The sequence below is a fragment of the Paenibacillus sp. Marseille-Q7038 genome (assembly GCF_965111595.1).
Map to the genome: position 1 here is coordinate 1458529 of NZ_CBCOOM010000001.1, position 57671 is coordinate 1516199.

At 39.5% G+C, this 57671-nt stretch carries 55 protein-coding genes and 4 pseudogenes (1 of these 59 running past the window's edge); 18 read left to right on the top strand and 41 right to left on the bottom strand.

The features are described 5' to 3' along the window. Positions 1-76: 76 nt before the first annotated feature. Positions 77-1183 carry a phosphate/phosphite/phosphonate ABC transporter substrate-binding protein gene (locus ACWPWY_RS07040; RefSeq protein ID WP_454191020.1) on the bottom strand — a complete coding sequence of 369 codons (1107 nt, stop codon included), beginning with the start codon at positions 1181-1183 and terminating at the stop codon, positions 77-79. A gap of 1148 nt (positions 1184-2331) precedes the next feature. Beyond that, entirely contained in the window at positions 2332-5055 is a 2724-nt protein-coding gene (locus ACWPWY_RS07045; protein ID WP_454191021.1) for an S-layer homology domain-containing protein, read from the bottom strand. A gap of 376 nt (positions 5056-5431) precedes the next feature. Here ACWPWY_RS07045 and ACWPWY_RS07050 point away from each other — a divergent pair. Beyond that, positions 5432-5629, top strand: a pseudogene (locus ACWPWY_RS07050) (hypothetical protein); the annotation flags it as partial. An 83-nt stretch (positions 5630-5712) separates the two neighbouring features. Here the strand turns inward: ACWPWY_RS07050 and ACWPWY_RS07055 are convergent. The 11 genes from ACWPWY_RS07055 to ACWPWY_RS07105 all read right to left on the bottom strand — a co-directional run bounded on the left by ACWPWY_RS07055 (position 5713) and on the right by ACWPWY_RS07105 (position 17942). Then, a complete protein-coding gene (locus ACWPWY_RS07055) occupies positions 5713-6966 on the bottom strand; it encodes a mechanosensitive ion channel family protein (RefSeq protein WP_454191022.1) in 1254 nt (417 codons plus the stop codon). A 296-nt stretch (positions 6967-7262) separates the two neighbouring features. Continuing rightward, complete coding sequence (locus ACWPWY_RS07060; RefSeq protein ID WP_454191023.1) at positions 7263-7853, bottom strand: hypothetical protein; 591 nt, start codon at positions 7851-7853, stop codon at positions 7263-7265. A gap of 558 nt (positions 7854-8411) precedes the next feature. Further along, positions 8412-8624 carry a hypothetical protein gene (locus ACWPWY_RS07065; protein ID WP_454191024.1) on the bottom strand — a complete coding sequence of 71 codons (213 nt, stop codon included), beginning with the start codon at positions 8622-8624 and terminating at the stop codon, positions 8412-8414. 453 nt (positions 8625-9077) lie between these two features. Further along, a complete protein-coding gene (locus ACWPWY_RS07070; protein WP_454191025.1) occupies positions 9078-9791 on the bottom strand; it encodes a DUF5694 domain-containing protein in 714 nt (237 codons plus the stop codon). 255 nt (positions 9792-10046) lie between these two features. After that, positions 10047-10265, bottom strand: a complete 219-nt coding sequence (locus ACWPWY_RS07075) for a hypothetical protein (protein ID WP_454191026.1) — start codon at positions 10263-10265, stop codon at positions 10047-10049. Between the two features lie 240 nt (positions 10266-10505). Then, the gene (locus tag ACWPWY_RS07080; RefSeq protein ID WP_454191027.1) at positions 10506-11339 is read right to left on the bottom strand and encodes a uroporphyrinogen-III synthase; all 834 of its coding nucleotides are present in this window, start codon (positions 11337-11339) and stop codon (positions 10506-10508) included. Further along, positions 11332-11697: a nitrite reductase small subunit NirD gene (gene nirD, locus ACWPWY_RS07085; protein WP_454191028.1), complete on the bottom strand. Its 366-nt coding sequence runs from the start codon at positions 11695-11697 to the stop codon at positions 11332-11334. The genes ACWPWY_RS07080 and nirD overlap by 8 nt, the downstream gene beginning before the upstream one ends. A gap of 20 nt (positions 11698-11717) precedes the next feature. Further along, complete coding sequence (nirB, locus tag ACWPWY_RS07090) at positions 11718-14159, bottom strand: nitrite reductase large subunit NirB (RefSeq protein WP_454191029.1); 2442 nt, start codon at positions 14157-14159, stop codon at positions 11718-11720. A 331-nt stretch (positions 14160-14490) separates the two neighbouring features. Next, positions 14491-14955 (bottom strand): hypothetical protein, encoded by a 465-nt coding sequence (locus ACWPWY_RS07095; RefSeq protein ID WP_454191030.1) that lies wholly within the window; start codon positions 14953-14955, stop codon positions 14491-14493. A 248-nt stretch (positions 14956-15203) separates the two neighbouring features. Then, a complete protein-coding gene (locus ACWPWY_RS07100) occupies positions 15204-15740 on the bottom strand; it encodes a chloramphenicol phosphotransferase CPT family protein (RefSeq protein WP_454191031.1) in 537 nt (178 codons plus the stop codon). A gap of 237 nt (positions 15741-15977) precedes the next feature. After that, positions 15978-17942: a GTP-binding protein gene (locus tag ACWPWY_RS07105; RefSeq protein ID WP_454191032.1), complete on the bottom strand. Its 1965-nt coding sequence runs from the start codon at positions 17940-17942 to the stop codon at positions 15978-15980. Between the two features lie 323 nt (positions 17943-18265). Between ACWPWY_RS07105 and ACWPWY_RS07110 the strand changes: the two genes are divergently transcribed. Continuing rightward, the gene (locus tag ACWPWY_RS07110) at positions 18266-18583 is read left to right on the top strand and encodes a hypothetical protein (RefSeq protein ID WP_454191033.1); all 318 of its coding nucleotides are present in this window, start codon (positions 18266-18268) and stop codon (positions 18581-18583) included. A 165-nt stretch (positions 18584-18748) separates the two neighbouring features. On the opposite strand, the gene ACWPWY_RS07115 is transcribed toward ACWPWY_RS07110, so the two are convergent. Next, the gene (locus ACWPWY_RS07115; RefSeq protein WP_454191034.1) at positions 18749-20488 is read right to left on the bottom strand and encodes an ABC-F family ATP-binding cassette domain-containing protein; all 1740 of its coding nucleotides are present in this window, start codon (positions 20486-20488) and stop codon (positions 18749-18751) included. A gap of 131 nt (positions 20489-20619) precedes the next feature. Further along, entirely contained in the window at positions 20620-21444 is an 825-nt protein-coding gene (locus ACWPWY_RS07120) for a MerR family transcriptional regulator (protein WP_454191036.1), read from the bottom strand. 102 nt (positions 21445-21546) lie between these two features. Between ACWPWY_RS07120 and ACWPWY_RS07125 the strand changes: the two genes are divergently transcribed. After that, positions 21547-22077 carry a GNAT family N-acetyltransferase gene (locus ACWPWY_RS07125; protein ID WP_454191037.1) on the top strand — a complete coding sequence of 177 codons (531 nt, stop codon included), beginning with the start codon at positions 21547-21549 and terminating at the stop codon, positions 22075-22077. Between the two features lie 284 nt (positions 22078-22361). Here the strand turns inward: ACWPWY_RS07125 and ACWPWY_RS07130 are convergent, their stop codons facing one another. Continuing rightward, the gene (locus tag ACWPWY_RS07130; RefSeq protein WP_454191038.1) at positions 22362-23246 is read right to left on the bottom strand and encodes a LysR family transcriptional regulator; all 885 of its coding nucleotides are present in this window, start codon (positions 23244-23246) and stop codon (positions 22362-22364) included. Between the two features lie 89 nt (positions 23247-23335). Here ACWPWY_RS07130 and ACWPWY_RS07135 point away from each other — a divergent pair, with 89 nt between their 5' ends. Continuing rightward, entirely contained in the window at positions 23336-23974 is a 639-nt protein-coding gene (locus tag ACWPWY_RS07135) for an HD domain-containing protein (protein ID WP_454191039.1), read from the top strand. A 173-nt stretch (positions 23975-24147) separates the two neighbouring features. On the opposite strand, the gene ACWPWY_RS07140 is transcribed toward ACWPWY_RS07135, so the two are convergent. The 6 genes from ACWPWY_RS07140 to ACWPWY_RS07165 all read right to left on the bottom strand — a co-directional run bounded on the left by ACWPWY_RS07140 (position 24148) and on the right by ACWPWY_RS07165 (position 28683). Beyond that, positions 24148-24780 carry a type 1 glutamine amidotransferase family protein gene (locus ACWPWY_RS07140; protein WP_454191041.1) on the bottom strand — a complete coding sequence of 211 codons (633 nt, stop codon included), beginning with the start codon at positions 24778-24780 and terminating at the stop codon, positions 24148-24150. Between the two features lie 75 nt (positions 24781-24855). Continuing rightward, positions 24856-25818, bottom strand: a complete 963-nt coding sequence (locus tag ACWPWY_RS07145; protein ID WP_454191043.1) for a helix-turn-helix transcriptional regulator — start codon at positions 25816-25818, stop codon at positions 24856-24858. A gap of 40 nt (positions 25819-25858) precedes the next feature. Further along, a complete protein-coding gene (locus ACWPWY_RS07150) occupies positions 25859-26272 on the bottom strand; it encodes a hypothetical protein (protein WP_454191044.1) in 414 nt (137 codons plus the stop codon). Between the two features lie 75 nt (positions 26273-26347). Continuing rightward, complete coding sequence (locus ACWPWY_RS07155) at positions 26348-26899, bottom strand: hypothetical protein (protein ID WP_454191045.1); 552 nt, start codon at positions 26897-26899, stop codon at positions 26348-26350. A 134-nt stretch (positions 26900-27033) separates the two neighbouring features. After that, positions 27034-27795, bottom strand: coding sequence for a MerR family transcriptional regulator (locus ACWPWY_RS07160; RefSeq protein WP_454191047.1), 762 nt, complete (start codon positions 27793-27795; stop codon positions 27034-27036). Positions 27796-27819: 24 nt separating this feature from the next. Beyond that, positions 27820-28683, bottom strand: a complete 864-nt coding sequence (locus ACWPWY_RS07165; protein ID WP_454191049.1) for a CPBP family glutamic-type intramembrane protease — start codon at positions 28681-28683, stop codon at positions 27820-27822. Positions 28684-28830: 147 nt separating this feature from the next. Between ACWPWY_RS07165 and ACWPWY_RS07170 the strand changes: the two genes are divergently transcribed. From ACWPWY_RS07170 to ACWPWY_RS07180, 3 genes are all read left to right on the top strand, one after another. Beyond that, the gene (locus ACWPWY_RS07170; protein WP_454191050.1) at positions 28831-29358 is read left to right on the top strand and encodes an RNA polymerase sigma factor; all 528 of its coding nucleotides are present in this window, start codon (positions 28831-28833) and stop codon (positions 29356-29358) included. Beyond that, positions 29352-30521 carry a DUF4179 domain-containing protein gene (locus ACWPWY_RS07175; RefSeq protein WP_454191051.1) on the top strand — a complete coding sequence of 390 codons (1170 nt, stop codon included), beginning with the start codon at positions 29352-29354 and terminating at the stop codon, positions 30519-30521. The genes ACWPWY_RS07170 and ACWPWY_RS07175 overlap by 7 nt, the downstream gene beginning before the upstream one ends. Before the next feature lie 256 nt (positions 30522-30777). Continuing rightward, positions 30778-31308: a hypothetical protein gene (locus ACWPWY_RS07180; RefSeq protein WP_454191052.1), complete on the top strand. Its 531-nt coding sequence runs from the start codon at positions 30778-30780 to the stop codon at positions 31306-31308. A 53-nt stretch (positions 31309-31361) separates the two neighbouring features. Here the strand turns inward: ACWPWY_RS07180 and ACWPWY_RS07185 are convergent, their stop codons facing one another. From ACWPWY_RS07185 to ACWPWY_RS07205, 5 genes and pseudogenes are all read right to left on the bottom strand, one after another. Then, a complete protein-coding gene (locus ACWPWY_RS07185) occupies positions 31362-32255 on the bottom strand; it encodes an RCC1 domain-containing protein (RefSeq protein ID WP_454191053.1) in 894 nt (297 codons plus the stop codon). Between the two features lie 226 nt (positions 32256-32481). Next, positions 32482-33521: pseudogene (locus tag ACWPWY_RS07190) on the bottom strand (NADH:flavin oxidoreductase). A gap of 229 nt (positions 33522-33750) precedes the next feature. Then, positions 33751-34491 (bottom strand): type I methionyl aminopeptidase, encoded by a 741-nt coding sequence (map, locus tag ACWPWY_RS07195; protein WP_454191054.1) that lies wholly within the window; start codon positions 34489-34491, stop codon positions 33751-33753. A 392-nt stretch (positions 34492-34883) separates the two neighbouring features. Beyond that, entirely contained in the window at positions 34884-35231 is a 348-nt protein-coding gene (locus ACWPWY_RS07200) for a hypothetical protein (RefSeq protein WP_454191056.1), read from the bottom strand. 54 nt (positions 35232-35285) lie between these two features. Continuing rightward, positions 35286-35642 (bottom strand): hypothetical protein, encoded by a 357-nt coding sequence (locus ACWPWY_RS07205; RefSeq protein WP_454191057.1) that lies wholly within the window; start codon positions 35640-35642, stop codon positions 35286-35288. A gap of 470 nt (positions 35643-36112) precedes the next feature. On the opposite strand from ACWPWY_RS07205, the gene ACWPWY_RS07210 reads away from it, so the two are divergent. The 5 genes from ACWPWY_RS07210 (at position 36113) to ACWPWY_RS07230 (ending at position 40781) form a co-directional block, all read left to right on the top strand. Next, positions 36113-36940 carry an aldo/keto reductase gene (locus tag ACWPWY_RS07210; protein WP_454191058.1) on the top strand — a complete coding sequence of 276 codons (828 nt, stop codon included), beginning with the start codon at positions 36113-36115 and terminating at the stop codon, positions 36938-36940. 663 nt (positions 36941-37603) lie between these two features. Beyond that, positions 37604-38404 (top strand): amino acid ABC transporter ATP-binding protein, encoded by an 801-nt coding sequence (locus ACWPWY_RS07215; RefSeq protein WP_454191059.1) that lies wholly within the window; start codon positions 37604-37606, stop codon positions 38402-38404. Between the two features lie 32 nt (positions 38405-38436). Continuing rightward, on the top strand, positions 38437-39252 hold the full coding sequence (locus tag ACWPWY_RS07220) for an ABC transporter substrate-binding protein (RefSeq protein WP_454191060.1): 816 nt from the start codon (positions 38437-38439) through the stop codon (positions 39250-39252). 104 nt (positions 39253-39356) lie between these two features. Next, the gene (locus ACWPWY_RS07225) at positions 39357-40079 is read left to right on the top strand and encodes an amino acid ABC transporter permease (RefSeq protein ID WP_454191061.1); all 723 of its coding nucleotides are present in this window, start codon (positions 39357-39359) and stop codon (positions 40077-40079) included. A 51-nt stretch (positions 40080-40130) separates the two neighbouring features. After that, the gene (locus ACWPWY_RS07230) at positions 40131-40781 is read left to right on the top strand and encodes an amino acid ABC transporter permease (protein WP_454191063.1); all 651 of its coding nucleotides are present in this window, start codon (positions 40131-40133) and stop codon (positions 40779-40781) included. Between the two features lie 102 nt (positions 40782-40883). Here ACWPWY_RS07230 and solA read toward each other — a convergent pair whose 3' ends face one another. Next, complete coding sequence (gene solA, locus ACWPWY_RS07235) at positions 40884-42014, bottom strand: N-methyl-L-tryptophan oxidase (protein WP_454191064.1); 1131 nt, start codon at positions 42012-42014, stop codon at positions 40884-40886. A gap of 266 nt (positions 42015-42280) precedes the next feature. Beyond that, positions 42281-42622, bottom strand: coding sequence for a hypothetical protein (locus ACWPWY_RS07240; RefSeq protein ID WP_454191065.1), 342 nt, complete (start codon positions 42620-42622; stop codon positions 42281-42283). A gap of 244 nt (positions 42623-42866) precedes the next feature. Between ACWPWY_RS07240 and ACWPWY_RS07245 the strand changes: the two genes are divergently transcribed. Continuing rightward, positions 42867-43223 carry an MmcQ/YjbR family DNA-binding protein gene (locus ACWPWY_RS07245; RefSeq protein ID WP_454191066.1) on the top strand — a complete coding sequence of 119 codons (357 nt, stop codon included), beginning with the start codon at positions 42867-42869 and terminating at the stop codon, positions 43221-43223. Between the two features lie 229 nt (positions 43224-43452). Then, on the top strand, positions 43453-43794 hold the full coding sequence (locus ACWPWY_RS07250; RefSeq protein WP_454191067.1) for an MmcQ/YjbR family DNA-binding protein: 342 nt from the start codon (positions 43453-43455) through the stop codon (positions 43792-43794). Between the two features lie 124 nt (positions 43795-43918). Here ACWPWY_RS07250 and ACWPWY_RS07255 read toward each other — a convergent pair whose 3' ends face one another. The 3 genes from ACWPWY_RS07255 to ACWPWY_RS07265 all read right to left on the bottom strand — a co-directional run bounded on the left by ACWPWY_RS07255 (position 43919) and on the right by ACWPWY_RS07265 (position 46194). Then, the gene (locus ACWPWY_RS07255; protein WP_454191068.1) at positions 43919-44854 is read right to left on the bottom strand and encodes a phosphotransferase; all 936 of its coding nucleotides are present in this window, start codon (positions 44852-44854) and stop codon (positions 43919-43921) included. A 16-nt stretch (positions 44855-44870) separates the two neighbouring features. Beyond that, positions 44871-45446 carry a histidine phosphatase family protein gene (locus tag ACWPWY_RS07260; RefSeq protein WP_454191069.1) on the bottom strand — a complete coding sequence of 192 codons (576 nt, stop codon included), beginning with the start codon at positions 45444-45446 and terminating at the stop codon, positions 44871-44873. A 469-nt stretch (positions 45447-45915) separates the two neighbouring features. Continuing rightward, the gene (locus ACWPWY_RS07265) at positions 45916-46194 is read right to left on the bottom strand and encodes a nucleotidyltransferase domain-containing protein (protein ID WP_454191070.1); all 279 of its coding nucleotides are present in this window, start codon (positions 46192-46194) and stop codon (positions 45916-45918) included. A gap of 393 nt (positions 46195-46587) precedes the next feature. Here ACWPWY_RS07265 and ACWPWY_RS07270 point away from each other — a divergent pair, with 393 nt between their 5' ends. Beyond that, a complete protein-coding gene (locus ACWPWY_RS07270; protein WP_454191071.1) occupies positions 46588-47631 on the top strand; it encodes a DUF418 domain-containing protein in 1044 nt (347 codons plus the stop codon). Positions 47632-47849: 218 nt separating this feature from the next. Then, positions 47850-48506, top strand: a complete 657-nt coding sequence (locus ACWPWY_RS07275; protein WP_454191072.1) for a hypothetical protein — start codon at positions 47850-47852, stop codon at positions 48504-48506. Positions 48507-49169: 663 nt separating this feature from the next. Here ACWPWY_RS07275 and ACWPWY_RS07280 read toward each other — a convergent pair. The 3 genes and pseudogenes from ACWPWY_RS07280 to ACWPWY_RS07290 form a co-directional block, all read right to left on the bottom strand. Beyond that, a pseudogene (locus ACWPWY_RS07280) lies at positions 49170-49481 on the bottom strand (aldo/keto reductase); the annotation flags it as partial. Further along, the gene (locus tag ACWPWY_RS07285) at positions 49417-49554 is read right to left on the bottom strand and encodes a hypothetical protein (protein ID WP_454192924.1); all 138 of its coding nucleotides are present in this window, start codon (positions 49552-49554) and stop codon (positions 49417-49419) included. The gene ACWPWY_RS07285 and the pseudogene ACWPWY_RS07280, both read right to left, overlap by 65 nt. 34 nt (positions 49555-49588) lie before the next feature. Then, positions 49589-50566 (bottom strand): annotated as a pseudogene (locus tag ACWPWY_RS07290) (aldo/keto reductase). A 206-nt stretch (positions 50567-50772) separates the two neighbouring features. On the opposite strand from ACWPWY_RS07290, the gene ACWPWY_RS07295 reads away from it, so the two are divergent. Together ACWPWY_RS07295 and ACWPWY_RS07300 are read left to right on the top strand one after the other, a co-directional pair. Then, positions 50773-51318: a TetR/AcrR family transcriptional regulator gene (locus ACWPWY_RS07295; RefSeq protein ID WP_454191073.1), complete on the top strand. Its 546-nt coding sequence runs from the start codon at positions 50773-50775 to the stop codon at positions 51316-51318. A gap of 23 nt (positions 51319-51341) precedes the next feature. Next, entirely contained in the window at positions 51342-51803 is a 462-nt protein-coding gene (locus tag ACWPWY_RS07300) for a DUF3139 domain-containing protein (RefSeq protein ID WP_454192827.1), read from the top strand. A gap of 135 nt (positions 51804-51938) precedes the next feature. Here ACWPWY_RS07300 and cntE read toward each other — a convergent pair whose 3' ends face one another. The 6 genes in view from cntE to cntA are tightly spaced (at most 14 nt apart) and all read right to left on the bottom strand, a layout consistent with a single transcriptional unit that may run on beyond the window. Continuing rightward, positions 51939-53132 (bottom strand): staphylopine family metallophore export MFS transporter CntE, encoded by a 1194-nt coding sequence (gene cntE / locus ACWPWY_RS07305; RefSeq protein WP_454192828.1) that lies wholly within the window; start codon positions 53130-53132, stop codon positions 51939-51941. A 14-nt stretch (positions 53133-53146) separates the two neighbouring features. Next, positions 53147-53893 (bottom strand): ABC transporter ATP-binding protein, encoded by a 747-nt coding sequence (locus tag ACWPWY_RS07310; protein ID WP_454191074.1) that lies wholly within the window; start codon positions 53891-53893, stop codon positions 53147-53149. Next, a complete protein-coding gene (gene cntD / locus ACWPWY_RS07315; protein WP_454191075.1) occupies positions 53894-54703 on the bottom strand; it encodes a staphylopine uptake ABC transporter ATP-binding protein CntD in 810 nt (269 codons plus the stop codon). Continuing rightward, positions 54684-55571 (bottom strand): staphylopine uptake ABC transporter permease subunit CntC, encoded by an 888-nt coding sequence (gene cntC, locus ACWPWY_RS07320; RefSeq protein ID WP_454191076.1) that lies wholly within the window; start codon positions 55569-55571, stop codon positions 54684-54686. The genes cntD and cntC overlap by 20 nt, the downstream gene beginning before the upstream one ends. Continuing rightward, positions 55571-56503, bottom strand: coding sequence for a nickel/cobalt ABC transporter permease (gene opp1B, locus ACWPWY_RS07325; RefSeq protein ID WP_454191077.1), 933 nt, complete (start codon positions 56501-56503; stop codon positions 55571-55573). The genes cntC and opp1B overlap by 1 nt, the downstream gene beginning before the upstream one ends. Positions 56504-56516: 13 nt before the next feature. Continuing rightward, positions 56517-57671 carry the 3' portion of a staphylopine-dependent metal ABC transporter substrate-binding lipoprotein gene (gene cntA / locus ACWPWY_RS07330; RefSeq protein WP_454191078.1) on the bottom strand. 459 nt of this gene lie beyond the right edge of the window, so only the last 1155 of its 1614 coding nucleotides appear in the window; the start codon falls outside the window, past its right edge; it ends in the stop codon at positions 56517-56519.

The window sequence follows — 57671 nt, forward strand, 5'->3', positions numbered from 1 at the left end:
CCAAGCAGAAAAAGGAGAACATCTTAACCATCACGATGCTCTCGCTTTTTTAGCTGCTCACCTTATTTGTGCGCTGTTAGTTTTTCATTTCTCTAATAATATCTTGAGCTTTTCTTTCGGCATCATAGTCTGAAGATTGCGCTGCTTGATAACCTTCATGGCTATAGACTGCAATTACTTTTTTGCCTTCTTCCGTTTGTGCGATGGAGATGAACGCATTTTGAAGAGCTTTTTTAAGATCATCCGTCATAATCGAACTGTTCTTGCTTACGCTGATCGTATCATTGTAAATTCCATCTGTTACGGCAATTACATTGGTCTCATCCCAAATCGAGCCTGGGCGACTAAATTCATTCGTCCATTGTTCGTTGTAATCTCGTCTTGCATCTGCGAAAGCTACGATAACATCAACCTGTTCTGCGGCTAATCGGGCAAAGGAGCTGCCGTAGGAGTCAGATGTAACTACATGTGCTAGATCAGTAATGCTTTTATTAAAGTTTTCTTGAAGCCATAGAGTAGGATAAATATATCCAGCAGAGGAGGAGGTAGACATAACCGCCCAGTTCGCATCGTTTACATCTTCCCATGTCAGATTTTCTCCATTGTTGGCTTTCTCAGCTAATGCTTGTCCTTTAGCGGAAGGACCTGCAATGAAGAGGGAGCGATAATAAGTTGCCTGATCACTCGTCGGTTCCGTTGGCTTGTTATCGTTCCAGTCTTTAGCTAGTTCAGAGTCATTAGACAATCCTGCTCGTGTTGCAGTTAAAATAACGTCAGCTCCATCATCGTATAGAGCATAAGTTCCACCCGGTACAAACCCAATGTCTGTTGTGCCAGCGGTCAAAGCTTCACCTACGGCTTCATATGTAGTGCCTACATCGATGCTGATTTCTCCAACATTGAAACCTTCCGTTGCCAATTGGTTCTTTAGTAATTCTTTTAGCGGATCGGTTGCTGTAATAATATCTTCTGGATCTTTGGATGGAACAAAGCTGATTTTCAGCTTCTCAATTTCTTTTGATTCCGTACCTGAAGCACCAGATTGATCGTTGTTATCAGCACCTGATGATGAAGAGGATGGGGAAGATGTGTTTTGTGGTGAGCTGCTGGTACTGGTTCCACAACCTGCGATCAGCGCCATGACTAAAGTAAATAACGTGAACATCATGATCCTTTTTTTCAATTCATTACCCCCGATTATATTTGTAATTTTCAAAAGCGGACGAAGAGCGCTCGCTATTGATAGACAAGTTCATTGTATAATCTCTTTGTTTGTGATTTATAAGTGCTATGTCAAACCAAGGATAAAAATGGGAGTGATTTCATTGGTTTTGTCAAATAGGCTGCTATTATGACGTTTTTTAACATGGAGTTAATAATAATAATGATGCTTGAAGTAAGAGTTAGTGGGGATATTGTCGTAGTGGCTTCTAGGGGTGAATACAAATTAGTAATAAATGGTAAAATTATAAAGGAGGTGAACGAGAACGTTAAATTTATTTGGGATTTGATAGTGCATAGCTGGTGTTTTGTTTGGTTCGTGGATTGAAGGATGATTAAGAAGTGTCAGTTAATATTGGTGTTTAAGAGTTGAAGCCTGAGAGGTTTGATTAAGTGAATATGTTGCTGTTCTAATAAGAGACTGACTGCAAGAAAGACAGTTCGTTGATTTTTTAAAGTGAAATAATGTAAATCATAAATCTTGCTTGAGAAGTGAACTGTTGTAGAATATCAATGATCATTACGATGATGTATTAATTTTTTATTCAATAATATTAGAATAAGAACATTATGGAAAATTAATTAAAATTCAAATTGATAAGGATTTAGTTTAAACAAAAAAATCAATGAATGCATCATACAATGAATTTTGAGAGTTGGATTGTTTGAAAGTAAACAGCAGCAACTAAATAAGCAACAAATGAACATAAAAGAAGCAAAGAAGACCAACAACAAGCAGAGTGAATTATAAGTATAAGAAAAAGAACTTAAGTAGTGATCCAGAGCGTTTTTCTCATACATAATCACAAAACCCGTATTTTGTACATATGTACAACCCTTTACATCTAATCGGCAATTGGACTTTATTCTTGTCCCTTCCGTCAATCGGTACAAGTTCTTATCCCCCGACAATTATATTTTCCAATACTGAAGTTCACTACCTGTCCTTCAAGTAGATCCCTTCGTGCCTTTCTCGACAACAATTCACATTTAATATTCCGGTGGTTAGTCCCTTGATAATGTCATTTAACAAGTCAAAGTTGCCTTCTTATACCAAAAGTGTACAAGAAGGCAACTCAGATTGATTACATTCACACAGGAGAACTTTTCTCATTTTGCTACAACATGTGCGATGACACGATCCTCTTCGTAAGTGACAGTTACGTCATAACCATCAGCGGTTACACGATCAAATTCCCCCTTCACTGCACCTGCAGTGAGTATAGTAATATCTTTTGAACCATTAATCTTATAGTTAGAAAAATCCAGATGTAGACTTCCGCCATCAAGATACAACATTTTACCGACATTAACTTGACTGTTATCAGAGTTCATTACCATTTCTAAAGTTCCGCTATCCATTGTAAAGTTCCTACTTAAATTCAGTGACGCTCCATGAACATTAACTAAAATCGTACCATCCTCTAGATATAAGTCACCCGTACCAAAAGACTTCACAGATTTAGCCTCCAGTATTCCTGCTTGCAAAAGCGTACCGCCTGTGTAGTTGTTTTTCCCCGTCAATGTAAGTGTCCCTGTTCCTTTTTTCGTAAGCATACCACTACCTGAAATATCGTTTCTCCACCAGTCTTGTGCATTAAATCGACCTCTAGAAGCATCCATATCTACCGTTACATTGTCTAAAAACGCACTATATCCATCAGCTGCAGTCACCAAATCCAATCGGCCCCAACCATTTGACTCGTCTAGTACGGGGTAACCAGAGTCAATTGATGTAGTATACAACACTTCTCTGCGCTGCTCATCCGTTAAATACGGTTGACGAGTTTTTAATAGGGCCCCTGCTCCTTCCGGTACAACTGGTGCTAAACCTTTTATACCTGTTTGTGGTAGACCGTAAGTAAGCTTTTCTCTATAGAAAGCTTTATTCGCTTCATGATTTTCCCATTTTGTTTCAGTATATGCACTCTTAAAATTATAATCCTCTGTTACCGTATGAGCATACTCGTATAGACTCATATTGTTTGCCGCAGCTGCTGCTCCAAACACATTCCCTGCGTTTTCATACGCCTTCTCTAACAATTCTTGATTTTCTTTTTTATTGAATGCGTATGCTGCCATGGCTGTAGCTTGTATTCTTGCACCAATTACATCCAGAGGCGAGTGCATCCCGGTGAAAATTCGGTTTTCGCCCATTTGAGCTGCTCTGGTTAAAAATTCAGAGTATCGCTCAGGTGTAGCGTGTGCAAATGGGAAAACAGATAGGTATGATGCACTCGTATGACCGCTTGGGAACCCCCCATCTTTACCTCTTCCATCCTCAGCTACTCTTCTTACATAGCTAAGTGCAGGAATAATCTCAACGTTGCTTTCATACTTTTGGAAATGTTTTTCGCCAGTTGCTTTCGTTCCACCTGAAGGTAAAGGCTCATTTTTTTCTACTCCTTCACCAAGCGTTTCCCAAACAGGTAAGCCATTGCGATCTACGATCTCTTTAACCTCACCGTTTGAATTCATTCTCCACGGTCTAGGAGAAGAGAAGAAATATTTCGCAGGATTAGATGATGCAGGAGTTTTAAAGCGAACTGAATCAAATAAAGCTATCATATCTGCTAGTTCGGAATTGGCCCAGTCGCTTCCGATTCCTTGGCTTTCGTCTTCCACAGTCATTTCTTTCAATACGACATCCATTTCATGAATATCTCTTTCAACACTAGTCATTGGCTTGATTATATCTACATAAGTGTTAGCCAGAGGCCCAAAACCATCCATCATACTATAAACCTTATCTCTTTGGTCATCGTAGTAGGCTGCCAGTGCTTCTTCTTTAGTGCGATTTTGCGTAATATCTTCTACATATTTTATATTCGCAACCCAGGTTGCTTTATTTCTAATCTCTTCATTCGCATATGTTTTCTTATTTTTAACTATAGCGGTTATATCGTTCTTAAATCCGTCAAAATATAAGGTCGGCCCGTCTTCGTACTTTACGGTTTTTCCGCTTATTCCCTTCTTAGTTAGGGCTGTTCCATCTCTCCATTCCGGTTGGTTCATGGACCATACTTGGTCAAAACCATCCAGAATTTGAATGAATGGATTTGAGTTGGCAATGCTTTTCAAAGTGTTATCTGCCGCATTTTCACCATGGTGAATTGGAGATAAAGAGGTTTTGGGAGGTGTAACATTCAGTTTATTTGTCGTTCCTACTGGTTTAGATGGTTTAGAACCTACTTTAGTATTCATTTCTAACGCATTTACCAGTACATCGACTGCCTCTGCACGAGTAATGGAATGAAGAGGTTTATAACTTCCATCTGTATATCCGGATATAATTTTTGCCGATACTACTGCACCAACAGCTCCTTTGCTTTCTGCCGATATAGACGATGAATCGATAAAGACATCTGTGGATTCCTTGTCTTCCGTAAGATTCAAAATACCGGAGATAATCATTGCTGCTTCTTGACGAGTTACAGGATTTTTCGGCTTGATTGATTCATCTTTATAGCCATTCATATATCCAGCAGCAGTGGCTGCAGCTACGTCCTTGTAGTACCAGGCACTCTCAGAGACATCCGTATAACTAACCTTCGTTTGTTCTGAATACCCAAAAGCAGCATTCACCAAATTCATAAACTCGGCTCTAGTTATCGATTTGTTCGGTTTGAAGGTATGATCCGAATACCCTCGAGCCAATCCTAGATCAATCCAAGCTTGAATTTTGCTTTCTCCCCAGTGTCCCTTAATATCGGAAAATTGAACCTTCTGATTTGATGCGAAGCTTTGGTCTGCAAACGATGTACTCGCCATAGATAACATTAGAAGAAAGGCTAGCGATCTTTTTGATTGTTTTCTCATAACCTGAATCAACACGCTCCTAGTGAATGTTCTGTCTATAAAAACAAATGAAGAGAAAGCTCCATTTCAATTGTCTGATATGTCGTTACTTTAGCACTTAGAATTGAGGGCGTCTATAAAACGATTAGCTGATTTCACTCTTCTTCACATCAATAGTAATCAAGAGTTTACTAAGCTGACTGGAGACTGAACAGGATAACTGTGCTCATATGTACCTATCTTTCTAACATGAGTATCACGCAGAATGGAATGGCCAGATTAGCTAAGACTGAATTCCACTTTGCCACAACTGATCCTCCTCTCTCTAGCATACCTTATACCACAGATGGGATTCGACCGATTCATTCGTGATTTTGATTAAATGAATGTAAAATCATAGCTAAAAGACCATCGCGGTGAAGGGTCTCTTATTATAGCCGGCACAGGACTTGCTGGAGGGTTACTTGATCCGCATTATTACACTTCCGTTATTATTATGGTGATTGTCACTACACTCGTTACGCCACCAATGTTAAAAATCATGTTTGCCGATAAATATACTCACAAACGTAGTGACAATTTAGGAGATAAAGATTTCTACAAGCTGTAACTCGTTTTTAATACTTTGAGTTAAAAGTTTAATGAAAAAACGACCACTTCATGGTGGCCGTTTCCGGTACTTCATTTTAGGACTTAATATCCGTGTGAAAACTGTGTTTCTTGTTTTAGTTGAGCAATATCATGACCTGTTGGATTCTGGAAAGTTCGAAGTCCAAATGATGGCGCAACGGCAAAAATATGGTCGAAAATATCCGCTTGAACCTTTTCGTACACTCCCCAAGCGGTATCATTACTAAATGCATATATTTCGAGGGGGAGTCCATTATCTTCTGGCGCTAGCTGTCTGATCATGAGCGTCATATCCTTATGAATGTTCGGATGATTTCTCAGATATTGATGGATATATTCTCGGAATACACCTATGTTAGTCAGCTGCCTTCCGTTCACACTGCTTTCTGTGTTAATCCGGTGTTCGATGTTGTACGTGTTAATTTCATCTGATTTGGTCGAAATATAATCTGTAAGATAGTGTATTTTTTGAAATTCTCCTATCATCTCTTCAGTACAAAATGTAATGCTGGTTGTATCAATATAGAAGCTGCGCTTAATTCTTCTACCACCGGATACCTGCATGCCTCTCCAGTTCTTGAACGAGTCCGAGATAAGTGCATAGCTTGGAATCATTGTGATTGTCTTATCAAAATTCATAACCTTTACCGTGTTTAAGGTAATATCCATGACTTCGCCATCTGCATCATATTTAGGCATTTCGATCCAGTCACCTACACGCACCATATCATTCGATGATAATTGAATACCAGCTACCAGGCCGAGTAAAGAGTCCTTGAAAACCAGCATTAGCACAGCCGATAAAGCCCCCAGCCCACTCAGGATTATCAAAGGGTTTTGCCCAATTAGATTCGAGATGACGATAATCCCACCAATAATGAACAAGAAGATTTTTGCTACTTGGATGTACCCCTTAATCGGTCGAATCTTAGAAACCTCAAACGAACGATAGATGGCATCAAAAGCATTAAGCAGAGAGTTAAATACGGAAATCATTATGACAATCATGTATGTCATAGCTGCTTTCTCAATCAAGGCTTGATAGGTTGGAAAGACATAGGCAGAATAATAGATGATCATTGCTGGAACAAGATGGGACAACTTATGAAACACCTTTTTCTCTACAATAATGTTATCCCAGGTATACCGATTATTGTTGACAATATGAATAATCGACTTCAAGACAATCTTCTTGGCTACATAATACGCGAGTATGGAGATCATCGCTATCAAGACAACCATAATTAGATTCGAAAGATATCCAATAGTTGCTTCGTTCATGCCAAATCCTTCTAGTTGATTTCTGATAAATTTCATAATATCCCCCAGTTCAGTTTAGAATTAACCTTTTATTATAGATTAGATTGGGTTCCAAATAAAGCTTAATATAGATTGCAGTCATAATTTCTATCAATTCTACTTACTCTTTACTAAGATATTTAATAGTGATTTAATCTAATTTCTCATGAAAATGAAATGGTATAGTATGTAAATTTAAAAATAACAAAAAGGAAGCAATTTGCCAACTGGCAAGTTACTCCCTGCTATTTTTAGTTTAATGTTTCCCGTTAGCATAACGTTTTCAGTACATTTATGAAACGTCCGTAATTATCTTAAACGACTAATTCTTTTAATGCAGGTTCAAAATTTGTTAAATCTGAAAAGCTTTGACCCGTTTCGTTTATCTCCAAGAATCGGTTCATAACAGTTTCTTTATCCCTTTCTATTATCCATAGTGAAGATAAGTATTTTGCAAGACCGTAAGTGTTCAGTTTATGTCCGTTATCTAACACAAGTCCAAACATCATTAGAGAATCTTCATGTCTTTCTATTCTATTAAATGAACATCCCAAATTATTTAGAGCGACGAGTAATGATCGTTTTGAAGTTCGAGAGTAGTTTAGTTGACTCCAACTTCCCAACAATGGTGGTGCTGTTTCAACATTTTCTATCGAGCAAATTTTATCCAATTGTGTTGGAAGTAATTGATGTATACAAGAAATAATTGAATTTATCCCCTCTTCATCTTCACGTAAATAATTTCGTTCCAAGAGCAACGAAAAATATGCAATCTTTGAGAAAAGAAGATTCTGCCAAGTGTCGTCCTCATTAATTAACCTCAGCATATTTTCAAGAGCAATATCGAGTAATTGTAATTCATTTAATTTTAATGAGGATGCCCATGACGGTTCGATGACTTTCAAAACGCACAGCCCGATTTTCACTCGATCTATTTGATTGTGTACAGGCGTATAAATACCATTCAGTCCAATCCTTGAAATGGTCGCCTAGGGACAAAGTTAATGCTTGTGTAGCGTCTGATACTAACCAGTGAAGTTTTTCAGGATATAATGCTATCTTCCCCCAGTTAACAAACTCTAAGTGATTCTGGTACAAATCATTCGTGTTCCTTAATAAGGCATAGTTATCGGAAAGATTCCAATATACCCAGCCTTCTTCATCTAATGATAGCTTTTTCGATTTCTTGATATGAAGGAGGTCAATTATTTCGATACTATCGTTAGCGTTAACTAGTTGATTAAACTTTTCATAAATATCCCTTTTTCCACCACCCTCTTCGAAGGAATATATGGATTATACATACTTCTTCAAACTTATAACAGACTGATAATTACTCCCCGTCTTTGGTATAATTAAATTATGATAAAAGGTAACGCGGATCAGGATCGCAGGTCTGTCGAATTCATAGCAATCTTCTCACGTTTTGGCTCCCACTTATCTGGCAGTCTTTTTGCATATCCTTATCTTTCTTCAAGTAAGTTATTTTCATTAAAAAGACCCTCTTCAACAAGCTCATCACTTGCGATCATAAAAATTATCCCCAATATTTTTAAGCCAGGACCGTAATCCTGTGAATTTAGTGATGTATTTAATTTTTTTAAAACAATATTCTCGATTTCAGAATAGGCCTCTTCTACATCCTCCATAATTTCTCCAGTGAAGTAAAATTCCATAATATGATCCCTTTCTATTACCAATCCCTTTTATTTAGCTTCGGTCTTTCCCCATTATTATTTTTCTCATATTTTTTTCAGTTGCCATTGATACACCTGTTTCTTTGTCCGTAGCCATAATGACCATTCTATAATTATTTTCACGGTAGCGTTTTTGCTTATACCTTTTAGTTCCTCTTGCATATACATAGCGTATAAGAGATTGGAAGCAATACATTATAAGGAGAGGATGATTTTTTCTCTGCTGTTGAAATAGAGCGTTTTAGAATTGGCAGAAAAAAATTTTAATTCAATCAATTAAAACCACAAGTGGTCAATGAAATTTTAGAATGATCCATTAAAATAAGCAGCGGCAGACCAAGACTCGATAAATAAGGTCTTAGTCTGCCGCTATTGTCGTCCAACTAACGTTTTTTCTTTAGCTGAATAAACATAGATTCCGATTGTTGTAACTTAGTTCAGATACCTATCAATGTGTTCCAATTCAAATAATCCACTCTCACGGATGAATTGCTTAAGCAAATAATTATGACCGCTTCCATAAATGACAAGAATCCGATCATCTTCTGTAGCCAATCTAGCAATGTTGGAATAAATAATTAAGTTTCTCCTGTACCACCAACGTAACCAGAAGCTTCCGATGTAATCTGGGTATTCACCGAAACGTGCTCTGTACCGAATATAGTATTGATGATCGAAAGCATTTAACTCATCATCGTTATGATTACGGATCATTTCTAGCACTGTTCCGGGTTTGAACATCTTATGTAGTCGTTCCACCCACTCGTTTGATTCGTTGTATAGCTCAGGCTGTTTTTTTTCTGCTTCTTCAAAGCCACGTTCCAATAAGTCTTTATCCGCTTGATCCAGATGCATGTAATCAGTCGCATAAATTTGCTCGTGTCCTAGATCACGAGCAATACGATATCCTAATTGCTGAATCTCGTCTGCCAATAGTTCTGAATCCCCTGAAAGAAATTTCTGGTATTCTTTATTAAGCTCATCATTTCGCTCTAAAACTTCCTCCACACACACCTTCGTAGGACGAAACTCCGCTATCTGCTGCGACAATTCTTGAATTTCTTTCTGACGATAGGGTTCAAGGATGTCATCTACATATCGAAAATGGAAAACACCCATCACTAACACAACTGGCTTGCTCCTCATACTTACCATCTCTCCTGTTTTCAAATAACTAATTCATAGCTATTCGCCTCCAATAAGTAAATCCCTTCCAACGACGTGTGATTTGCTACACTAACCTGCCTGTTTACTTCATGAAATAGCATTCAAATTTCAGCTTAGATATCTACCTAATCGGCAATAGTATCTTGTTTTGTCCCCTGAAAAAAGAGAGCAGCGGGCTTAGTAACCGGCTGCTCTTTTTTAGATTAAAATGCTACTGTTTGAATCCACCAAACATTACTTTGTTTGCTCCATTTCATCTTCTGGATAAACGTCCTCATAATCTTTTATTAAACTCTTATCTCCTATAAAAAAGGATTCGACAGTAGGAAGTGCTTCCATCGTTTGTTCTACGCCATTACTTACGGAACCTCCGCCTGCCATGATTCCTATATTTCTGTCATGGATCTCTTTCTCGGAGTCAAGTTCTCTTATCCTGTTTCCTTTGTCATCCACATAAAAGGACTTATCGATAGTTGTAGCAAAGGCATAATCTTTGTTAGATTCCTTAAGAATACCGTATTTCCCAATTGGGAAGGTATATATGCCATCCCCATCTGGTTTTTAAAAACCGTTTGAAATTCCCCTATATCAGACTGGTTCGAGGAAAAAGCAAAGACTGTCACCACTCGCTAACACCCCGAGTGGGACAGCCATTGAATTCTAACTTTTAATCCAGAACTAGTGTCTCCGCTTTTAATCTGCCTTTACTCCAATTTGCTGACCTTCATAATAATGCGCGATCTCCACGATTAAAGCACCCATTCGTTCTTTCTCCGGCACGATAATCCGGCTTATCCCTTTATCTCGAAGTGCTTCAGCTGTTACTTTGCCGACAGCGGCAGCCAGCACATCCTGTTCAAAGACGGATTTCACCTCTTCTTCACGTCCATGTTCTCTCGCATAATCAAATAAATATCCGACTTGAACTCTTGTCGTAAAACAAACGGCATCCACTTCTCGCTGAATCAGCTCATTCATAATCGTTGCAAGCGTCTCCTGCTCAGGAGCATGATAACGATAAGGAAGTACGGCCTGAACATCCATGCTGCCCTTACTTTGGATAAACTGATATAACTGCGACGACAACTCGCCATGAAGCTGAATCCACACCTTTTGATTGGTAAAATCAAACACCTCAAGCTTTTCGATCATACTGGCAATCGTTCCATCGTCATCACAGACGACCGGATGAATACCAGATTTCTTTAAGAAGGCGTTTGTTTTGTAACCACGGCAAGCGATCTTGGTTTCTTTCAATCTCTCTTCGAACTCAGATAGAGCGTTAAGCCTCTCCGCAGCCTGAATCATGGCTTCAAATCCAATACCTGTCGTGAAAATAAACCAGTCTGCCCCCTGCCGGGTAAAACGTTTTACATCCTCCTCCACCTCAACCGGATCAGAATCCGTTAATCCCTGAAGTGACCGGACAAAGGGGACTCCACCTCTGCGTTCAATAATTCCAGCCATTTCTTCCGTCTTTTGCGATCCGGCAATGACAATTTTTTTGTTCTGAAGATCTTTACTCATGGATCTCCCCTCCCCCATTCTTAAGTAATCCTACTTGTACCTCGTTTCCGAGAACTTGAACCGGATAGGTCCGAACCTCTCCCGAATCAGGATCAAGCACCTGACCATCTGATAACGAAATTTTCCAATCACAGATCGGGTCGAACAGGACCTCCCCGGATATCATTCCTTCTGCAATCGTGCCTCCGCGCGGCCCAGGACTTCTATTCTCAAGTGCATAGATTTGTCCGTCCGTTGTCTTGAATACTGCAATCTCTTCCTTACCTAAGCGCACAACCCGTCCCAGTCTCTCCGTAAAATCATCCACATTGCCAACAAGGTAATACTTGTATTCATTTCTATTCAATATCGGTTCCATCTTGCAGCCCCTTTCTGTTTCTAGTCCTGTTTCGTGGAGACACGGATCTCTTCAAACATCCGTTCCCTTAAATTTGGATTATTCAGGATTTCACTCCAAGGTTCTTTCACCTGCGCCAGAGCGACTTCCATTCGCTCAGCCAAAGCCCGACGGTTATCCAGATCACCAACTACCGCCTCGGTGACAGACTCTAATCCCATCCGTTCGATCCAATCCGAGGTCCGCTCCAGATATTTGCCTGTCTCCCGGTAGTACTGTATGAACGCGGAGACAATCTCCAGAAGTTCTTCATCTGTTCGCACCTTACACATCAGTTCAGCAAGTCGGGCTTTAATCCCGCCATTACCGCCAACATAAATTTCCCAAGCCCCTTCATTGCCGACGATCCCAATATCTTTGGTTGATGACTCCGCGCAGTTACGCGGACAGCCGTTTACGGCAAGCTTGAACTTGGCTGGCATATCTAGCCGCTCGAACTTCTTCTCGAGCATTATTCCCATTCCCATCGAATCTTTCGTACCAAAACGGCAGAACTGTGATCCCACGCAGGTCTTTACGGTACGCAGCGCCTTCGCATATGCATAACCGGACGGCATGCCAAGGTCCTTCCAGATCTTCGGCAGGTCCTCCTTTTTGACCCCAAGCAGGTCAAGCCGCTGACCACCGGTTACCTTAACCAGTTTGACGTTGTATTTCACTGCAATATCAGCAATAAGTCTGAGATCCTCCGGTGTAGTTACCCCGCCATACATCCGCGGCACAACGCCAAATGTTCCGTCCTTCTGAATGTTTGCATGCATCCTTTCATTCACAAAACGTGAATCCTTCTCGTCCATATGCTCAGCCGGCCAGATCATACCTAGATAGTAGTTCAGCGCAGGACGACATTTGGAGCATCCCTCCGGGTTATCCCATTCCAGCGCATACCTTACTTCTTTAGATGTGATAAGCCCTTTTTCTTTAATCGCCGTCACGACTTCATCTCTACTCAATGTGGTACAAGAACAGATTGCTTCCTGTTTCGCCGCTGCTGAATCATATTTGTCCCCGAGCACATATTGAAGAATCTGCTCTACAACAGGTCGGCAGCCTCCACAAGAGCGAGATGCACTGGTTGCTACCTTGATCTCATCCACCGTGGTTAATCCTTTTTCGTTGATGGCATCCACAATATGTTTCTTCGTCACTCCATTACAACCGCATACGATTTCCTCATCCGCCAGCTCTGCGACCGTATTCCCGGTTTCGACCGAGGATTGTCCCACAATCGCATCATGAATAGCATCTGTCATCACGGTGCCTGTTCGAATCCACTGCTGCAGTCTGGAGGATTCCTTTCCATCACCGATTAAAACACCGCCGACAATCCGTCCGCCGCGCAGTAGCACTTTTTTGTAAATACGACGCCAGTCATCATGCAACCGCACAATAGACAGCCCTTCTGCATCCATAAACTCCCCGGCGGAGAACACATCTACGCCAGATATTTTGAGCTGAGTCGATACAACCGATCCTTCATACGGACTCGTGTCAATTCCGCACAAATGTTTCGCAAGAACGGCTCCCTGTTCAAAGAGTGGTGCTACAAGTCCATATGAAATACCTCTGTGCTCGTTGCACTCCCCTACCGCATAAACGTCAGGTACGGAAGTACGCATATAATCATCTACCAAAATACCCCGATTGACCGCAAGCCCGCTTTCCTTGGCTAATGCAGTATTTGGCCTGATCCCTACCGCCATGACTACGAATTCCGCATCCAGCGTCGTTCCGTCGGAAAAACGAATACCGCTGACCCGCTCTTCTCCCAGAAACTCCTCGGTCTGCTTGCCAGTAGCAAATTTCAAGCCTTGGCTTTCTAGCTCTGCCTGGAGCATCAGTGAGGCGGTATGATCGAGCTGGCGCTCCATAATCTCCTCGAAAAGATGGACCACGGTCACATCCATCCCAAGCTTAAGCAGTCCTTTAGCAGCCTCGAGTCCGAGCAGGCCACCGCCAATAACGGCTGCTTTCTTATATTGGTCAGCCGCATGGAGCATATGTTCACAGTCCGAAATATCTCTGAAACCTACAATTCCTTCTTTATCTGCTCCCGGAACCGGAAGCATAAACGGATTGGAACCGGTTGCAATAATAAGCGTGTCATATGGAACCTCCATACCATTGTCTGCCTGTACGATTTTACTCTCCGTATCAATATGCGTTATAGTCGTTCCCGTATATAACTCTATCCCGTTCTCTGCATACCAATCCCAGTCGTTCAGAATGATGTCTTCTACTGCTTTACTCTTTTCTAGTACATATGATAACTGGATACGATTGTAGTTGGGATAAGGTTCGCTCCCAAATACGGTGATCCTGTAGGTGCTGGGCGCGAGTTTTAATATCTGTTCCACCGTGTTGATGCCCGCCATTCCGTTGCCAATTAAGACTAGATGCCGACGTTCTTGTACTTCCACCATGCAGAAACCTCCTAAATAATATTCCTATCCATACAAAAGAGAACTTGTAACCTACTAAACATTACACGCATAACCGAACCATTTTTAGCAGATTTTCCCTATATATATCATAAGAAAAGAGGTTGATAAAAGGAACCCCTGCTTTCATTTTTTAAATAAATGATTCATCTTATGGTAGCCCTGATGTATCTCTTCTCTTTTATCTTTTTGTGAAAACACGACTGCCTAATTTACGATATAAACATATAAACTCACACCTTTATTATTGGTGTGAGTTTATATAATCTGGTAGCTTCTTTTTTTAATTGATTTATTAGGTACGAAAGTTGAGTTAGCTTAGAGGTTCAAAGGCTTGTACGCTAACTTTTCCACTTACTACACCATTAGCTGAGGAATAATCTAAATAAAAAACATGTTCAGCTGCGTTAGTAACATGAATAGTCTTATTGCTATTTGCATCAACAGAATATCTTCCGATATTATGTTTTTTACCAGATAAATCGTACGACACAGAGACTGTTAGAGATTGGGATGATGAATTGGTAATAAATACTCCATAATCGTATCCAGATGGCTGGAACCAGGAATTCCCAGCATTATTGAGATTAGCATTATCTATAACTAGGTAGTTAGTTCCTGGTTGAATTCGAGGATTAGATGAGTCTACTACAATAGACGATGGTGGAGATTCAGTAGCAATAAATGAACCATAGGACAACAACATTGTTCCGAGTATTACGGCAGCAACTAAAAAAAATTGTCCTTTCAAACGATTTAAACGAAAGAATTTTGCCATCCATCACAACCTCCTCTCACATCCAATTAATTGTAACTTAAATAAGTTATCAAACAATCACATACATTTGAAAGAATAATCCTGCTTTCTTTAAGTTTCATATGTACATCTCCTAACCTACGTTAAAACAAAAAAGCCGCTAATAGCGACTTTCAAAGGGACAATGTTCTTGTCCCCCGCAACATTGTTAAACAATAGATTTGATTGGGGGTTGTTTTGATTACCGTGTTGTCTGATGGATACGCCATTTAGGAAACACTAACATTTCCTTTGTGTAATTTCTTGAATACCGAGTATTCTTTATCAGACTTAATAAAACTTAATATCTTTTCGGCACATTCTGTTGGGTTCATCTCTTCTGTATTTACTTCGAGGTCATATTCGTCAAAGCAATATACTTTGCTAAACTGTGAAGTTGCTAGTCCAATCTGTCTATCTCCTCTTGCTTGTTCTCTTCTTATGAGTTCTTCTTTCGAGCATATTACACCTATAAATAGCGTAGGCCGATCGATAAATTGATCAAGAAATTCAGTAAACCTTTTGTCAGTGTCGATTACGGTATCTGCTATTACATTAAAACCTAATTCTAATAACAATTTAATTGTTGAATGATACACTGAGAATATAGAATCATCAATTATTTGTGAGACAACTTGATGATCTATTCCTCTTGGCGCTTCATCTGGGAATTTATTATTAACAAAATCATTGTAATTAATAAAAAATTCATCAACTGATAAATGATAAAAAGGAATCTCTTGAGGAATGATTGGGATTTCCTGCAAGTTAGCTCAACGAACCAGCTACTGAAGAAGCACGGATACCTCACTTTCCTCCCCCTTGTATCGTTTCTTGTGCACTTATTTTAGTTAATGGATCTTTTTATACTCATTTTTTTACCGCTGTTTATGTTGATGAGAACTATATTGTTTCTTCTTAATAATCATTTCATTAGCTGCATATAGCGTTGTCTTACTCGTTCTATGTCTCTATCATCTTTATATGATATTCTACAAGATCATTCAAGATTCTAATTCAAGATGCATCTTGGCTTCCGCCTCATCCCATGGCACAGAGTACCCTGCTCCCTTGGCACAGAAAATGGACGAAGAAGTATACAAGGGATCCGCATCTTTGCGGTAGCCCATCCGCTCTATAACTTTCTCTGTATTATGGCATCGATCGTAGCCGCTGAACACGCAGCGAATACTACCTCGTCCATGCGTAAAGGATGCAAATTCGGCACTATAGTTCATGAAAGTCGACACGGGCACCCTGCCTGTCACTACCGCTTGCGTTCCGATCGTCTGAGGCGGATCAAAAGACCCTGAAGCACGCTGAATATCGGATAGCACCCTACCGATTTCATCAATAGCCACCTTGATTTTGAAATCGTAATAGGGCTCTAGCAGCACATTATCAGCTTTCTCCAGTCCCTGCCGCAGCGCTCGGAAAACAGCCTCACGAAAATCGCCGCCATGGGTATGCTCTTTGTGCGCGCGGCCCCTCAGTAGCGTAATATTCACGTCGGTAACCGGCATACCGGTCAGTACTCCATGATGCTCCCGTTCATAAAGATGACTCCGAATTAGATTCTGATAGCTGATGTTCAAGTCTTCGACATGGCATCGGCTATTGAACACGATGCCACTCCCCCTTTCTCCTGGTTCAATCAGTAGATGTACTTCTGCATAATGCTTGAGCGGTTCGAAGTGTCCGTATCCTTTCACAGCCGATTGAATCGTTTCCTTATACAAGATTTCGGGTTGTCCAAAAGAGATCGCAAAGCCAAATCGATCCCTTACAACCTGCTCTAGCACTTCTAATTGAATCAATCCCATGACGCGGATCGAAATCTCTTGGAATTTCTCATCCCAGACGACGTTCAGTGACGGTTCCTCCGCCTCTAGCATGCGAAAAGCACCAAGTACCTTCTGTACATGTATCGATTTGTCGAATACTACCTTCGATTGTAACGTCGGCTCAGAGTCGTAAACCAACTTGTCTGATAGTAACCCCAGGCCTTGTCCGGCTTCTGCGGCTGTCAATCCCGCAACCGCAAACAAGTCGCCGGCTGCTACTTGTTCTATCGGCTGTGACTTGAGACCATTCAGCAAGAATATTTGCGTAATTTTCTCTTCATACTGAACTCCGCCGCTCACGTAACCAAGCTGTTCCCTAACCTTCAACCGACCACCCAGTGCCTTAATGAACGTGAGTCTTGTTCCGCTTTCCTCGTGGCGAATTTTATAAACCCGTCCTTGGAACGAAGCATTCTCGTCATAAGACGTTGTCGCTAAAAGATGCAATTGATCCAAAAATTCAATCATTCCTGTATCCTGAAGCGCAGAGCCGTAAGCACAGGGAAAGAGAAGACCCGCTGCTATCATATTCTGCAAGGCCCCTAGCCAGAAGTCAGGATCTTCTCTCTCCTCCAGAAACGCTTCCAGCATAGCTTCGTCACGCTCTGCCATGGCCTCCCGCAACGACACACTCATAACACCATTAGTGAAATAATCAGTAATGCTGCATACTTCCCCTGATAACTGCTGACGGATATCTGACAAGGTTCTATCTATATCTGCGCCGATCCGGTCCGTCTTGTTGATAAAGAAGAACGTCGGAATCTGATGCTTTCGCAGGAGCTGCCAGACTGTCTCTGTATGACCTTGGACACCTTCAACCGCGCTTACAATCAGGATGGCATAATCAATAACCTGAATCGCACGCTCCATTTCCGGGGAGAAATCGACGTGTCCTGGCGTGTCTATCAAATAATAGGTGTCACCTTTATATTCCATTACTGCTTGATCTGCGAACACTGTAATGCCCCTTGCCCGTTCGATATCGTGATTGTCCAAAAAAGCATCCTGATGATCCACCCGCCCGCGCGACCGGATACTGTTCGTATGGTATAGCAGCTGTTCTGCAAAAGTTGTCTTACCTGCATCCACATGGGCGAACAGGCCAATTGTAAGTCGCTTCATAGAATCCCACTTTCATGCTTTTTAAATAGTTTACTAGTCTAAGTTTAAGCTGGTTTCATAACATTCCCGTATTCACAACGCTTAGTATATGCTAGGTGTATCCGGCTGTCACTGCTTCCTTCCGAATAAAATAGTATAAAGATTGAGTGTGCATTGGATTCAGGAAATTGAATGTGCACGCGAAGGTAGTTTGAATAAACTCTACAGGAGGCACTGTGTGTACTAGGACTCAGCTTAGGTGTGTCGGTGAAGCTTCGAATATTCTCTTTAGTAGACTATGATATAGTGTTATGATAAAAAATAAATGAAAACAGGGAGGTCCTATGTCCTTTTTAAAAAAGCTATTTAATGGTGATAAAGATGAAGATCGTAAGAAATACGAAGAAATTGATGAAACCTTTAAAAAGCATCTTCTTTGGTTGTTTGATGCTGATAAAGAGGAAGTTGGTATTATAACAATTTCAGAATACATAATAAACCTGTTTGTTCCGAAAGGTTACAGCGATATGGCAGAGATGAACTTAGTTGACACACTTAATAAGTTGGCTGAAAAGCATGATTTGGATGAGCTCGATATGATGACCTATCTTACGCATATGTTGAACGAATTAGCCCAGTGCTTAGAAGTTAAGATGGTATAGCCTGAGGTCGAAATGAAGTTAAACAGGACCCATCACGATACTATTTAACCTTCTTTAAAATGAACCACTGACCACGTCAAGAGTTATCAAGAAATCATTGCAGTAAAAAGACACTGATATTTTATTCATCAGTGTCTTTTTGTGTATACTTTTTCACCTATATTTTTAAAGTAACTTAATTATCTCTTCTAGCTCATCAACTAATACTTTTGCTAATTCAAAATTAGTATCTTTTAAAGCCAATTCTATTTTCATCTCAACTGACTTTTTCTTCTGTTCAATTTCTAAATAATTTTCATTAAAATGGCTAGCATAAATCATCTGTTTAAACTCTTGCATACTCATTTTACTAATCTTCTTATCGTCAATGATTAAAACGTAATCCATACCATTTACAACAGAATAGAAATCATGAGAAATCATGAGAACCGCACCTTTATAATCTTGGGTGGCTTTCTCCAGTGCGATTTGTGTATAGGTGTCTAAATGGCTTGTCGGTTCATCAAGAAGCAATATGTTTGCTTTACTGGCAGAAACTTTAGCCAATTGAAGCATATTTTTTTCTCCACCAGATAAAGATCCTATCTTCTGATCAAGAATTTCTCCTTCAAAGCCATAGTCTGAAATATACGATCTAATCTCATCATACGTTTTAAACCCAGCATCGATAAATTCGTCTAGTATTGTATTGGTATCGTTTAGCATTTCACCTTGGACCTGAGATAAATAAGCTACGGTAACATCCGAATTTATTTTGATTGAATCATGACTATTTTTAAAGACTTCACGGAGTATAGTCGTTTTTCCGGTACCGTTTGGTCCGATAATAGCTACTTTATCTGTAGACTTTATCTCAAAGCTAACATTGTCTAATAGCAGCTCATCAAAGGCAACACTATAATTACTGACATTTATAACAGTGGCGTCTTCCATCTCATGATCTATATCAAAACTAATGTTCGGTTGCTTAATGTCTACAAATGGCGCTTTAATTCTACGTGCTTCCAATCTCTCTTGAAATCTAACTCTCGCTTTTAACGCTCTCCCTCTAGATGCTTCAGAGTTATAAGTTGCGATCGCTCTAAGATTATCAATGATGCCATCGTATCTTTCAATTTCTTCTTGTTCAGCGACTGCGATTTCTTGCAACTCCATTTTTGTCTGAAGTAATGAGAAATTATACTCAATATATCGACCATCAAACTCTTGGATCTCTGTGTTTTCAAGGTGTATAATTTTGTTGAAACAATGGTTCAACAGATATCGGTTGTGCGTGACAACTAGCAGCATTCCCTTGTGGGAATTAATAAGATTTTTAAGCGCTCTTAGATTTTCAAAATCCAAAAACACATCTGGTTCATCCATAATCATAAGGTCCGGACGACTAAGCATTTCCTTCATCACTTGGATGAGTTTGAATTCCCCTCCGCTTATGGAGGATATGTTAAGATCTTTTAGCTTCATAAGGTTTGCCAGATTCAGCTGCTTATTAATGGTGCTTTCAAAATGATCCCCATCCATCGACTCAAAGGCGTCCAAAGCCGATTGATACTTTTCCAAGAGCGCATCCATATCCGACGTGGTTGCCATTTCAGCATAAATCGATGTGATTTCATCTTGTATCTTAATAAATTCTTCTCCGATATATTCAAAAACGGTCATTTCTTTCGTTTTGTCTACTTGTGAGAATTGACTTACATACCCGATGCTGCAATCCGGGTCTATCTCTAACTTGCCATCGAACAAATGTCTTTCGGGATCCATCAGTATATCTATCAGTGTACTTTTCCCGCTGCCACTTGTTCCTATAAAAGCGCAATGTTGCGCCTCTTCAAGCGTAAACGAAATGTTATTATATAGTTCCTTTTGTGGAAATGAGAAGGATAAGTTATCAACTTTTATCATCGTGTTACCTTTCTTTACAACTAAAATGTTGGCTATTATTAATAGAATTATCAAACACAGACTTTTAGAGTAACACTGTTTACTACCAAGTACAATTCATTTTTAGTCCTTGCCCTTGCTTCAAAATTCTTTTAAACCATGACTCTTACCTGAATTTCTGTTAGAAACTCTTCATTATTAATTGTATCCCTATTATCAATTTCATATATTTCGAAGGGGTCACCAAGTAACTGATATCCTTTTTCTTTTGCATAGGATAGAACATCAAATATTCTGTCTGAACTTTGACGATAGTCTCCTCGATAATAGAGAGAAAGGTATTCTCCTGCAGGGAGAACAAAATCATATTCTGGATCATCATCATCGAGAATAAAAAAGACAGAGTTAAATATGTCTTTATCGCCCTTATATAGGTCCTCAACGGATACGGATGCTCCAAAAAGTTGATTACCAAAATCACGAATTTTGCTTTCATGCTTTTTGTGCAGTTTTTTAATAGCAAAATCCATTTCTTCATCCCTGGTAATACGTGTGTCTAAATGCACGCAAGGTCGTTCCGGAAATGATTTTATCAAGAATTCACCCGTCTTAATTTGCATCGCTGTAGTTAGGACATTTATTCTTTCCTGGATCATACGTTGCTTAGTCTGAAGTCTGTTTAACTGTTCACGAACTAGATCTTTTTCTTTATGTAGTAAATAAAGAGTATTATCGATACTTTGGTAATCTAAATAATCTTTTATTTGTTGCATCGTAAAATCCAATTGGCGAAGATCACGGATAATGTTTAACTTGTATAGGTCCTTCAGACCGTAAAGCCTATAACCGTTAGTGTCACGACGAGGTACCAACACACCTATCTTTTCATAATATCGCAAAGAATCTATACCAATTCCATATAACTTTGATATCTCATTAATCTTATAATAATCTTTCAATTGATCTCTACCTTTCAAAATTTCCCACTCATAAAAGCTTGACCCTAGTATTATACCAGGGTTTAGTGTGATTTATACAAGATTGATACAGTAAAACACGATGCAGCTGGAGTGAATGATTTGATACAACAAGAGAAATTTGATCAAGTGTTTGACCTTATGAAAATGTCTTTTCCTGAGAGTGAGTATCGTGATTATAAAAGTCAAAGAAAGTTACTTTCCGATCGGCGTTATCACCTTCTTATAGAGGAGAATAAGCAGGGCGAAGTCATTGCATTTCTTGCAGGATGGGAATTTGAGAGTTTTAGATACGTAGAGAATATTGCAGTTTCCCCTTCGATTCGGGGAGGAGGATTAGGGAAACAATTAATGGAGCGATTTATGCGACAGTCTACTTTGCCAATTATCTTGGAAGTGGAGGAGCCTCAAGATGATTTGAAGAAAAGAAGAGTTCGATTTTATGAACGTCTTGGATTTTATTTAGGAGATTTTAAATATATCCAGCCACCCCTACGTGAAGGGGTGTTTGGTTTGCCTTTATGCATTATGAGCTATCCAGAGAAACTAACAGAACCCCAGTTTGAATTTGTGAGAGAGGTACTTTACAGAGAAGTATATAACTTTAACAAATTGAGCACCCAAAGACATTAGCAACCATCTATTAACCCTAGGATCTACACTTGCTTTAACAACATCTAATTAAAAAAGAGCAGTCGGTATGCAACCGCTGCTCTTGCTTATTTAATGATGTTATTTTGAATCGCAAACCTTACTTCGTTTGCTCCATCTCATCTTCAGGATATACGTCCTCATCATCTTTCAATAAGCTTTCATCCCCTACTGATGTAACCTACTACTCAGGTTTCAGTTAACGAAATTTAAATGTAGAATTCAAAGTTAAAGTGTAAACTGTTGTGCTGGCGTATCTAAGCGCTTTACTCTGTTATAATTCTTAGTTTTTTAAATTCATCCATTGTCATTTTATAAAAACTTTGGGCAATTGCATTTTTCCTGAATTGACTGTTATGGTACATATAAACTTCTCTGGTTATAGTGAGATTATTTATATTTGATATGTTGATACCTTCTAAATCAACTAAACTTAAAGACGTTCCAGAAACAATGGATATACCTAATTCATTTCTTACCATTTTATAAAGTATATCTAAACTGCTGACTTCCAGAGTAGGTATTATTCTCTTTTTATGTTTTTTCATCTCTTCTTCAACTAGTTGCCGACACAAATAATCTTCTGTCATTAAAATAACCGGATAATTATTAAGGTCATCTAATTCAACATGATCCGTTACATTATATTTTTCAGGAGAAATCAAATAGAATTTTTCTTGTATTATAAATTCAGACTGATGTGAATCTGATACTCCATTATAAGTAAAACCAATATCTATCTTCCCTTTATCGATATGCTCTTGAATATTATCAATACTCAAAAATTTAATATGGATCGAAGGGAATTCCTTATGGAATTTGACAAAAACATCTGATAACAGTTCAGATAGTTCACCGTGCAACGCGCCGACTCTAAGTGTGTTGTCGTCAATTTCCAAGTTTTTTAAATTTTCAAATGTATCGTTAAAAATAGATTGAATTGATTTTGTCTGCTCAAATAAATATTGTCCGGATATAGTTAAAGTGACTTTTCGATTATTTCTATGGAAAAGTTGAACATCTAACTGTTCTTCTAGTTTTTTGATCTGTTGACTAAGTGTAGGTTGTTTTATACCTAATTTGTTTGCTGCTATTGTGAAGTTAAGATGATTCGCTAATACATGAAAGTAATAAAATAGTTGGTAGTTCATGATGTCCCTCTACTATAGTTTTAAACTATTGTATCATAGATTGATTATACTGCAGGTCATCGTTATCCTATTTTCAGGAGGGATTAATTATGATAATAGATATTAACGAGGTTACAATACCTGATAGTAAGATGATTCAAGATGCACAAGATATTGTACATGAATATGGTAATGAATTGATCTGGAATCATTCGAACAGAGTTTATTTATTTGGAGCTATTAAAGGTTTGCAAGATCAACTATCTTTTGATTACGAATTGTTATATGTAAGTGCCCTATTCCATGACTTGGGATTAACTCCGACATACAGCAGTCCAGATAAGAGATTCGAAGTTGATGGGGCAAATGCGGCCAGAGAATTCTTATCTACCTATAATTTAGATAAGGAAAAAATCCAATTGGTTTGGGATTCGATAGCTCTTCATACTACTATTGGTATAGCCGAATATAAGGAAAGTAATGTATCTCTCCTCTATCATGGTGTCGGCATGGACGTAATGGGCGATAATTTCGATCAATATAATGAAGAAATACGCAAAACGATCGTTGCAAAATTTCCAAGGGGAAATTTCAAACACGATATTCTAAAAGCATTTTATGAAGGTTTCAAACATAAACCTGAAACAACCTTTGGTAATATAAAATCCGATGTTATTAGTCATTTCAATCCTCAATATCAACAAAAAAACTTCTGTTCATGCATTCTTCATTCTAAGTGGGACAGTTAACCATGTGAAATGTCAGGTACACCAATAGTTCTGAATTCATTGTGTGCCTGGAAAAGGAAGTAGGCCTAGGCGTAGTAAGTGTATGGATCTCATGCACTTACTATGCCTTTCCTTATCTTTCAGAAGCTGCTGAGTACTTGAAAGACTTGATTCATTTAAAATCGTGTTTTAGCTTATCTATTTATGGAATCCATTAGCTGGAAGAAGTATTCAGGTTTATGAGTCTTATTTAGGTTATACCATGAATGTAATGCATCTGGTGTAAATACATCTATTTTTTTCAGTACCTCCCTTGCAAATTCCAAAGGAGCTATTCCTGATGCAGTAACTAAATTCCCATCAGATACCGCAGATCCCAACTCATAAAACTTTTCTCCTTTATAGTTAGGACATACCATTTTAGTATACTCTAAGTTATTACTTGTATGCTTTCTAGTATCTAAGTATCCCATATTCGCGAGGCCCTCAATTGCACCACAAATTGCAGCTACAATAGTGCCAAGCTTTAAAGCTTGTCCAATTCTATCCAAGATAGGTTGATGAATTTCTTCACTCCAAGTAGTCCCTCCTGGTAAAATTAAAAGATCCTTACTTTCAAGAGTACATTCATCAAGAGAAATATCTGGTTTTATGCTCACTCCTCCCATAGTCGTAATCATTTCTTTATTAGCTCCTACTGTAATTACTTTTAAAGGTGATACATCTTGTTTGAAATATCTTCCAGAGTTTAGTTCAGCAATTAAATATCCATATTCCCAGTCCGACATTGTATTAAAAACATATAGAAAAACTTGTTTTGTTTGCATCCATTAACACTCCAATCACAATTGATATAGCTAACTGTAACATTACTTCCCTGACAACTAACGTCAGGGAAGTAATCAAATTTGATGAAATTCTATTAATTCCGACAAAGCTTCAATCATTCTTTTCTTAAGGCTGATTGGCTCAATAACTCGAATAGATTTACCGTACGTTAAAAGTAAATAAGGTACATATGTATGTATGATATCTTTCTGAAGAAGAAATACTGCTTGATTTGAAGTCCACTCTTGTAAATAATGTCCTAAAAACCAATGCTGGCAAATATCAGCCAATACATCTTTATCCCCATTAATAACCAAAGAAATGATCTCTTCCTTATTTTCTATAGTTGGAAGAAGGTTTTTCATAAAAAAGTCACGTGCTGAAAAATTATCTGGTCGGTTAAACTTATTTTCGGTTAGCGTTAAACTTTCAATTCGATCTACTCTAAAACTACGGATATCATTCCTAAGATGACAAAACCCAATGATATACCACTTATTATTCCAATAGATAATCCTGTACGGATCGACACATCTATAATTTAATTGCTTTTCGCCACTTTTATGGTAAAGAATTTTTACTGAGTACTCGTCAGCTACGCCCTGCTCCAACTCCTTCAAAAAAGGTTCCATAGAGATTGAACTTAATCTGCTTATTACTTCAAGACTAGTTAAATGATGGTTTATTTTTGTTTCCTGCTCTTGATTGGAGTATTTACCTAGTTTTGAAATTGCTCTATTTAGTGCTTCACCTCCATAATATCCGGCTTCTTCTGCAAAAACAGCAGCGTGCAATAGTGAAGTTTGCTCTTCAATATCAAAAAATAGAGGAGCCTCAATAAAATTGTTCAATAAAGTGTATCCACCGTTATGTCCTGGTTCTGAAATGATAGGTACGCCACTTGTTGAAATTGTATCAATATAACGATACACCGTCCTTATATTCATCTCTAACTTTTCTGAAATTTGTTTTGCTGTGATTTTTTCACCTGAACGAAGCATCCATAGAATTGCTAACATATTGTCAATCTTAGGCATGAACTTCCACCTCTATATGAAATTTATTTTCTATTTATTTTCAGTTAATATCCATTGCTTTTTTGATTATAAAACCATATTTATCCGTGGAACCGTCAAATGCATAATGAACAACTAGAATGTTTTCTCGTGTATACTCTGTTACTTTAGTTAATGTAGTAATGGTGTACTCTCCACTTTTAACGGCATTCTCAACTTGCTTTGAATTTTCAAAAAAATAGATAAGAATGGCATCTTCTTCTTTGCCGGTTTCTTTGATATTAAATTTATAAGGAACTACATTTTCTATCACTGCATTTGACGAAGGTTGTACTTGTCTTACCTCCATTCCTTGACTTTTGAGAGAAGTTTCAAAACTTTCTAGAAACTCATTCTTATCCAAGCCTTCTCCTTTTGCTATACACCCAATAGTAAAGAACAATAACAAAATGTTCAGCAAATTTACTTTTCTCATGACATCACCACCTTATAAATTTGCTATTCTCTTCGATAGTTTACATACCTTCCAATGTGTCGTGTAAAGGATCAGTTAATCATAACCTCCTTCGGCTTCAGGCAAAGATTTATAAGCCTCCGATTCCTGGGCCATATGCTGGATGTAGACTCTTAATTCTAGTAATTGTTTCGCATCCTCCGTCATTCCACAGTTTTGGTCTGTCCATGAAAAAGTCTTTGTTTCCCCCTCAACAGTTACTTTCCACTTATCTTCGTTGCTTGGCGTTTTGAAACAACCTTCTTCTTTAGATAATTCTTTCGGTCCCATTATGTCTATTGTTTTCATCTTGTCGTATATTTCTCGTAATTCATTTGTGGTAAATATGACTTTTGCTGTTGCCGAACCTTGAGTAATCAAATCTTTGGTTACCGTTCCCATATAAGTGTCTATTACATTCTTGGTTACTTCACCATAACCGAAGCTAACCACAAAATTGAAATCTGTTGGCATTTCTAACGGCATTTCCGTTTTCTGCTTAACAGTCTTCGCCAATTCCGTATTATTTACCACCTTAGAATCAGAACGATCAGAACATCCCGTTATCACCGACAATACAAGAAGTAACGTACAAAGTATCTTTTTCATTGCACTTCCCCTCCCGTTAATGTAATGACGAAAATTGGATGGAATTGGTTACAATAATTAACAAATACTCATCCCATATCAAAAATCCTACTCCTGTACGTGAAGTAGGACCGCAATAAAACTTCTTTAATCATTTACAATGATACGTCCGAACCATGAAAAACTTCCAAGATAGATTCGATATATCGAATCACTTCTCTTGTCATCCCATACATAATTGAAGACTGATCCTCATCAGGGATAATATAGTTCCAGTATGTTTCAAGCAACTGCTCATCCCCCATAAACAGTTGCCTTGCGTAATTATCAATTTGGGCAGCCAGTTGTTGTGAAGCCGCTGATGTCGGTGGTTCGTTGATATGCTTTTGAATGTCACGTAAGATATCTGCCCATTCCATAATAAGAGGATTATCAAATGCATTGGTTGGTAAATTCATCTGTTCTTCTGCAGTGAAGAAACGTTCACGTCTGCTCTTGTCCGGTGAAGGGCATGTTTCGATCTCACGAATGAAATTCAGCAGCTCACTTATGTTGACTTGACCAGTAGCTCGAATGGCATATTGTGCAGATTGAAGCAGATGCTCTACTGTCTGCAAACTTTCTTTTTGCTGATTCACAATGGACACCTGTTGCTCTAACGCTCTTTCCCATACTTCTATGAGGCTTGCTGTATTATCATCACTACCGGTCTGCCCAAGTATTTCGCTGATTTCAGTCAATGTAAACCGCATTTTTTTTAATATCGTAATTTGTTGCAGCTGAATAATACTATTTTCCCCATATAAACGATACCCACTATCGCTCCTTATAGGATGGAGCAAACCGAGTTTTTCATAATAATGCAGTGCTCGTATCGAGATCCCCGTTTTTTTCCCCAATTGACCGACGGTATACATTCATTTCGCCTCTTTCTTACTTCGTTATCTTCGTTTTACTACCCATTGTCCTGCTTTTATAATGAGTAAAATCAGTGCCGTGCTCAAAATCACCATGCCGAACAAAATAAATAGATCGCCTGTTCCTGCCTCATGCTCCGTGTAGGTTATTACTCTAAGATCGCCGCGAGGCAGGATGACAAATCGGGCAATTCCCAAATAAGCTAAATGAAATCCTATAGAAGCCCATAAGGAATCGGTCAAACTACGCCACAACTGTAAGGTTACGCCAAAGCATAACAGAAGAATTACATACTCAACCGTAATAGCGCCACCCGCTGTTATCCCTGTCAGTTTTTGTAATGCGAGGACAGCAACTGGAACCAATACAAACAGAATCACCTGACCCATATATGCAAAAATAACCGGCAGTCGCATACGCAGTCCGCTGTATACCAAACCTCTGAGCGTCAATTCCTCAGGCAATGCTTCATAGAGAACGGCTATAAGTAAATTGCCTGATATTGCTACGAGTAGTTCAGCCGCCAAATGCCACTCTGTGATTGTAACCCATTGCTGTGACTCCGCAATAAATAATCCCATTCCGGTCATCAGCAACGGTAAACCAAATCCACATAGAAAACAAAGTAATCCGTTTAGGGAAATGGGTAACAGCTTCAGCTTTGTTCCAAAACGATGCTGAATCAAAAAAAACGTTGGGATAATAATTATTGATACAACCACTGCCTGAATGAGAAGTACGACACTTTGTGATCCTCCCATAAACCTTATCCACTGCCCCATTACTGTAGCCTTAAACAATCCAATCGTCATGGTCAGCCATCCAAGTAATATGAATGCTTGCCAATGTGAATGGCCTGATTTTCTGTGTCTATCCAATTCCATCATGCTAATCCCTCCCTGTACATCATAAAGCCTACTGTATACGTAAGGGTCAAGTTTGTTTTTTATGTAACCTTCTAGCTTCCTACGCGATCTAATATATGTAACGTTACAAACATGATAATACTTTTAGTCAAGAAAGCAGGTGAACCATTGCATATAGAACCTATTGTCGTCAAAGCCAAAGCTGGGGATCCTGAAGCATTCGTGCAGTTGATGCAAGAGATAGAGTTACCTTTATATAGAACTGCAAGGTCCATCGTCAACAAAGACGAAGATTGTGCAGATGCCCTGCAGGAGACGATGCTTATAGCCTTTAAGTCCATCCATACACTCAGAGAGCCTGCTTTTTTCAAAACGTGGATCTTCCGAATACTGATTAATGAATGTAACAAAATGATTAAAAGAAGCTCAAGAACCCTTCCATATGGAGAGCTTCCTGACGTTCCTTCCACTTCCAAGGATTATGAGAACATTGAATTATGGGATGCTGTTCAGCATCTTGAGGAAAACTTGCGGATTGTCATTCTCCTTCATTATTTACATGACATGCCGATCAATCAAATTTCCGACATTCTCGAAATATCTACGGTAGCCGTGAAGACCCGGCTGCATCGCGCCCGCAAAAAGCTAAAGCATTCATCTCAAATCAATCAAGATAAGGGAGTTACGACATGGTGAACACTAAGTTAGAAGAACGATTAAAGAACTGCCAAAGCCTACTACCCGACCAGTTATCGGATATTACACGCTCCAAGCTGAATGAGACTTACCAAATCATCAGAGAAACCAATAATTCGAGTTCCCCCATTCAGAGGAACAAAAAAGTCACAAGAATGATTAATAAATGGTGGGTTTCCACTGCAGCCGCTGCAATCCTTGGAGTTACCATCATTGGTTCCGGCTTTGTCTCGCCCGTTATGGCTGATGCACTCAAGCAAATTCCATTTTTGGGCCAAATCTATTCATTATGGGGAGAAAATAACGGAGATCCCGGTGTTCAACAAGCCGAGGATTTCATCACAAACGTAAACCAAAGTGTGACCCATGGTAATGTGACTATGAATATTCCAACATTGTTATTTGACGGGACCCGAATTCTGATGAACATAACGACTCCTGGAAACCGTTTGGCTTCGGAACCCAATTCTCCGCTTTCCGCTGCCAATAAAGGGGCGGTGGATAAGTTTGAGGTTCTCTATGAAGGCCAACCTCTGCTCTGGAATTACGAACACATGGACGGTGAGACTGCTTCTAGTATAATGGTTGAGGTTTTGAATAATTATTATGAGCCCAGCACAACAACACAGACTGTCCCGTTCCCTGATCAATTTGACTTGACGGTAAATGTAAAGTTAAAGGGTTACGATGCCCCGTTCCAATTCATTCTGCCTGTTACAAAATCTACGCCCATTACCGTTCTAACTTCAGAGGAGACCAAACATCACGATAACATTAAAATGCAGATCAGTAAGGTGGAAATCACCCCAATCACAACGCAGTTATCGGTTGAGTACAAAACCAAAGCGGGACAGAGTATAGAGGAAATGCTCGCTTTGATCCCTTCGGAATACAAGGATGCTGACGGGGGGGTTATCGCGCTTCAGTATGACATTGTAGATGAACATGGCGTTCAACTGAAGGCCATCGGTGCTCACCCCTTAAGCGAATCTTATAATATTCGCTTTGAACCCTTCAAGACTCTACCGAGTACTGTAACTATCAAACCGTACTTAGTGATATCCGAAAGTCAAGCCCCAGCTGGGGTTAAGGGACGGTGGGAAGACAAAAATATGGTCAAGAAATATATCCCTGAGCTGGAGACTGTATTTTTGGTACAATAGTTCATCTGTTAAAAGGCCTTATTATCTATCTAGGGATTATTAGAGTATGCAAACCTACTAAAGACGGAGCCATAGTTGGCTTCGTCTTTTTATTTAATGTGTATCCTTCCTGTGCCAGAACCATCTTCAGGTTGATCGCTCTGCCAATCATGAATGCTATCAATGTTGACCTACTTACAAGTCAATCATAATATCCTCCCCTCTTTTATCCTTATTATGGTAATATATTTAATAATATCCCGAAAGGAGCGAATTTATGAATAAGCAAAAACGATCTGTTGGGTTACTTTCTGTACTATTCGTACTGATTTTGGTGATTTCTGCATGCTCAGAGACGAAGGAGATATCATCTGGAGTATCCGAAGCTATGAAAGTCGCGAAAAAATATAAAATTGCTGAATTAGAAAGCCCTCAGATCAGTGAAGTTACTGATGAAATAATAACCGAGAAACAAGAGGTTATGAAGCCTCTAACAACTGAAAACTTCTTTTCAAAATCAGTCGCATCCCGAGTTTTTACTCGGGGGTCTCAAGTAGCGGCAATTAAAGATAGTGCAGTCAGCCTGTCTAATCTTGAATTTACCGAAAGAAATGTAAATGAGACGCAAATCGAACTTAATTATACAGGTACTGCTTCATTGGGTGAAGAAGCTCTGGATCTAGAAGGAACAATCTATCTTTTAAAAGAAGCAGATGAATGGAAAGTAAATAATGATGTTTATAATACCGAGATTATAATGAATATTTTTGATGAGAATATGCTTAAAAATAATTTAGAGAGGCCATAATTAATGGACTCTCTTTCTTTCTCAGCTAATAGCTAAGGATTCAATATTGAAAACTAATTTCCAGGTAGTCGGATGCCACGCCAGTCGCTTACATCACATTGACCATATTTATTATCCCCCGTAGCAATCACGGTGCCATCCAGTTTAATCCCTACGGTATGGGCACATCCAGCCGCTATCGCTACAATGTCGTGCCAATCACTTACATTACATTGTCCATACTCATTCCAACCCACAGCCGCCACCGTACCGTCCGATTTAAGCGCGATGGTATGATTACTTCCTACCGCTATCGCTACAATATCGCGCCAGTCGCATACATCGCACTGGTCATATTTATTAAAACCGACAGCCGCCACCGTACCGTCTGACTTAAGTCCGATTGTATGAAGATAACCTGCTCCAACCGCCACTATATCGCTCCAGCTACTTACATTGCATTGACGATACCGATTATTTCCCACAGCTGTAACCGCACCGTCCGTTTTAAGTCCGATGGTATGCCAATCACCAGCCGCGACCTTCACAATATCTTGCCAGCCGCTTACACTACATTGACCTTCACTATTTCGTCCTACAGATAACACCTTGCCATTCGATTTAAGCCCGATGGAATGACACCAACCCGCCGCAATTGCTACGATGTTGCGCCAGTCGTTTACACCGCACTGGTCATATCTATTCCAACCCACAGCTGTGACCGTATTGTCTGATCTAAGACCCATGGTATGAACATTACCCGTATTCGTCGCCAAATGAACATTGCAGGCCACGACCGATATAATATTGCTCCAACCGTTTACATCGCATTGACCAAATTTATTATCACCAACAGCCGTAACTGTACCGTCAGATTTAAGTCCAACAGTATGACGGCGACCCGCTGCTATGGTATTGTTAGGCCAACGTTCTACCTTTAACATCGCTTCTCTTGGTGAAATGTCCATATTTCATCTCCTCAAAGACAAGTGTTTTATCCGTTTCTTCGTGGTCAACTACATGCAAGAGTTGTATGTCCCATCAAAAAAATGCTACGAACTGTCGTTCTTTGATGCTCCATACTGTTTTTGAACTACCGTTTCACGTTGGATTAATAACTTATATATTTGAGTATATACCAACAAAAAAAGACTGGATAATTATCCAGTCTTTTTAACATAGCATATTACTTAATTAATATAGTGTCTTAAGCGATTCAGATGTGAATGGAACCAAATCATCCAAACGTCCTTCTCTAATTTTAGTTGCCCACTCCGGATCTACTAACAGGCTCTACCGATGGCAACCAAATCAAATTCATCATTATCTAATTTTTGAACTAAATCTTCAATTCCTACGTTACCAGCACCTTTTCCTTCTCTGAATAGTGATATAAAATCACCGTCTAAGCCTATCGAGCCAACAGTGATTGTTGGTTTTCCAGTAATTTGTTTCACCCAACCCGCAAGATTCAGATCAGATCCTTCGAATTCGGGCTCCCAGAATCGGCGGGTGGAACAATGGAAGATATCGACTCCAGCTTCAACTAGCGGTGTAAGAAATTGTTTTAACTCGTCAGGAGTCTTAGCTAACTTAGCGGTAAAGTCTGATTCTTTCCACTGAGAAATACGCAGTACAATCGTAAAATCAGGTCCCACTGCATCGCGGCAAGCTTTAACAACTTCTTCTGCAAAACGTGTACGCGTAACCAGACTGCCACCATAGCGATCGGTGCGTTCGTTCGTTTTCTCCCAGAAAAACTGGTCAATCAGGTAGCCATGAGCTCCATGGATTTCAATGCCATCAAACCCAATACGTTTAGCATTAGACGCTGCTTGAGCGAAGGCATTAACCATTTCAACAACTTCAGATTCGGAATAATCATTAACGTTTTTTCTTGCGCCCATGTGCCAAAGTTGAGGAATAATTTTTCCTCCTACTTCATGTACTTCTGAAACTACGTTTGCCCAACCTTCTAATGCTTCCTTACCATAAATGAAGGGAACATTTTCTTGATAAGATGCATCCGCGTGATTAACAAGCGTGCCTTCCGTTACGATTAAACCAACGTTATTTTCTGCTCTTCGGCGGTAATATGCAGCTACGTCTGGTCCAGGAACACCATTAGCAGATAGATTTCGCGTCATTGGTGCCATCACTATACGATTCGAAAGTGTAAGATTTCCTAGAGTATATGGACGGAATAAGGGTTGTACAGATTCAGAATAAGACATTTAATTACCTCCGATTGAATAGTAGTCAGTAGCAATGATATGTAAAAAGATGCGATAGATAAATGCATCCAATTATCAGGTTATATACATGCACATGCATACAATTTAAAAGATTAGATAACGATTGTCAAGGAACGACTAATCAAATTGCACTAAAAAATGGTTATTAATTTGCCAAGCTAATACAAAAAAAGCCGAATTCCGGATTGGAATCGGCCTCTTGAACTTATTAAAGTGTGACGATAATTGGACCATTTTTAGTAAGGATGATTGTATGTTCGATTTGAGCTACAAAGCTTTTTTCAGTAGCAAAGGTCCAGCCGTCGTTTTTTTGGAATACTTCTTCCTCTAAGGTTGAGATAAATGGTTCGAATGCGATAACCATCCCTTCCTTTAATAACTCGTCATCCGTCGTATCGTTGTAATTATAGATATGGTCAGGTGCTTCATGTATCGCACGTCCAACACCATGTCCTGTAAGGTTTTTGATGACTGTTAATTCATTCTGTTTTGCGGTTAGGAATACTGCTTTTCCGATACCGCTTTTTTTGGAGCCAGGTTTTGCTTTTTTAAGCCCAGCTTCAAATGCTTTCTTGGCAACATCGCATATTTTAGTTAGCACTTCATCCCCTTCGCCAACGACAAATGAGATACCTGTATCCGCAAAATAACCGTTCTTTGAACCAGAAACGTCTATATTTACGATATCCCCTTCACGAATAACCCGATCTCCCGGAATCCCATGGGCCACTTCTTCATTAACACTAATGCAAGTATATCCTGGGAAATCATATTCACTTTTTGGAGCTGAAACTGCGCCTTCTTTCATAAAAAGCTCTTCAGCTATAGCGTCAAGCTCTTTGGTTGTTATGCCGGGAACGGTTCTTTGTACCATTTCGTCTCGAATAGAAGCAACGATTCTGCCAATTTCCTTCAAACCATGAAAGTCTTCTTCTGTTTTTGCAATCATTTCGCTTATCTCACTGTCCTTTATCATTATTGATTTCCTATATAAGTATTAAATTATCATATCCAAAGGGGCGATTCTTAGCAACTTTTTATAAATTTCGTGTTGTGTAATTAGGATGATTCTCCATATCAATGATGACTATGTAATGGGGATCCTTTATTCATATTGTCACCCTTCCGTCTTGAATATAATGATCAGTATTATTATTGATGATGAGCGGACAATGGAAAAATAGTTTTTTAATTTGTCTGCAGGTGGATATGTTATCATGCATTATCAGAAATGCATTGGTCTTCCTGCTTCGGAATGTTGGTTGAAAAAAAACTTAGGACGGAATTTCCAAAAACAACCCTAACCATTAACTTTGGCTAGGGTTGTTAATATTTATAGACTCATTCTAAAGTTAGTTCCTCTTTTTTATTATTCCATTCAATTATTAGAAATAATGACTCATTGCTAAAATCACGATCTGTAACTACTTGAAATTTAATCTCATTTCTCGGTCCCATATCCTCCATATTGCCATTCGCTTTTAAATCCGTATCACTTTTAAATTGAAATGAAATATCCTCGACACTCTTTTCTTTACCTATATATCTTATTGTATAAATCCCATCACTTTGAAAAGTAGCACTCCAATTTTCACTTTGGGCCCTCCAGATTTTCATATCTTCGCTACACCCGATAATAGACATTGCACTTAATAGAACAATAAGTAAAGGTTTAATCATATCTTTCATAATTCTCCCCCTCTTTTAAGCGCTAGAGAAGTACTTCTAAGTCTGAATTATGATTTATTTGTTAAACGGATCATACCCCTTAGCTATAATTACTTTCTTAATTGCTGGACTCATGCCAAAGTTTTTTATTTTTTTATCCGTATAGTCATACGAGATCGTAAATTCTTGTGCTTCCTGTTCAACGACATGTCCTTCCATAGCAATAGTATCGAGCGCCATCTCAGGTAATAACTCTTTATTCGTGATTACGATATCCAATTTATATTTATTTTTTAGATATATTATTGCTTCCTCTTCTGCTTCCTTAAAATAGGTCTGCTTATCACTTTCCTTTATGTTCTGACACCCTCCCAAAATGAAGATGGATAATATGGTCGTCAAATATAATATACATGCGAGTTGTCGTTTCAACCTCATAACATTCACCTTATCTATTCATTAATGGTTCTGTTATCTGCATCATAGTAAAAATAAACATGATCACATCTGCAAATGGTATCGTTTCTATGTATTCTATTTTACAAATAGTACCAATTAAATTATCCAATGTACATTACCCAATTCAACTATTTTTGCATCAGATCGTTATTATAATTTTGATTTTTCTCCAGTAGCTTTGTTACGACTTATACCATTTTCACATCTGAACGCCATATCAACTCTCAACGTATTGAGTTTGTTGATTTTATCCATCCCTGCGGGTCTAGAGAAAAAAGATAAAATGTGGGTTTTCCCAATCAAAATTGTTGCATTTCCTTTCTATTACCAAAAAGATTCTAGTATAATCTATACAGACGGCCATCTATTACCTATTGGCTGACGTTCAGCAGAGAAATTACATAATTGAATAATAAATCACATCAGAGGAGGAATTTCGGACCATGAAACATGTGCAGGACACAACAACACTTTATAACGGAGTTAAAATGCCTTGGCTGGGTTTAGGTGTATTTAAGGTTAAGGATGGAGAAGAAGTGGTTGAAGCCGTCAAAACGGCCATTCAGGCGGGTTATCGCAGTATCGATACAGCGAAAGCATATAACAATGAAACAGGTGTAGCTCAAGGTATTCGTGAATCCGGAATCGCCCGCGAGGATCTGTTTATTACCACCAAGGTGTGGAACGTAGACCAAGGTTACGAATCCACACTGGCAGCTTTTGAAGCAAGCATGGAACGACTCGATCTGGAATATCTAGATCTTTATCTGATCCACTGGCCTGTCAAAGGCAAGTACAAAGATACATGGAGAGCACTAGAGAAACTGCATAAGGAAGGACGCATCCGCGCTATTGGGGTGAGTAACTTCCAGATCCACCATCTGGAGGACCTGATGAAAAATAGTACTATTAAACCAGCTGTGAATCAGGTAGAACTCCATCCTCTGTTGACCCAAACAGAGCTTCGGGAGTATTGCAGCAAACATCAAATACAGATTGAAGCCTGGTCTCCACTGGGTCAGGGGAATTTGCTCGATCATCCGCTTCTACAAGACATCGCTACCAAGTACAGTAAATCACCAGCACAGGTCATTCTGCGTTGGGATCTACAAAATGGTATAGTTACCATACCTAAATCTGCTACACCACAGCGCATTCGCGAAAATGCGAACCTGTTTGATTTTGAGCTAACCACGGAAGAAATCGAGCGCATTCATCAATTGAACGAGAATAAGCGCTTTGGTTCGGATCCGGACAACTTTAACTTTTAACCTCGAATACACAACATACACAACACACAATTAGCTAGAATACATCAAAAAATCCCGATCCGGATGCAAACGCACCTGATCGGGATTTTGTTTGTTCAATTAGTTATAGTACCTACAGCGAGTGTCTCGCAGTAATATCCATACCTAGCACGAGCAATTCTTCTTTTTCCATCTCATCCCCGTTGCCACTAATTTCAATTCAACTGGATTATCGCCATCTCAAATCCCCTCACGCATAAGCTGCCGCCTGAACATGAAGTTCAATCCAGATTCGGTGAATAACCGGGATCATTAGCTAGACCAAATACCCGCTGGAATGACAATTCTACCACCGCCTTACGGGTAAGCGAATTCTCTCACTCTGTCATATCAATGCCATAGGTATAAGACTACGCTTTTTTGCCACGTACGATTAAGTACTTAATGTCATTTGTTTTTATGTTCAGAGTCATAAAGTAAACATCCCTTCTAGTATACTCTATAAATGTGTTCCGAATTTTGTGAAGTAACAGTAGAATAGATGTTATGTTATGTTAGCATTTATGACAATAAGTTTTGCTCGATAATATGTATTTAACATATTTACTAGCTAAATATCTAAAAATCTCTTAACTAATGTTATGTTTTATAACAAATCATTTGCCTTTAGCAGAATGAGTATGTATGATTAAAACACTTCCAATATATTCCACATCATTCCTATTCAAACAGACGAAGCAGAAAGGATGGGGTTTCTTGATTGAATTCAAAGGTGTCCAGAAGTATTTTGGTCATTTTCATGTCCTCAAAGATATTCATCTTCACATTGAAGAAGGAGAGGTCGTTGTCATTATCGGGCCTTCCGGCTCAGGCAAAAGCACCTTGCTCCGCTGCATTAATCGTCTGGAGACAATTACCGAAGGTGAACTTGTCGTCAGTGGTGTCCCTTTACATCAGAAAAAGGTGGACATCAACCTCTTCCGCCGTGACATCGGCATGGTTTTTCAACACTTCAATCTCTATCCTCACAAAAAAGTCATCGATAATATTACCCTTGCACCCATAAAGGTGCATAAACAACCCAAAGCGCAGGCAGCCTCTACGGCAATGAAGTATCTGACCCGAGTAGGAATTGCCGACAAAGCAGACAGTTATCCTTCCCAGTTGTCTGGTGGACAACAGCAGCGTGTAGCCATTGCAAGAGGTCTCGCCATGGAGCCAAAGATTATGCTTTTTGACGAACCCACCTCTGCACTGGATCCCGAAATGATCGGGGAAGTTCTCGATGTCATGCGGTCTCTTGCCCACAACGGGATGACAATGGTCGTTGTTACACATGAGATGGGGTTTGCACGCGAAGTCGCAGACCGAGTCATCTTTATGGATGAAGGCCGAATTGTAGAAGAAGCCTCCGCCGCTGAGTTTTTCGATAACCCAAGAGAAGAACGGGCCAAGCAATTCCTGAGTCGTCTGATTCACCACTGAGAAGAATCCATTTTGAAAGGGGTCTTTACCAAATGAAAAATGTATTGAAGTGGCCGTTGTTTATGCTGGTTATGATTCTATCCCTTGTATTGTCCGGTTGTAGCACTAGCGGTGGCTCTGGTGAGGATAACGAAGCCAAAGGCACGATTGAACAGATTAAAGAACGCGGCAAGCTCATTGCCGGCGTGAAATACGACACCAAATTATTCGGTTTGAAAGACCCTGCAAGCGGTGAAGTTGAAGGATTTGATATTGATATCGCCAAAGCACTCGCCAAACAGATTCTTGGTGACGAAACAAAGGTAGAACTAAAGGAAGTTACGTCCAAAACGCGCATTCCGATGCTGCAAAACGGTGACATTGATCTCATCATCGCTACGATGACGATTACGGATGAACGCAAGGAACAAGTAGATTTCAGTGATGTCTATTTTGAAGCCGGGCAGTCCCTGCTTGTGAAAAATGACAGCACGATTACAGGTCTGGAAAGTCTCAGTGGTGTGAAGGTGCTTGCCGTCAAAGGCTCGACTTCTGCGCAGAACATTCGCGAAAAAGCCCCGAGTGCCGAGGTGCTCGAATACGACAATTATCAGGATGCCTTCACAGCCCTCAAAGCGGGTAAAGGCGAAGCTCTAACAACTGATAACATCATCCTGATCGGCATGCAGCAGACGGATAACAACTACAAGCTGGTTGGTGGCAACTTCACGAGTGAACCTTACGGCATGGCGATTCGCAAAGGCGACACTGCCTTCGTCGAAGAAGTAAACAACCTGCTTAAAAATATGAAGGACAGCGGCGAATATGATACATTGCATGAGAAATGGCTTGGCAGCAAGCCTGAGTAACCCCGATTAATGATGGTTAAAACGGCGACTTCGCCTCTATTATACTGTGCATGGGCAGGAGGCAATCGCCGTTTCTACCTCTGGAGAACGGAGGCTTCGCAAGCATGGGAAAATTGGACTTCAACGTACTAATCAAACACTCGGATCGATTTCTGGAAGGATTCCTCAATACCATCCAGGTGAGCATTATGGCCTTAATTGGCAGCTTTATTCTTGGCGCTATCATAGCTATCTTTCGGATATCCCCCATTAAACCGCTCAACTGGATCGGAACGGCTTTTGTGGAGTTTATCCGTAATATCCCCCTACTGCTTGTCGTGTTTTTCTTCTATCTTGGATTACCGGCACTCGGCATTTCACTCGATGGATTCATCTCCGGTACACTCGGTCTGACCATCTATACGGCTGCTTTTATTGCTGAGGCAATCCGGGCGGGTATTCAGACGGTCCCTCGTGGACAGTTAGAGGCCGCGAGATCTTCCGGTCTTTCCTACGTACAGGCCATGAATCTGATCGTTTTGCCGCAAGCGATCAAGATTGTATTGCCTTCCCTTGGCAACCAGTTTATCAATCTGGTCAAAAACTCATCGATCCTTGCGGTCGTGGCTGGCATGGATCTGATGTATTTTGCCGATCTGATCAACTCAGATACGTTCCTGCCGCTGAGCGTCTACACCATTGTTGCCTTGTTCTACCTGGTGCTCACCTTGCCGCTCAGTTTCCTAGTTCACTATATGGAGCGCCGGTTCGGACAAAGTGATGCTGATGCCAGCCGTGCCAAAGTCAAACCTACAAAGAACAAAAAAGCGGGTCAGGTCACCATGTAAAACAGACTTTCATCCTAAAACCTGTCCTGCTACAGAAGGAGGCCGATGATTATGGACTTTAGCGGGGCCTACGCATGGCCCAACCTTCGTTTCTTGCTGCAAGGATTCCTGATCACCCTGCAAGTGGCAGGCTTATCAATTGTATTCAGCTTTGTACTTGGTACTGTGCTCGGTACTATTCGATATACCCGCATTCCCGTCCTGTCACAGATTGTGGCAGTCCTCGTGGATATCATCCGGAATCTGCCGCTGCTGCTAATCATTTTCTTCATTCATATCGTGCTGCCCCAACTTGGGATCAAAATGTCCGTCTTCTGGTCCACGGTTGTGGGTCTGAGTCTTTTTGAAGGTGCGATGATCGCTGAGATTGTCCGCAGCGGACTCAAATCGATAGAACGCGGTCAGGTGGAAGCGGCTCGCTCCTCTGGCCTGAGCTACATGCAGACACTCGGGGGTATTATCATGCCTCAGGCTTTACGGCGCATGTCGCCACCGATGGTGAGTCAGTTCATCTCCTTGTTGAAGGATACTTCACTGGCGATCATCATCTCCTTGCCGGAGCTGATGCACAACGTGCAGATCCTCGGTGGTCAGAGCTTCGATTACGTCATCCCTGCCCTGCTACTTGCAGCCGTACTATACTTCGTCATCAACTACACGTTGTCCATCGTGGCACGGCGGCTTGAAGCACGAATGACTTAACACAGCTAAAAGAAGACTTCAGTTCCACTTCAGTGGTGGTTTTGGAGTCTTCTTTGGATTTCATTTTTGTTCAATTATATTGTCTCGATTGGTAAAGCTATTTTATGAAAATCGATGGATTGAAAAAGGAGAAATGTTCTGTTCTGTCTTTCCTGATATAATTAATTCACTTAAAACCTGTCCAACTACACTGCTAAATTTAAATCCATGTCCTGAAAAGCCGGATGCAATGGCAACATTTGAATAGGTAGGATGTAAATCGATAATGAAATCTTCATCAGGAGTCAGTGTATACATACAGGTTTTACCATACTTCATTTGTTGAGTAGAAGGTATGTAGTCTTGTAAAAATTGTTTTATATCAGTCGCGTCTTTCTCTAGTTCATCAAATTCCAGGATGGCTTCATCTGGGTTGATTGTTTCTCCTCCATCATGACGGCCTACTTTTAATCCAGCTCCATCGATGTTTGGAAAACCATAGTAAATTCCTTGCGATGTATCAAACGAAAAGGCTGGAAAATCTTTATGATGATATACATCCTCATTGTCATCAAACCAAGCAAATGTTTTTCTTACTGGATTTAAAGGGAGATCTAAGTCTAGCATGGAGAGAAGACTTCCAGACCAGGCTCCTGCTGAAACCACTAACGAATCGGCACTAAAAGTATGATCATCGGTTTTGATGGTAACTCTTTTATTATCATCAACTAATATTTCTTTCACTTTACTATTGGTTACAATGGTAGCTCCGTTTTGCTCTGCGAGTTCTCGATATGCATCAATGCATTCCTCGCATTTCAGCACTCCTGATGTTGGCTCAAAGCAACCAATATAATCGTTAGGTAAAGTAATGCCCGGCCAGTGCTTATTTACTTCATCCGCATTTAGAATCTCTAGTGTCAATGAATAGGTTGTTGAACTTGAGATGATATTCTGAATAAAATTCGATTTTTCGTGACCTACGTTTAAAACCCCTGTGGGGAGAAACAATTGTTTTCCAGTCACATTCTCTAAATCATTCCACAATTCCTGAGCCTTGAGTGCGAGCGGAACGTATTTTACACCTTCACCGTATGCATGCCGAATGATTCTCGTGTCTCCGTGATGACTCCCTCTATTATGAGGGGGGTTAAAGGAATCTACTAATAACGTTCTCTTCCCACTCTTTGCTAAAAAATAACCTGCCGCCATCCCCATCGAACCTGCTCCAATTACGATTACGTCATAATGCATGGTAAGTTAACCCTCCTTGAAGTAGATATCTCCTTAAGTACAAAGTATAGCTACAGCTTCCTCTTATATTGCTAATGATCCTGACACATATGTATATTGTCATTTCCTTGGGATGAGATTTGTTTCTTCATTAAAATGAAAATTTAAATAGTACTATTATTAATATTCTTTTCATTTTATCACATATTGGAAATAAGCTGACCGTTGAAATAAAAGAAAAAGCAACCCATCGATTGAAAGGCTGCTGCTTACTTGTTCTTATTGAACTATCCTGTGCCGTTATATTGAAGAATTAACTGATATATTGCAATGGAAAGTCCTAAAATACTCGCTTTCATTTTAGAAGGATGATTTCTTTTGCTACGAAACAAGTAAAAGATAACCACTAAAAATCCTAAGGGAATCCATAGCTCGAATACACCATCCCTTGTACCACGGGAGAAAATTGGAGTAATGGAAGCGCAAATCAAAAAGTAAAAGAAAACCGTAAATCGTCTTGTTTCTAATTGCTTGCTCCATCTGACTAATACGAAAATAATTAATATTGCGATCAGCGTTATGTGTAAAGGAGGTATGAGTATAGAAGCGTCCCCAAGTTTGAATTCCATTCTGTTTTAGCCTCCCTTCTATTTTCCGCTTTACCCAGTTAACTAAGAAACAATTGCTCATTATAAACAACGTGGAAAGATAAGAATGAGTTACATCTTAAATTCAACAATCCTACGGCGAATTCTAAGATTTAATTCTGGTCAGTAATGGTAATTAGTTTTAATGTCAGTCAAAATTCATTCTTTTGGACTCAGATTTATTAAATCTGTAATGGAACTACCGTATAAGAAAGGAAGGATATCAATGAAAAGAGAAGATATTTTCGAACATGTGAAAGAGAAGTACAACACAACACCAGACTACCCATGGGATAATCTTCCTGATTATGCAGTTCTCCGTCACGACGGAAATGAGAAGTGGTATGGTTTAATTATGAATGTAGAGAAAAACAAGCTTAACTTAGATGGAGATGACAAGATAGACATCTTGGATATAAAATGTAACCCTGAGTTCGTTGGATCACTACAAAAAGAAGAAGGGTTTTTACCTGCATATCATATGAACAAAGAACATTGGATTACTGTAGTGCTGCACAAGCAAACAAAGAAAAAGATAATGGAGTTGCTTGATGAAAGCTACCAATTGACGAAAGAATCCTAATTAACAAGCAGCCTTCAAATAAAACAGTAGTAGTTATCGGATTTGTTTGATCCATCCTTACCTACTACTGTTTTTATTTTTAGAGATCTATTTTATCAGATTTAGGACTGAATTCGTTTTGTAATAAATTTCAATGTTGAAAATATCGTAATATTTATGGTTATATATATTCTTGATTCAGTTAATAAGGATTGATTCAAACATTGAAAATGAAAACGAGGTTATCAATATGAATATAAAGGATATTGTAAGACACTGTTTGTCGTATCCAGACTCCTATGAAGACCATCCATTTGGAGACGGTTGGACAGCGATTCGACATAAGGGGAATAAAAAGATATTTGCTCTGATCTTCCGTCATAATGATCGTTTGTGTATCAATTTAAAATGTGATCCTAATCATGCTGGCACGTTGCGAAATACATTTGTAGATGTACAACCGGGGTATCATATGAATAAAGAACACTGGAACACGGTTTATCTCGATGGCGAGTTATCAAAACCTGACATCCATGACATGGTTCGTGAAAGTTATCATTTGACTCAGCCCAAAAAAACTAAGAAATCTTAATCGAGACCGGTCACAAACTCCATTGCTGAATTCATCGTATATATCGGCATGGTCTTATCACTCACTCTTTTCTATTATTTTGTCTTTATGATACATTTCATAATGTTCGAATACTGTCATTTAGCTAATCCATAATTAAATCAAGAACTTGTTTGGCGAACGAAGCATAGGATTCGGTTAGGTTGGGACTTCGATCGATAGCCCACCTAAGGTTATCGATGGCTTTTAATAGCAGCAACTGTCTCATTTCTGGAAGAACTTCTACACTTATGCCGTACCCTTCAAGAAATGCTTTCAATTCTTCTTCATTCGGAGTTCCGTTTAGAATTTGGCACTGCATCAAACAAATAATCTCTCCATGCGGTACTGCTCTTACTTCTGCATTTCCCCAATCCAACAATATTACTTGGCCTGTCTGATCGACTATCGTATTCTTTAACGAGATATCTCCATGAATTAAACCGAAGCGGAACGTTCTTTTCTTCAAACTTTCAAACAGTTCTCGCACTCTCTTCGATTGCATCTGATTGATTATTCCAAGCTCAATCAACCGATCATCCTCTGTCAAACTATTGATGTTATACTGCACATAACCCAACCAACTGCCGTCCGATCCTGCATGAGAAGGAGAATGAAACTCACCATGTACTGGATCAATCAGATTTTCCCCATATCCATTCACTTCAATAGAATGAATAAGTTTAGCATATACACCAAGCCGCCTCCAAACATCAGAATTGAGAGTTGTGCTATCTAACCCGTTGTCTCCATCAACAAACGTTTGAATCATGTATGCGTTTTCATTTGAACTACCGATGGACAATACTTCAGGTCCGGGAATACCTTTTGCGGCAGCTTGTTCAATACACCACTTTTCTTTCACATAGATTGGATAAGCACCTATATCGTTCATGCGAACAACAACTATACAACTCTCTGTCTCGACTAGGAAAACCTGATTTACGAAGCCTTTTCCTATGATCGGGTATGATGTTTTTACTTGTTCTAAAAGAAAATTGGTTACAATTCGCTCTGCTTGTATGATTAATGAGTCTCCCATGGTTTCTTTCCTCCTCTCACTCTATTTTTAAGCACTTCATTCGATATACTCCCGCCTCACCAAGAAAATCTTTTCTAGTCAATCCTTTTTCTCCAAGCAGTGTCCGATAATTCGTTATCGTACCATCATGTGAAATAATAAATGTTTTTTTGTATCTTTTTGCAATCCAATCTAATAATTGTTTAGCATATCCTTTGAAAACATCTTGTTCGATCCTATTCATCCCTTCTTTCCAGCAATCCAAATTGAAATCGAGAATTTCAATATCTCCATAAAGGTTTGTAATTTCAGTTTTAGATAGGATCTGATCACATTTAAAAAAAGGAAGTTCAGGGTTCTGAGGAAACATTCTCGGACCGACAAGTGGAGAAATAATGAGATCTATATTACTCGTTAAAATAGTTGCCGTCTCAATTGTACGTTTAGTTGGACTTACAAGAATTAAATCGCTCGGTTCAATTTTAATTTCATTTCGTAGTCGCGCGACTTGACTTTTACCGTACTCTGTAAGACTAGGGTGCAGAGTATTCAAACGATCTGGATAATCATTGAGATGTTCTCCATGACCATGCCGAATAAATATAAATTCCATTTACCTCTCTCCTAACATTAGAATCTGCTAATAGGTATTTTATGATTGTAAGTAGCAATACTCACCTTTTTTAGTATGATGAAAAAACCGGCGATGTAGAGCATAGTTGCATTTATCGTATATGTCCCCTCTTGTAATACCTCTCTATAAAAAGGATTACCATATGTAGAGTTGTAATCAGAACTGCCACCTGCATACTTTTTATCAAACTAATACCTACAAAATAATAACTCGTAAGCAAAGTGGCAGCGAAATATAGACACATATCTAGAACTAGTTTCAAAACTTTCGGCCTCCTTGTCTTTATTTAATTAGTTAGTTCATTCTCTTTAACCAAGGATGGCCATTATGATGTTTTATTTGAAGTGCTTCTCTTAGCCACTGATTTTGTTCTGTGTTAAAGTATGGTAAGGACACATAAAGGTCATGATTATGGTCTGCAGCAACAATACTTCTTAAATAGCTTGATTTATAATAAAGAACAATTTCGCTTTTCAAATGGTGCATCTTGCTTTTTACTCAGTTCAAGGACGACGCCACCACCACATGCTTCAAATACCCTCCAGCCAAAACCTAACATCAATTCAATAATTGTATTTCTATCTTCCCAAAACACAGCAACGTCTAAATCCTTATGAATTCTAGTCTGTCTACAAAGAAAAATATCGATTGCAGTACCACCGCAGATCGACCAATCAAATCCACAATCACTCAGAAATGAACAGGCTTGCGAAATGATTTTTTCCACAACAACAATCCCCCTATAGCTATTACATCATTAAACCCTGGTTTTATTTTACATTATTTTAGAAATAAAATGCCTTTATTATAGGCTTGTCCTCCCTTTTAAGTACTAAATACATGTTAAACTTTCTGAAGTAAAGAAACATTAAGGACGCCTTTAACGTTTATTAGATCGGAACGTATTTCTAAAGACAGAGGTGATCGAATTAATACATTTAAACAACGCGTCCAACTGATCGATGGACTCCGAGGGTTCAGTCTCGCAGGCATCGTGCTCGCGAATATGCTAATTTTCCAATATGGTCAATTCGGAGGCAGCGAACCACAGTTGTTCGGAATTAAGGGAATGGACCTAGCTTTCCACTCATTCCTCTCCATCACGATAGTGGGTAGCTTCATGCCGATTTTCGCATTTATGTTCGGCTTCGGAATGATTAAGCTGTCGGAAAGCCTAAAATCAAAGGATCTCCGTCCGAAGTGTCATCTGAGCCGCCGTTTTCTGCTGTTATTCGCATTAGGAATACTGCATTCCGTTTTCCTCTGGGAGGGGGACATCCTGACGTTTTACGGCGCAAATGGCTTCTTCCTTCTACTGTTTTTAAACCGGAAACCGAAGACGCTGTTGGTCTGGGCGGTACTACTACTTACCGGAGCGGGTCTTCTTGGTTTACCTGCTTCAAATCCAGTGGATCAACTTATTTCTGCGTCACCGCATATGCAAAATTACATCTTGCAAAGCCAGGATGTATACAGCAACGGTAGTTATGCGGAGATCAAGAATTTCCGTAACCATGCTGATCCGTTTGGTGAGATGGATGCAATGTTCATTGTTTTTGCGCTGGTACTGGCTCCACTCATGACCGTGCCGATGTTCCTACTCGGCATGCACGCTGCCAGATTTGGGACTTTTGACGATCCACAAGCGATGAGACGTACATATTTTCGGCGTGCCATGTTCCTGATTCCGATCGGTCTGACATGCAAAGCGTATAGTACACTTACTCCGCAGCTCGGCGTGGATGGATGGCCTGGCATGGGAATTGGGGAAACGCTCGGAGGTTCGCTGCTTGCACTCGGTTATATCTATGCTTTTGCTCTACTGTATGCGAGAAGCAGCCACCCTGCCCTCATTGACAGGTTTGAAGCAGTCGGTCGTCTCTCACTGACAAATTACCTGATGCAAAGTGCGATCTGTACGACGATTTATTATGGATATGGTTTTGGACTGTTTGGTCGTGCCGGTGTGTTCGTCGGTGCTGTCATCGCAGTTGCTATCTATGGTTTTCAATTATGGATTAGTCCTATCTATCTGAAGAAGTTTCGTAGTGGTCCAGTCGAACATGTGCTTCGAATTTGGGTATACCTCTCGTGGAGAGGACAGCCGAGAAAGAAAAGAATTGCGCACCAGACTTCTGGGGAAAATACGCCTAGCGTCAACTGAACCCCTTTGCGTTGCAGACCTTAAAAAGAAGCTCGTTCCCACGGAGGAGCGAGCTTCTCAAGTTCGATAGCAAGGGAAGCCTTTCTTCTTGCTAAGTTAATAACTGCATATGATTCAACTCTTCTTTGTATCTACTCTATGTACGATGATATAGTAAAGCGAAATCCGGGTCTATTAACGACTTAAATAAAAGATATTCAGTTAGGAGGACTATTTATATGAACATACTCAAACCGAAATCGGCCCTTGTCTTACTTACGACAGTCTTAGTCATCGGTTGTTCTGATACATCTACAGGTGCATTATCACAAAAAAGGATTCAAGAACTCCGGAAAGACTATCCAATTACTATGGGAGCGGCAGCAAACGTAGATACTAGAGATGTTCCCTTTAAAGAAATTTTAGAATTTGCAGATTCAGTCATCGTTGCTGTAGTGGTAGATCAAGTTGAAGATGTTAGCGTAGAATTACCTATAGAGTCAGGCACTCCCGAAGGTAATCTAGCTGAAATAGATAAGGCTGCAGGAATTGAACCTTATATGCCTACTTTTGTATCGTACGAAGTAGCCGTTGATGAAGTTATTGTTGGTGATGAAGTGAAAGATAAAGTGAATATAATGTATAATTCTGAGTTATCGGATATAGAGCCCCATTTAAAGCCAGGGATGAAGATTATTGCAGCCGTTAAAAGAGGAGTTGGACCAGACCAAGAAGGAAGTTATACTTTTACTCGATATGGAACTTACTATATCGTTGATAATGATTATGTCCTATCCGCTTTTGAAAGTGAATCAGAAGAAATTAGTATTTTCACAAATATAACGAATGGAAGAACAATTGATAACCTAAAGAAAAAAATTAAAGAACTTTGGTAATAGCCGCTCCCTAAAAAATCTTTCGTTAATTACATTTAAAAAGGGTTTTCTCCTTTTACAAAAGGAATACAAATAATATAGACAGAGCCAATAAGAAAAATCCAAAAGGATATAGAGTTTATACGGTTTCTGAAGACGGTATTATTTCTATTAATAAATAGCCCACGGGTAAGTGTGTATAGAAAATATAACAAGTAGGAAACCCCGAACCAATTAACCCATACGTTCCCCTGGTAACTAATACCATAACCTTCATAAATGGGTCTCAATACTTCATCAGTCAAAATAAAGCCAATAATTAAAAATCCTAATATCTCAAAGATTGTTATTATATACGATTTCCAAATAGACAATCTGCTTCCCCCTTTTTTAAAACTATTCACATTTTTCGGTACATAACATATGTATAATCCTTTCGGCTACACTTTCTCCCATTCTGCCAAAACTTCATTTCCTAAGAATCTATACTATCTAAATTGTAACTCTCATCCCCACTACTTGAAAAGAGTAGCTCCGTCCTAGGTACTGCATCTGACATACTGACCTACAATAACAGAAACCGTTAGCTCCTTTGAAAAAGGTTGATTGCATAATCTACTTAAGAATCGGGTAAATAACAAAAGACCAAGTTGCAATTAGGAACTTGGTCTTTTGTAACCAACATTAAATTTCATATTTAACCTTACCGATCCATCTTACAAAACTAGGATCCCTGTGTGAAAAGAACACGCTGTCCTTCGTATCAAGAGAAGCAATTTTCTTCATATCTTCTTGATTTAAATCAAAGTCGAAAATATTAAAGTTTTCCATGATTCTCTCTTTATGAGCAGACTTTGGAATCACAACGATGTCTCTTTGTGTTAACCAACGTAGAATTACCTGGGCAACGGATTTATTATACTTTGTAAGCTCATGACTCTCTAATTGTTGGCAGAAAGGATGGGTTTCTACCTGGTTTACTGCTGGAACAATTTCGATCTTCGATTTGAAAAACAGCAAATCCGAGAATAGGCATTTCAACACCATTGTTTAAAATTACGTTTTGCATATAAATCCTCCTATATTGCTAAAATCCCCTAAATTTAATGATGACCAACGATCCGATGAGGTACATACTCTTCTTCCAATGAAGTGATTTCTTCCGATGTTAACCTAATTGAGAGAGCAGCTACAGCATCCTCTAGATGAGATATTTTCGTCGCGCCGACGATAGGAGCAGTTACTGGTTCCTTTTGCAGTAACCAGGCTAGTGCGATTTGAGAACGTGAAACATCGTGTTTCTGTGCGATAGATCCTACACGGTCAATGATTACTCGATCCTTATCGGCGGTAGCATCGTATTTCTGTTTTACAATTTGATCGGTTTCAGAACGATGTGTCTTTTCCATCGGATCCTTTGTCAATCTTCCTCCCGCAAGCGGACTATATGGGATAACACCAATTTTTTCAGCTTTACAGAGAGGCAGCATCTCCCTCTCTTCTTCACGGTATATAAGATTTAAATGATTCTGCATAGAGATAAACCGGGTCCATCCATTTCTTTCTGCAACATGTAGAGCTTGTTGAAACTGCCAAGCGTACATGGCGGAAGCACCAATGTATCTTACTTTTCCCGCCTTCACCACGTCATGTAAAGCTTCCATCGTCTCTTCAATAGGAGTATCGTAATCCCAGCGATGAATCTGGTACAAATCTACATAATCAGTTTGCAATCGCGCGAGACTTTTATCTATCTCACTCATAATTGCTTTTCAAGAAAGACCGGCGCCATTCGGACCTTCATGCATCCGGCCATGAATTTTGGTTGAAATGACAACCTCATCCCGATTTGCGAATTCTTTTAATGCCCTTCCGACAATCTCCTCGCTCATGCCGTTTGAATAGACATTTGCTGTGTCAAAAAAGTTAATCCCTAACTCCAGTGCTTTTCTAATTACCGGGCGGGATTGCTTCTCATCGAGCACCCATTTATGCACCCAATTCACATCACCGAAGCCCATACATCCAAGGCATATCCGAGAAACGTCCATACCCGTATTTCCGAGTTTTGTATATTCCATTTGATCACGCTCTCTTTCGTAAAGTTATTAGCTTCGTAATGAATTTAATTAACCACGCTACAATCTCTACAATGATGGATTATTCCCCACATGTGTATTATTATGTTCTTACAACCGTTCTGCAATGGTCAAATAAAACGGATTTGCGGAATAAGTAACAAATGCTAATCTATTGTGGAATATTATTGAAAGTTGGTGTCATACGCATGCGTAAAGTGGATCGACGAATACTTAAAACTCGGGAAGCGATAAAAAAAGCGGTTATTGAATTGATGACAGAGAAAAATAATTTCGATCAGATCACTGTTCAGAATATCTCAGACAGAGCAAATGTAGATCGCAAAACTTTTTATCATCACTATAAGGATAAATTTGATTTGTTGGATAAGCTCATTGAAGAGCATATTAATGAACTTCGAGGGATCTGTGAAAATGAATCTAATTCATCTGAAGAAGATTTCAGTTGGTTTGAATATTTTGCAGAAAAATACTCTTTTTTTTCAGTGATGCTGGCTAGCAAAGGTGCTCCCTTCTTTCGTAGTAGGTTTCTTGAATTTGTAATCGAAGATATACGCAGCGGATGGGATATGACCATTGGGAAAAAAAGTGGATTAAAAGAGGAGCTTCTTGTACAATTTTTCGCACCCGCATATGTAGGTCTAGTGGAATGGTGGTTTACAAATGGAATGCCGTATCCACCACAGGTTATGGAAGAACAAGTAGGAATTATGCTAGAGAACAATCTGTCATAGTTCTCAGGAAAATGCAATGTTTGATGATGTATCAACAGGCTGAAGAAGGAAGTGTTATAGGTTTGTTAACCAAGAAGAATATTTTACGTATAATTTCAGGTATTATCCTTATGGGAGTCTTAGGAATATTCTCATTTATCTTTGTTACGCTCTATCTTCTCAATAATGGAAATCCATATCATAATTATCTAATTAATAAGTATATTCCAGCTCATTTAGAGCAATTAGGCTATACGGATGATGACATAGTAGAGCAACACATGATAGCTCCAAAACACGGGGTCAATCAGAGTGTCTATCATGCGCATTATTTGGTGAATTTTAAAGATGAACCTCAATTGGAGTATTTATATGGTTTAACAAAAAAGGGGAAAAATGTTGTGCAATTCTGTGAGAAAAGAGGTACTCATTATAAAGAAGATACAATCGAAAAAACCAAGCATAGTGAAAGTGAATGTATAGGATATTTAGACAATAGAAATTAAATTTTTATTTAACTAACCGAGTTTAATGAACAGAAGTAAGCCATACGATTGACTCTGAAAATGTTAAAAGGCAGGTTCCCTACTGGATCATTACATGATCCAGATGTGAGCCTCCTTTTTCAATAGTACTATTATTTAGACAATACTCATGACTTTGGCAGGTTTTCGCCGTTCATAGGCAAATACGATCATGATCCCCCCTAGGACTGCACAAACCATGTACATAAATGAATAGGATGATAAATCAGCGACGGGTCCCATAACCACACCACCCAGAGAAATACCCAAATCTGCCATCGCAATAAATAAACCGATCAGTACGTTCCGATTCAGCTGAGGCAGTACAAAGGATAAATAGGTAGTTAATGTAGGATACAGAATAGCCTGAGCCACTCCCATTAAAATTGCTCCCATATAGAAAAATACTGCTCCCCCTGTTACCGAAAAGCTTACACATTGGGCTGCAACAGCCAAAAGAAACATCGTTGCCATCATAAATGGAGAATGCCATTTACCATCGGAAGGGATCTTTTTTCTTAACATAATTCGAGCAATTACAACGGTTCCTGCTTGAAGCATCAGATAAACGCCGGCATTACCGCTCGGTAATTGACTGGCGTAGAGAGGAATAAAGGTCGTGACTGCCCCAAATACAACGGAAGCGCCAAGCATTAATATACTGCATTTCAATAAGAAAGGGTTCTTAACTAACTGGCTAAAAGAATGAAACATCGTAACATTTTGCTCTGATGGATTTCCTGCAGGCTGCTCATTCCCCTTTTCCATTTTGGCACTATATCCGAAAACCCCTGTACAGAAAGCGATTCCGACCAGGACCACTGTAAAATGATCCATCCCTCCTGACTGCCAGATCCCAAGTGCAAGAATAGGACCAATAATACCAGGTATGTAACTGAACAACGAATAATAGGAAATCCCCTGAGATCGATCTTTCTCCGGCAAAGAATCGATAATACTAATCTGTAAGGCCATAGAAAAGAAAGCTGTTGATACACCCTGTAAAATACGAGCGATCAAATAGCCTCCCAATCCAGTGAACGTATATAGAATCAGAGCGAAACCATTAACAATCAGAATAAAACGAAGCACTTTAATCGCCCCATGCTTTTGAATGATATGACCTGCCCAGGGCCTGAAAAACATAGCTGTAAACATATACGCACCCATAATCAAACCGATGGTTGTGCTGCTCGCTCCTAAAAATTTCCCCTGTAACGGGATAACCACGTTGAGAATTGCGTTTGCGCTAAAATATAGAAGAACCAGTATGTATAGACGTAGAAAAGGCCATGACATCGCTCCATTCACCATTGATTCTCTCCCTAGAATGTGATTAAGTACTTCAACAGTTTCCTAGCATAGTCAGATTGAACATCCTTCAATTGCTCAATAGGAACTATTTCTTCAATCTGACCCGCTCTGAAAATAATGATTCTGTCACAAATATAAGCCGCTGCCTGAATATCATGTGTGATAAACACATAGCTCATCTGGTATATTTCTTTTAATTCTTTTAACAATTGGAGTACTTGTATTTGAACAGACACATCCAGAGAACTGATGGCTTCATCTAATACGATACATTTGGGTGCTGTGGAAATAGCTCTTGCAATACATACTCTCTGAGCCTCTCCCCCGGATAATTCATGAGGATATTTTTGTTTGTAGGAAGTGTCTAGTCCCACTTGATGTAATAACAAATCTATTTTATTCTTTGTATCCTGTTGAACCTTTTTTTGAGCGTTTAATGGTTCCATAATGGCGTCTTCCACCGTGAAAAATGGATTGATGGATGATGTGTAATTTTGAAATACTGCACTTATATTACCCAGCCTCACGCTACGATCCTTCACATTTTTTCCCTCGAATAAAATCGTCCCGCGATCTGGATTTTCAATACCCACGATCAAACGTCCTAAAGTTGACTTGCCACTCCCACTTTCGCCGATGATACCGAGACATTCGCCATGATGGCATTCAAATGCAACATTCTTCAATATCTGCTGTCTTTGTTTGGAGAACAATCCGCCTTGTTTATATGATTTTTCTATACCCTCTACCTTTAGCACTTATATCCCCTCCTGCATCAATGTCTTAAAACGATTGCTCAGCTCCAGTCGGGTAGATACTAAATACTGGGTATAGGCATGTTTTGGTTCTGAAAATACGGACTTGATGTTTCCTTTTTCGACAATGAATCCATCCTTCATGACCATCACTTCATCTGCAATTTTCTGAACAACGCCGAGATCATGTGATATGAACATCATAGAACAACCTATTCGTTCGCGTAATTGAATCAATTGTTCAACCACCTCAAACTGAGAGATCGTATCCAGCGCGGTAGTTGGTTCATCCGCAATAATCATATCCGGCTCTAACACAAGTGCTAAAGCAATCATGACTCGCTGCAACATTCCACCGGATAGCTGATGTGGATATTGATTTAGGATCTCTAGCGGATTTTTTAACATTACGCTGTCCATGGCACTTTTCATTTTGCGCTCAATCTCTCGGTTGTTCCAGCCAAAATGTTCCTGAAGTGTCTCCCTTATATGAACACCGATTACACATGAAGGATCAAATGCACTCATTCCGTTCTGTAAAATCATACAGAGGTTTTTTCCTCTTCTTTTTCTCATTTCTTTTTCAGAGATTTGATTCAGGTTCTCGCCTTTGAATAAAATGGTTCCGGACTGCAAAATCCATGGTTTATTCAGCCTCATAATGGATCTGCATGTTACGGATTTACCACTTCCGCTTTCTCCTACAATAGCTAAACAGCTTCCTTGCTTGACCTCGAATGAACTGTTATGAATGATGACTTTGTCTGTGTTGGTATCCCATATCTTTAAATTTTCAACCTCTAATATATTCATAAGTAGTCTTTGCCACCTCTTTTTCGTGAGACTTACTTTGTGAAGTCATTAATTTGGGATCTAAAGCAACCTGAAGTGCATCTGATAAAAAATTAAAGGAGGAAACCACCATTACAATAGCTAAGCCAGGTGCTAACATGAGTTCAGGTCTGGAAAACATGACTTCTCTTGCCTCGTTCAACATCATCCCCCACTCCGCATGGGGTGCCTGAATCCCCAATCCGAGAAAGGAGAGCCCCGATATTTGCAACATCATGGAACACATAGAACCACTCGAAATCACAGCAATATCGGCAAATGTAACCGGAACAATATGCTTGGTGATAATTTTAAAATGGGGAGTGCCCGAAGCTTTGGCGAATTTTACATAGTCCATTTCGGAAAATTGCATCACAGAGGTTCGAATGACGCGCGCAAACCAGGCCCATTTCATCCAGACAAAGGCGATCAAAATATTTTCCAGCCCCGCACCTAAAATACCGACCACGGCCAGTGTCATAACATACCCAGGGAAAGACAGCATAATATCGCAGATCCTCATGATCCATGCATCGGTTTTCCCTTTAAAGTAACCCGCGATAAACCCGACAATAGCACCGATCAAAACAGATAGAGTTAATGCAACCAACACCCATAAAACGCTGGGACGAATTCCATAAATGATTCTTGATAAAACACATCTGCCCAAGTGATCATTACCTAGTAGATAAGACCAGGAAGAGGATGCATATCGGAGATTCATATTCACTTCCTCGGGATCATGCGGTGCAAATAGAGGAGCAAATATACCCGCAACAATCGTGATCACAATGACCGCAAGTGATGTAACAGCAAGTTTGTCTCTGCTCAAATTTCGTAATATTCGCATTAGATATCCTTTCTTAATCTGGGATTCATCGCAGCATTGATAATATCCGATAGGGTATTAAACAACACAAAAGTTACAGCCAATATAAGAACATACGCCTGAATAATAGGGAAATCTCGCGTTAGAATGGATTTTACACTTAATCTCCCAAGTCCCGGCCAGGCAAACACATTTTCAATGACGACAGTGCTTCCCAAAACGATAGGGATCGCCATGCAAAATATCGATACGGCCACTTGCAGTGAGTTTCTTAAAATATGCATGGTTACTTTCTGCTCACTTAAGCCGCTTGCCCTTCCATAGAGCACATAATCTTCATTCAGGTTGCTTAGCATGGAACTCCTGACGGTTCTAAAATAAATGCCGGTATAACTAACCGTAATTACGAAAACCGGCAGAATGTAACTCAAATACGAATCCATTCCACTCGTGGGCAACAAATCAAGTTTGACGGAAAAGTACCAAATCAGGATTGCAGCAAGCCAGTAGGATGGCATTGCGGTCAGGAAAAAGGAAACGCCCCGTACTGATCTATCGACAAATTTTCCTTCTCTCATGGCACAGATCACACCCAAAAAGATGGATAACAGGATAATGAACACGGATGAAACCAGCGTTAACTTTAACGTGTTCAGAAAAGCCGGCCCTACCAAAGACCACACGGAATGACCCGATACATACGAGTTTCCAAAATCAAACTGCATACAGACAATGATCCAATCCAGGTACTGGATAAAGAATGGTTTGTTAAACCCCAATGCTTCGTTGGTTTTTGCGATTAATTCCTCTGTAATCTCTGGAACGTCCTGTGCTTGTAATACCACTACGGCGGGATCCAAAGGAGAAAGATTAATTAATACAAATGTTATAATTGAGATAATAAACAGCAAAGGGATGGCCAACAGAATCCGTTTGACAATATAAATTCCCATATCTATCCCCGCTCTATTTAAAATTCATTTGCTCAAATTGCAATTCATATTGGGTCTGCTTAAATGTAATTCCATCCAAATTTTTAGGAGCTACTACAGTGACACTCCCGTTGGTAATTGGAATAAACACGGCTTCATCATGAACCATTGTCATGATATCGGCGTATAAAGATTTACGTAATGCCTCATCCGTGGAAACCATTACCTCACTAATTTTTTGATACAGTTCATCCGCATGAGCAAGGCCGCTTGTCGAGTGTTTATATGCAGAATCTGAAGTGAATGCAGAGATGGTACTCTGTGGATCATACGCCAGCCCCCACGTTTGATTGAACAACAGATCATATTCCCCCGTTGACCTTCTGTTCGCAATGGAAGTTGACTCTTCACCTACAATTTCAAGCTGCATCCCAAGTCCTTTTAAGGAATGTTGAATGAATTCAGCCTGAGTTTTTTGCGAAGACGAATTACTGTCAAAATACAATTTCAGGGCTAACTTTTGGCCATCTTTCGTTCTGATTGCATCGCCATTTGCTAACTTCCAACCTGATTTTTCCAAAATTTCTTTTGCGGTCTCTGGATTATAATCTCGTTCCTTTAGTTCAACGTCTGCATAATTGACGTTAGTTGAGAACAGTGTGCTCGCTACCGACTGCGTTCCACTAAAGATATCCTTACTGATCGTTTCCCGATCTATCGCATACCATATCGCTTCACGTACAGCTGTCTCGTTTGCCGGGTTATCCAATTTGCTGCTATTGGCAACAATCATATTCGTATTCATGGGCTCACTTCGAACCACTTGATACGCCCCTGAATCAGCTAATTGATTCATGGCCTCGACATCAATGCTGTCTGCCCCCCGATCATCGGTAAACACGAAGTTGATTTCGCCCTTTTGTAATGCGAGGAATGTAGTTTCTCCTGCCGGAAGAACCTTGGACGTGATTTTCTTGATTTTCGGTATGCCGCCCCAGTATTCTACATTCGCTTCAAACGTAGCATTTTCATCGATTTTGTGTGAAGTAAGCTTGTAGGGACCTGTACCATGGTAGCCACTCACATTCTCTTCTGTTCCTCCGTTTATAAAATCTTTTGGAGATATAAACACATAGGGTCTCGTCATGGATAACTCCACCAGTGTTGGATAGTAGGAATCAGAAAGGAT

What these genes read in the sequence shown, in the direction of transcription:
- ACWPWY_RS07225 (WP_454191061.1), top strand. Translation starts at nt 39,357, where the DNA reads ATGGGAAAATTGGACTTCAACGTACTAATCAAACACTCGGATCGATTT.
- ACWPWY_RS07155 (WP_454191045.1), bottom strand. Translation starts at nt 26,899, where the DNA reads ATGAAAAAGATACTTTGTACGTTACTTCTTGTATTGTCGGTGATAACG.
- solA (WP_454191064.1), bottom strand. Translation starts at nt 42,014, where the DNA reads ATGCATTATGACGTAATCGTAATTGGAGCAGGTTCGATGGGGATGGCG.
- ACWPWY_RS07200 (WP_454191056.1), bottom strand. Translation starts at nt 35,231, where the DNA reads ATGAAAGATATGATTAAACCTTTACTTATTGTTCTATTAAGTGCAATG.
- ACWPWY_RS07240 (WP_454191065.1), bottom strand. Translation starts at nt 42,622, where the DNA reads ATGGAATTCAAACTTGGGGACGCTTCTATACTCATACCTCCTTTACAC.
- ACWPWY_RS07255 (WP_454191068.1), bottom strand. Translation starts at nt 44,854, where the DNA reads ATGGGAGACTCATTAATCATACAAGCAGAGCGAATTGTAACCAATTTT.
- ACWPWY_RS07115 (WP_454191034.1), bottom strand. Translation starts at nt 20,488, where the DNA reads ATGATAAAAGTTGATAACTTATCCTTCTCATTTCCACAAAAGGAACTA.
- ACWPWY_RS07135 (WP_454191039.1), top strand. Translation starts at nt 23,336, where the DNA reads ATGATAATAGATATTAACGAGGTTACAATACCTGATAGTAAGATGATT.
- ACWPWY_RS07220 (WP_454191060.1), top strand. Translation starts at nt 38,437, where the DNA reads ATGAAAAATGTATTGAAGTGGCCGTTGTTTATGCTGGTTATGATTCTA.
- ACWPWY_RS07145 (WP_454191043.1), bottom strand. Translation starts at nt 25,818, where the DNA reads ATGCCTAAGATTGACAATATGTTAGCAATTCTATGGATGCTTCGTTCA.
- ACWPWY_RS07055 (WP_454191022.1), bottom strand. Translation starts at nt 6,966, where the DNA reads ATGAAATTTATCAGAAATCAACTAGAAGGATTTGGCATGAACGAAGCA.
- ACWPWY_RS07105 (WP_454191032.1), bottom strand. Translation starts at nt 17,942, where the DNA reads ATGAAGCGACTTACAATTGGCCTGTTCGCCCATGTGGATGCAGGTAAG.
- ACWPWY_RS07285 (WP_454192924.1), bottom strand. Translation starts at nt 49,554, where the DNA reads ATGCAAAACGTAATTTTAAACAATGGTGTTGAAATGCCTATTCTCGGA.
- ACWPWY_RS07150 (WP_454191044.1), bottom strand. Translation starts at nt 26,272, where the DNA reads ATGAGAAAAGTAAATTTGCTGAACATTTTGTTATTGTTCTTTACTATT.
- opp1B (WP_454191077.1), bottom strand. Translation starts at nt 56,503, where the DNA reads ATGGGAATTTATATTGTCAAACGGATTCTGTTGGCCATCCCTTTGCTG.
- ACWPWY_RS07175 (WP_454191051.1), top strand. Translation starts at nt 29,352, where the DNA reads ATGGTGAACACTAAGTTAGAAGAACGATTAAAGAACTGCCAAAGCCTA.
- ACWPWY_RS07160 (WP_454191047.1), bottom strand. Translation starts at nt 27,795, where the DNA reads ATGTATACCGTCGGTCAATTGGGGAAAAAAACGGGGATCTCGATACGA.
- map (WP_454191054.1), bottom strand. Translation starts at nt 34,491, where the DNA reads ATGATTGCAAAAACAGAAGAAGACTTTCATGGTTTGAAGGAAATTGGC.
- ACWPWY_RS07140 (WP_454191041.1), bottom strand. Translation starts at nt 24,780, where the DNA reads ATGCAAACAAAACAAGTTTTTCTATATGTTTTTAATACAATGTCGGAC.
- cntC (WP_454191076.1), bottom strand. Translation starts at nt 55,571, where the DNA reads ATGCGAATATTACGAAATTTGAGCAGAGACAAACTTGCTGTTACATCA.
- nirD (WP_454191028.1), bottom strand. Translation starts at nt 11,697, where the DNA reads ATGGAACCGATATTGAATAGAAATGAATACAAGTATTACCTTGTTGGC.
- ACWPWY_RS07230 (WP_454191063.1), top strand. Translation starts at nt 40,131, where the DNA reads ATGGACTTTAGCGGGGCCTACGCATGGCCCAACCTTCGTTTCTTGCTG.
- ACWPWY_RS07300 (WP_454192827.1), top strand. Translation starts at nt 51,342, where the DNA reads ATGATGTATCAACAGGCTGAAGAAGGAAGTGTTATAGGTTTGTTAACC.
- ACWPWY_RS07180 (WP_454191052.1), top strand. Translation starts at nt 30,778, where the DNA reads ATGAATAAGCAAAAACGATCTGTTGGGTTACTTTCTGTACTATTCGTA.
- ACWPWY_RS07260 (WP_454191069.1), bottom strand. Translation starts at nt 45,446, where the DNA reads ATGGAATTTATATTTATTCGGCATGGTCATGGAGAACATCTCAATGAT.
- ACWPWY_RS07270 (WP_454191071.1), top strand. Translation starts at nt 46,588, where the DNA reads ATGCCGATTTTCGCATTTATGTTCGGCTTCGGAATGATTAAGCTGTCG.
- ACWPWY_RS07110 (WP_454191033.1), top strand. Translation starts at nt 18,266, where the DNA reads ATGTCCTTTTTAAAAAAGCTATTTAATGGTGATAAAGATGAAGATCGT.
- ACWPWY_RS07295 (WP_454191073.1), top strand. Translation starts at nt 50,773, where the DNA reads ATGCGTAAAGTGGATCGACGAATACTTAAAACTCGGGAAGCGATAAAA.
- ACWPWY_RS07215 (WP_454191059.1), top strand. Translation starts at nt 37,604, where the DNA reads ATGATTAAAACACTTCCAATATATTCCACATCATTCCTATTCAAACAG.
- ACWPWY_RS07095 (WP_454191030.1), bottom strand. Translation starts at nt 14,955, where the DNA reads ATGGCAAAATTCTTTCGTTTAAATCGTTTGAAAGGACAATTTTTTTTA.
- ACWPWY_RS07275 (WP_454191072.1), top strand. Translation starts at nt 47,850, where the DNA reads ATGAACATACTCAAACCGAAATCGGCCCTTGTCTTACTTACGACAGTC.
- ACWPWY_RS07185 (WP_454191053.1), bottom strand. Translation starts at nt 32,255, where the DNA reads ATGGACATTTCACCAAGAGAAGCGATGTTAAAGGTAGAACGTTGGCCT.
- ACWPWY_RS07250 (WP_454191067.1), top strand. Translation starts at nt 43,453, where the DNA reads ATGAATATAAAGGATATTGTAAGACACTGTTTGTCGTATCCAGACTCC.
- ACWPWY_RS07070 (WP_454191025.1), bottom strand. Translation starts at nt 9,791, where the DNA reads ATGAGGAGCAAGCCAGTTGTGTTAGTGATGGGTGTTTTCCATTTTCGA.
- ACWPWY_RS07245 (WP_454191066.1), top strand. Translation starts at nt 42,867, where the DNA reads ATGAAAAGAGAAGATATTTTCGAACATGTGAAAGAGAAGTACAACACA.
- nirB (WP_454191029.1), bottom strand. Translation starts at nt 14,159, where the DNA reads ATGGTGGAAGTACAAGAACGTCGGCATCTAGTCTTAATTGGCAACGGA.
- ACWPWY_RS07210 (WP_454191058.1), top strand. Translation starts at nt 36,113, where the DNA reads ATGAAACATGTGCAGGACACAACAACACTTTATAACGGAGTTAAAATG.
- cntD (WP_454191075.1), bottom strand. Translation starts at nt 54,703, where the DNA reads ATGAATATATTAGAGGTTGAAAATTTAAAGATATGGGATACCAACACA.
- ACWPWY_RS07165 (WP_454191049.1), bottom strand. Translation starts at nt 28,683, where the DNA reads ATGATGGAATTGGATAGACACAGAAAATCAGGCCATTCACATTGGCAA.
- ACWPWY_RS07065 (WP_454191024.1), bottom strand. Translation starts at nt 8,624, where the DNA reads ATGGAATTTTACTTCACTGGAGAAATTATGGAGGATGTAGAAGAGGCC.
- ACWPWY_RS07080 (WP_454191027.1), bottom strand. Translation starts at nt 11,339, where the DNA reads ATGAGTAAAGATCTTCAGAACAAAAAAATTGTCATTGCCGGATCGCAA.
- ACWPWY_RS07130 (WP_454191038.1), bottom strand. Translation starts at nt 23,246, where the DNA reads ATGAACTACCAACTATTTTATTACTTTCATGTATTAGCGAATCATCTT.